This window comes from Desulfofundulus thermosubterraneus DSM 16057 (assembly GCF_900142025.1).
GTDB lineage: Bacteria > Bacillota > Desulfotomaculia > Desulfotomaculales > Desulfovirgulaceae > Desulfofundulus > Desulfofundulus thermosubterraneus.
Window position 1 is genome coordinate 1 of the sequence record NZ_FQZM01000011.1, and the last position, 57,406, is coordinate 57,406.

The window sequence follows — 57,406 nt, forward strand, 5'->3', positions numbered from 1 at the left end:
GTGGACCACATTCTGGGGGTGGAACTGGCCATCGAGCCGGACGTGCTGGTCTTGAGTACGGGCGTGGTGCCCGGGGAGGACAACGGCAGGCTGAGCCAGCTGTTCAAGGTGCCTTTGAACAGCGACGGGTTCTTTTTGGAAGCGCACATGAAGCTGCGGCCGGTGGACTTTGCGGCGGAAGGGTTGTACCTGTGCGGCCTGGCCCACTCGCCCAAGCTGGTGGGGGAAAGCATCACCCAGGCCAATGCGGCGGCCATGCGGGCGGTGACGCTGCTGGCCAGGGACCGCCTGGCCAACGTGGCCATTACCGCCACGGTGGAGGAGGAACTCTGCGTGGGCTGCGGCATGTGCGTTAAGGTGTGTGACTACCAGGCCCGGAGCATAGACCCCTTGCGGCGGGTGGCCGATGTGAACGAAGCCCTGTGCCAGGGGTGCGGGGCCTGTGTGGCCGCCTGTCCCAACGGCGCTTCCCAGCAGAAGGGTTACGAAAAGGGACAGTTGCTGGCCATGGTCAGCGCGGCCCTGGAAGCGGTGTAACAACGCACGAGAATTGGTCTTCCGAAGGCCGTTACTAAAAGACCGGCGCACCAAGTCCGTGCACCGTTAAGTATTCAACTGAGGAGGTTTTCCCATGAGCGTGATGCTTTCGCAACCGCCGTTAGCGGACCCGGTTTCGCAAGAACGGCAGGAACCCGACCTGAAAGTGGTGGCTTCCTTCGAGCCTAAAATTGTCGGCCTGGTGTGTAACTGGTGCTCCTACGCTGGTGCCGACCTGGCGGGGACCTCCCGCATCCAGTACCCGCCCAACATCCGCCTGGTAAGGGTTATGTGCACCGGTTCGGTAGATCCCCTGTATATCCTGCGCCCTCTGATGGACGGGGCCGACGGCGTGCTGGTGGGCGGGTGACACCCGGGAGATTGCCACTATGGTAGTGGCAATTACAAAGCCCGGCGCCGCCTTGCGGCCTTAAGGGCCATCCTAAAACAGTTTGGCATCGGAGAAGAGCGGGTGTGGTTCCGTTTCATCAGCGCTTCCGAGGGCAAGCGGTTTGCCGAAACAGTCCAGGAAATGGTTAACGAGTTGAAAAAACTGGGGCCCAACCCCCTGCGCCGCCGCTGGGATATTTGAAGGGGTTAATGGGTCGCTTGCAAAAAGGTGATGGCTTATGAAAACGGCTTTGCTTAAAGTTGAATCCGGTTCCCCCCGGCAGGCCGCGGCAAACTTTTTCCAGGCCCTGCTGGACCGGCAGGTGGTGGATGCCCTGATCGTTCCCAGGGAAGTGCCTTCCCGGCGCATGGTGGTGCCCGCCCTAGCCGTATCCGGGGATGGGCTGTCCGGCGCGAACCCCTTTGCCCCCGTGGCTATTATCAATGCTGCCCGGGCCGTAAGCAGGCTGACTTCCCGGGATCCCGGGGTGAAAGTGGGGGCGGTTTTGCGTCCCTGTGAAATCCGGGCGCTGGTGGAAATGGCCAAATTCCAGCAGATTATCCTGGAGCAGGTGCTGATCATCGGTACGGATTGCCTGGGCACCTTTGAGCCGGCCGATTATTACCACCTGACGGGGGCGGGCTTTGATACCGACGCCTGGCTGGCGCAGGCGGCCGGCTCCGGCAAGGCGGCCTTGAACGGCACGAAAACTAGAACGGCCTGTGCCATCTGCGAGGCCATATCTCCGTCAGGTGCCCATTTATCCCTGCACTGGGTGGACTGTGATGTTCACAGGGAGCTCTACATTGCCTACGACGATGAACGGGTTAACCTGGACGCTCTCTTTGACGGCGGCATTTTAGTGCCCGGGGAATTGCCGGCGGCCAGGCAGTCCCTGGTGGAATCCCTGCAAAAAGAGCGCCGGGAGCTGGCGCAGGAAATGTGCCGGGATTTTGCTTCACGGGTTGCGGACGTCAACCGGCTGCTGGATGAACTGGCCCCCTGCCTGGGCTGCCATAACTGCCGGGAGGTTTGTCCCATCTGTGTCTGCCGGGAGTGTGTTTTTGACAGCAACCTGTTTGAACACGAGCCGTCCAGGTACCTGCACTGGGCGGCGGCCCGGGGTGCGCTGGAGCTGCCCACCAACACGCTACTGTATCACCTGACGCGCATGCATCACATGGGCGTCAGCTGCGTGGGCTGCGGCCAGTGTGAGAGCGGATGTCCCAGCAAGATCCCCCTGACCCTTCTTTTCCGTACCATCGGGCAAAAGCTGCAGGACCTCTTCTCCTATGTGCCCGGTGCCAGCATGGATGAGCCGCCTCCCTTGACCACCTACAAGGAGCACGAGCTGGAGCCCCGGTAACGCCGGGCGGCGGTGATGTGAGTGATGCGAGGTGAGTTTTCATGGCTACGGCCACTCTCCACCTTCCGGCAGGGGCAATAACAGTGGATGCGGCGTTCCGGGAAGAGGTGGCCCGCTTAAGCGGCCAGCCCCTGGAGCTCTGCTTCCAGTGCCAGAAATGCGCCTCCGGCTGTTACCCCACCCAGGAAGGTGACTATACGCCCAATGAAATTATGCGCCTGATTCAGTACGGGGCCAGGGACGCGGTGTTGAGGAGCAGGACCATTTGGCTTTGTACGTCCTGTGAAACCTGCGGCCTGCGCTGTCCCAACGGCATCCGTATTGCAGAGGTTATGGACACTTTAAAACAAATGGCTGCTGCCCGCGGCATTGCACCGGCCGGTGAGACCGGCCCCCTGTTTCATAACCTGTTTCTAAGCGAAATCCGGGCTGCCGGCCGGGTGCACGAAACCATGTTGATGCTGAAGTACAAGTTAAAAACCGGCAACCTTTTTGCGGACATGAAGCTGGGCTGGCAGCTCTTCCGACGGGGCAAGCTGCCCCTGGTGCCGCGGCTGAAAAAAGACCCGGCGGTGCGCCGGATTTTTGAGCGGGCCGGCGGACAGGGGTAAACAGGGGCAACGCCGTGCCTCCCTGGCGACAAGCGTTTTTGATCGTTTTCTGGAAGAGGTGCATCATCATGCAATACAGCTACTATCCTGGCTGTTCCCTGGAGGCCACCGGGGTGGAATACAACCTTTCCACCCGGGCGGTGGCCGGGGCCCTGGGGCTGGAGCTGGTGGAGCTGCCCGGCTGGACCTGCTGCGGCTCCTCCTCCGCTCACGCGGTGAACAAAGACCTGGCTTTAGGCCTGGCGGCCCACAACATCGCCCTGGCCCAGGAGCAGGGGCGGGACCTGGTGGTGCCCTGCTCGGCCTGTTATACCCGGCTGTCCAAGGCCGACCACGAGATGAGGCATGACCCCGAAGAAAGGGCGCGGGGAGAAATGCTGGCGGGTTTTTCCTACACCGGTGAGATCCAGATTTATTCCTTTCTGGAAGTGGTCAGGGTACAGGTGGGCATGGAAAGGGTTGCCCAAACGGTACGGCGGCCCCTGACCGGTCTAAAGCTAGCCTGCTATTATGGATGCCTTTTAGTCCGACCGCCCGAAGTGCGTCCCTTTGACCGGGCCGAGGATCCCACCTCCCTGGATGAGCTGGCTGCTGCCCTGGGGGCGGAGCCGGTTCCCTGGTGTTATAAAACCACCTGTTGTGGGGCCGGGCTTTCCCTGACCCGGCCGGAGGTGGTGGAGCAACTGGTGGCCCGGCTTTTGTCCGCCGCCCGGGAAGCCGGGGCTGACGCCCTGGTCAGCGCCTGTCCGTTGTGCCAGAACAACCTGGAGATGCGCCGCCCGGCTCAAGAGGACATCCCCGTGTTTTACTTTACCGAATTAATGGGCCTGGCTTTCGGGTTGGGGGAGGCACCCGGCTGGTTGAAAAAACACCTGGTCGATCCCTTCCCTTTGTTGCAGCGGTTTTCCCTGGCGGGGTAGCCCGGACAAACATCTCTGGACAGCGGTTGCCCCGGTGTAGTATCTTAAGGTTTAGTAAGAACACTAAAGGGGGGCCGCGATGGGTTTCGTTTTGTTAAGCCTGGCTGCCGGGGTGTTCATTGGCTGGGCCTGTCCCTTATCTCCTCGCGGGGTGAGGCTGGTCCAGAAGGCAACCCTGGCGGCTCTTTTTGTGTTACTTGGGTCCATGGGGGCGCAGCTGGGTGCCAACGAGGCTGTCCTGCGCAGCCTGGATACCATGGGGTTGCGTGCCCTGGTCCTGGCGGGGGCCAGCGTGGCAGGCAGCGTGTTGCTTGTTTACCTGTTCACCCGGCTGTTGAATCGCCTTCTGCCGGTTGATTTCGGGGACGGGAAAAAGGGAAGGGAGAGCGGGTGACCTGGCTGGTCATTGCCTCGGTCGGCCTGGGGGTCGCCGCCGGCCACTGGCTCATTCCAGACGCATGGACGGGTTTCCTGGACAACGTCACTACCGTGGCACTTTGCCTGATCCTGGTGGGTACCGGGATTGACCTGGGAAGACAAAAGGAAGCCTGGAGGCGGCTCGGGGCGCTGGGTTTGCGGGCGCTACTGCTGCCCCTGCTGGTGGCGGCGGGGAGCCTGTCCGGGGCCGTTTTGGGGGGAATGTTTCTGGGCCTGCCCTTGCATGAGGCCGGGGCCATCGGTGCGGGGTTCGGCTGGTACAGCCTTTCCGGGGTGCTGCTGGCCAAAATTTACAACGTGGAAACGGGGGCGCTGGCCTTTTTAACCAATGTGTTCCGGGAGCTCATGGCCTTTGCCCTGATCCCCGTTCTGGCGGCCAGGCTGGGAAAACTGGTGGCGGTGGCCCCCGGGGGAGCCACCACCATGGATACAACCTTGCCCTTAATTGCCCGCGTTACCGATGCCGATACCACTATCATCGCTCTAGTTAGCGGCACAATTCTTTCAGCCCTGGTGCCGGTTCTGGTACCCCTGATCATTAAATTGTAGAAGTTTAGGCAAAGGCCAGTGCGCAGGTCCGGGTTAAGCAGGATGGTGCACCGGCTTTTGGGGAGCTTTGAGCCTCAAGGCTTTGCCGGGAAAAAGCCGCAGCTTTTAGGTAACCAGGTTTTGAAATGGCTACCTATGTAGTTAACTGCGCGGGAAATTTTACCTCTTGCTCGGAACAGGTGTTCCAGTTAAAATGGATCTAGAACACTTGTTCCAGTGCAGGAGGTTTAATTATGTCCCGGGCCATTTTGCTGGTTGACATGAACGCCTTTTTTGCCAGCGTCCATCAGGCCCTGGATCCGGGCTTGCGGGGCAAGCCGGTGATTGTAGCCGGGGATCCGGCCAAACGCCACGGCGTGGTCCTGGCTGCCAGCTACGAGGCCAGGGCTAAAGGGGTGAAGACCGGTCTGACGGTGGCCGAGGCCCGCCTGGCCTGTCCCGAAGGAGTTTTCATCAGGCCGCAGCACGACCTCTACGTTTGCTTTTCCGCCCGTATCCTGCGTATCCTGTACGACTTCACCCCTCTGGTGGAGCCTTTTTCCATTGACGAAGCCTTTTTAGACGTTACCGGCTGCCACAAGCTCCTGGGTTCCCCAGTGGAAATCGCCCGCCGGTTGAAGGCGCGTATTCGCCAGGAGGTGGGCATTACCTGCAGTGTGGGGATTGGCCCCAACAAGCTCCTGGCCAAAATGGCGGCGGAACTGCAAAAACCTGATGGCCTTACCGTGCTTACCTTTGAAGATGTACCCCGGCGCTTGTGGCCCCTGCCGGTACGGGAACTCTTCGGCGTAGGCCCCCGTTACGAGGAGCACCTGAGAAAGTTGAACATACATACCATTGGCGACCTGGCCAACTTCCCGATGGATGTTCTTAAAAGACGTTTCGGCGTCTACGGGGAAACCCTGTGGTTCTGCGCCCGGGGTATTGACCACAGCCCTGTGGATCCCGGTAGCTTAAAGCAGGTGAAGAGCATCGGGCAGCAGATCACCCTCCCCCGGGATTACCGGGGCGAGGAGATCAAGGTGGTACTGTGGGAGTTGGCCGACCGGGTGGCCCGGCGGGCCCGGGCGGGGGGATATGCGGGCAAAACGGTGGTACTGTCCCTGAAGGACACCCGCTTTAACTGGCTGTCCCGCCGGAAATCCCTGCCTTTCCACACCAGATTGGCCGGGGATATTTACCGGGCCGCGGCGGATTTGCTGGAACAGCACTGGTCCCCCCACTGGCCGGTGCGCCTGGTAGGGCTTACCCTGGGCGGCTTAACGGCCCGCCTACCGGAACAGCTGACCCTCTTCGGTGAAAGAGAGAAGCGGCAAAGGGCGGAGCAGGCCTGCGATACCATCAAGAAGCGGTACGGGGAAAAGGCCATTTTCCGGGCCGTGTCCCTCACCCGGGCGGGGGTGTTCTATGTAGAACCACCCCGTACCGCACCGTCTTTTCTTATGAAAGGACCCCAAGACAGGTGGGATGGAGGTGGGGATGTATATGGAAGGCAGTAAATTTTGGAACCGCCGGCTTATGCTGCCGGAAATGCGGGAGAAGGCCGTGCATACCTGCAATGACTGCCGTTTTCTGGTCAGGATACAAGGACGAGAGGAAGTGCGCTGGGGCTGTGTGGCCGGGCTTCCCGAATACGGCATGCTGGAAAGGCGCGTGCCCCTTCAAGTCCATGCCCTGGACATTTTGAAAATGGCTGGCCGGGAGGGATTGCAGGCCGTGCTCGCCTGTGGCGAGCCGGACAGCCCCGCCTGCGGCTTGTTCCGGCCGCGCAGCTTACCCGGCCGGGCGGGAGCGAGGCAAACCGGTAAGCAGGATTGAGCCAGCGGTATTCGTGAACCTTTCCCGCCCGTTTCGTCTACATTATCCCCCACTGCCGGGTGTATTCTAGCTTGATCTCGTACTCATGCGGTTCAAACCCGTGCTCCTGCAGCAGCTCTTTCACCTGATACGCCTCCAGGTTGCTGCCTTCCAGGATGACGGCTTTCCGGGTGCCCCGGCAGCAGAAGCCCCTTTCCTGCAACAGCTCCATCATGGAAGCCACCCGCTCCAACCTTTCCTTCAGGAAATCACCCAGCCGGCGCACGTCTTCCGGCCGGACCATGCCCGCGCCCTGGATTTTCTCCAGGGGAGGGACTTCCCCGGGCAGCCAGTTTCTTTCCAAAAGTTTCAGTATCACCGTAACCCGGTAGTTCACCATAATCTCTCATCTCCTGCACTTACCATAATTGGATGCTGTCGCATAACTACCGGGGCGGCGGTTGTCCCTCGTCGCTCCGTGCTACGGCCCGGACGCAAAAGAAATTTCCAGAAAATACACATATTGCTCCGCAGCGGCAACTGAAACAGTTTGATTTTTATAAAACCTACCGATGCCGCTGCCATACTTGCCTCGGAGCGAACCTGGTAGCGCTGTATATGCGCCGATAGTCTTTCTTCCTCAGGGATAGTTATTAAGTAGCTCAGCCATTCTACCAATACCATTACCAGCGCGATTCGCGCTGCCGGTTCGCTAACCTCTGCCCAGCACTCACTGGACATAACTTACCTGACAGGTAATCAGCGTTCAGGCCTACGTTAACGGCCTTTGAAGGTTTATGAGCTCTTGTGAGTGCTGGGCGTGTTTCGTATCCGGCCCTCCAGCCCAGCACTCACTGGTAAAGCACTTCTTCGAAGTAGCGTTGGAGGTATATGAGCAATGGCTATTCTAAAGAGAGAGGTGTTCCAGTGAGTGCTGGGTCGCTCCTTAAGGGACGACCGCCGCCCGTTTCGTTTTCTAGTTTTGCGACAGTACCATATTGATAACCAAACGCCCTGAGTTATCCCCACTTTCCAGCTACCTTGTTCTGGCTCCCGCTTGCTCCGGTGTGGAGGCCGTGCTACCCCCCTGTTCCGGAGCCTCCAGCAGCACCAGCGTTCCGGCATATACCCCTTCGTCGTCGTAGACGAAAATCACTTCCCCGTCCAGGTGGCGGGAGTCCAGGTGCACCCTTTTCACGGACCGGGAGCCCATGTTCCGGTAAATGAAGCCGGCCAGCTCGGGGTCTACGGCATCTATGCTGATGTCCTTCTCCAGGCTGCCCAGGTAGCAGCGGGCCATCAGGTTGGCGTGGACCACCCTGTGATTGCGGTCCACATAGACCGCTCCCTGGGGCAGAGCTTCCATGAGGCGGGACAGGACCCGGCCGCAGGTTTCTTCCTCCTTGCTGCCGGCACCGATTACCGTCAGCGCCCCCAGCACCTTGCCCTTTTTCACAATGGGCGAATGAATGGTCTCGAGCAGGCGGTCGGCGGTTTTCAGGGTCAGGGTGCCATAACGGTTCCTTTCGCCCGGGACGTCCCCGATATGCCCCAATATATCCTTTAATTTCGCACCCTTCAAGGGTCCTTTTGCGCTGAAAATCTCATGGGCCGCCTGGTTGGCGAAGAGCACCCGCCCGGCGTTGTTGGAAATGATTACTCCCTCATGCACATGGTTAAAGATGTTGAAATCTATGTTTTCGAAGTAAGTCCGGGCGCTGTTCACCCCCCACAATTCCACCAGGAACTGATAGAGGCAGCAGTAGAGGGCAAAGAGCAGTAGCATGATGGTAATGATGCGGTAGGTGTCGAAGTTATTTTCCCGCAGGAAGAAGTACAGCAGCCAAGGGGGATCACCCATGGTCAGGGAATTTACGTCATATGCTAACTGGTTGGCATAGAATTTTTCTTCCCGGCCGCTGAACTGGTCCAGCAATTCCCTTTCAAAGGGCCACACTACGGGAGTCTTCCCACCGGCAAAAACGGCTACCTTACAGGTGTTACCCAGGAATTCCTGTGTAAGCTCCTGTTGAAAATCCGCAATGCTGAAATCCAGGGCCAGCCATTCCTTGCCAAGGGGAATGACCACGGTTACCACCGTTTGAGCACCGTCACCGGCATGTACCCCTAGAATCCGGGATCCCTGCCGGGGCGGCTGTGACCGGAACTTTTCCAGTGGCAGGTCTCCTGGGGGTATCCGTGTTCGAGCTACCACTCTTCCTGTGTCGTCCAGAATGTATGCGCCGGTAATGCGGTGATCGAAAACAGGTAATTCTTTTAAAGCGGCGTTCCTGTCGGGCCGGCTGTTGAGTTTCCGGGCTGCTCCTTCGGTGACTCCCCGCAGGTCGTTGAGGAAAAAGCTTGTCTTATTGACGGCCACCTGGCGGATGGTTTCTTCATAGTCGTTCATGATGCCTTTTAAAAAACGGAATTCCACAATGAAGACCATGGTTATCGCGGTCAGGAAGAAGAGCATTATTAACATCAGCCAGGCACTGTTTACCGTCAGAGACTTTTTCATAGCACCCACCGCCACTACCAGTTTTGCCAACTGCCGGATGATTCATCTCCTGCCCTTGCCCGGTTTGCCTCGCAGATTGGGATGCCGCAGGAGGCCGGCACTACCTTACCAGTCCCCTGCGGGCTGCGGCAGCCAGGGCTTCCTCCAGCGTTCTTACTCCAAGCTTGGTGCAGATGCCCCGGATGCGGCGCCGCAGGGTGGAAAGGCTGATATAAAGCTTGGCCGCCACTTCCTTCTGGTCTTCGCCCCGGGCAATGAGTTGCAGAATGCTGGTTTCCTGGTCCGTCAGCACGGGGCTATCGGGTTTTAACAGCAGTTCCGCCTGCAACCCCGGGTAGAGGTAGGTCCCGCCCTTGTATACCATATTGATGGCCGAGCGAATTTCATCAAAAAAGGCATATTTGGGTACAAACCCGTGTACGCCCTTCTCCATGGCCTTGCGGATAAAGGTCACGTCGTCATAAGTGGTCAGGGCTACAAATTTTATATGGGGATGGGTTTGGGTCATGCGTTTGCACAGGTCCAGGCCGTCACCGTCGGGCAGGCCGATATCAAGCAGGACCACGTCCACTTCCGGGCTCATGTTCTGCAGTGCCGTGGTGCAGGAATCAGCTTCGGCCACCACCTGCATGTTTTCTTCCATATCAATTAGCTTTTTCAAGCCCTCCCGGAAAACGTTATGGTCTTCCACCAGCATGATCCCGATCGTCTTCACAGCCTTTCCCCCCTTCAGTAAGTGGTACGGTCAGGGTTACGCAGAACCCCCCGTCCTTAAAGCCGTATGCCAGGTCCCCCCCGATAAACCCGGCTCTTTCCTTCATTCCCCACAATCCTTTCCCGGGTACGGGCTTCACTTCCCGCATTCCCCCGTTGTCCAGAATCTCTATCTGCAGGGTATCGCCTGTTTCGTTGAAGTGGATGTCCACCTCCGTGGCCTCCGAATGCCTGGCCACATTGGTTAGGGCTTCCTGGATAATGCGGTAAATGAATATTTCCCTGTCCCGGCCCAGTCTCAGTGAACGCTGGTGATAGAAAATGTAAACCTTGCGGTTATGGAGGCGTTCGAAATTGGCGCTGTAGGATTCCAGGGCCGGGATTAGCCCCACCTTTTCGATCAGGTAGGGGTGAATGTCGTTCATGATGCTTCGCATGTCGATGGCCGCATTCTGGCACTGGGTACGCAGCAGGCAAAGGTTCTTTTGCACCTCTTCCGGCAGCTTTTCACCGTGTACCCGCAGCACGTAGTCCAGGCCGTGGATGATGCTGGACAGATACCGGCCGATCCAGTCGTGAATTTCAATGGACAGGTGCTTTCTTTCCCTTTCAATGGTGTCCAGCAGAATGGTGCCGTCCTTCGGTTCGGGCGCCTGCCGGGCGGTGAGCACGGCACCGGCCGTTCTGCCGAAAAGGTAGACCGGGGCGCAGTTCACGGTCAAGAGCAGCCGGCCTCCTTCCCGGCTATAGCTCAGCGGGCAGTCCGCCGTTTCTTCCCCCTGCAAAAGGGCCTGGTAAATGGGCTGGGCCACCTTCTGCCAGCGGGGGTACAGGAGCAGGATGTCCCCCAGGTTTTTTCCGGCTGCCGTTTCACGGGAAAGATTAAAAATTTTTTCCGCCGCCGGGTTTAAATACTGTACTCTTTCCTTCCGATCCACAAAGACCACGGCCCTGGAAGAGTCCCTCACCAGGTCCTGCAGGCAGGAATACCAGGCCGCCAGGGGCCGGGCCGCCGTGCCGGCGTACAGTATTGCTCCCAGGGAAAGGAGAGAAAGAAAAAACATCAGCAGGCCTTCCTTATGCAATAAAGCCACGGTACGTTCCAGCAGGTCTTTATTTTTCTGCCCGCCGTCCCCGGCCAGGGCAGCGGCCCGGTAGGCCAGCTGTCGGTTCAGGTCCCGGTGCTGCCACAGCAAAAGTTCACGGCCGGTGTCCCGTCCAAGTACTCCTCGGGGTATGACCTCATTTTCTACAAAGGAGATATAGGCCCTGGTAAGGGCCATTAATTCCGCTACATCTTGCTTTCTGGACTTTTCCACCAGGTTGTAAAATTCCAGTTCCTTTTTTATGGTTTCTGCACTGTAGTGACGGAAATCATTTAACGCCTGTGCATCACCGTAAAAGATATAATCCTGTACGGCACCGGTCAGGTGGTAAATACCGGATGTTATTTCCTGGTGCTCATTTTGGCGCTGAAATTCCAGCTCTACCTGGCTTAACTGCTGCGGCAGGGTGTAGCCTGTGTAAATTAACAGCAAAACCGGCAGCAGTATCGTGATGAACAATACGGTCCATGGCCATCCGGTCCATTTTTGATTCACTGGCCTCACCTTCTACCCTCATAACAGGTTGCCTTTCCGTTCGTTAAACAAGAAGAGTGCACAATATAAGAATACGGCAGGGCCGGTATAATTCCTACGGGAATCTTCTGGTTATGTGCTGGATGTGGCGTCTCTTTCCAGAATCGTTACGGCAGACAGCGCAAAAACGCTCCTTTTGATGAACCAAAAAGTTCACCTTTGTGAATGAAAAGCTTCGTTTATTTGATCATTCAGTTCTTCCTGCCCTGCAGTCGTTGATCCTGAGGCGAAGGTGCACTAAGATAAGCTTGGCTAATATAGAGCATAAGAATGTGGAGGTGTTTTAGCAGGAGCGGGAAAAAGGTGTAGTAGTTTGAAGGGACTTTGAGCACAAGCGTGAAAGCGGAGTATCGTTATAGGGAGGGAAAAAACTTGAACGGACATGCACAAACTGCCGAAATGAAAGCTGGTGCGGGTACACCTGCAGTACCACAGCCCCACGGGTGGTCCGATCTTTGGAAAAAAGAAGACTACTGGGCCATCTGGATGGGTCTGGGAGTTGTGCTGGCCGCCCTGATCTTCTTCTATGCCGGCAGTTCCATCAAGCCCATTGCTGTGGCGCCGCCTACCTGGGTGGATTTCAGTGAAGTTTCCAAACATTTCGCTGCCAAGTGGACCTGGTACGCCGGACTTTATGTACTCTTTATCGCTCTTTTCACCATAAGCAGCGCAGTCATGGGCTTCAAGGCAGGGGAATTCATTCCCGGTTTCACCATCCTTTTCGTTATTTCCACGGTCATCCTGGTTGTTGGCTCCTGGAAAACGGCCATCGACCTGAACCTGGAGCCGCCTCTTTTAGCCCTGCTGCTGGGCATGATCGTCAGTAATGTCTTCAAACTGCCCAAATGGCTGGATACCACCTTCCGCACGGAATTTTACGTCAAGACCGGTATTGTGTTGCTTGGTGCCACGCTGCCCTTTACCCTGATCATCCAGGCCGGTCCGGTGGCCTTCCTGCAGGCCACCATTGTGGCGGTGGCTACCTTCCTGACTATTTTCTTTGCCGCCACCAGGCTGTTCGGCCTGGACAGGCGCTTCGGTGCCACCCTGGCCGCAGGCGGATCCATCTGCGGCGTATCGGCCTGCATTGCCCTTGGTGGTGCTGTCAAGGCCAAAAAGGAACACGTCTCCATCGGCATTTCCCTGGTGGTCATCTGGGCCATCATAATGATTATCGTTCTGCCCCTGGCGGCTAAGGCTATGGGTATGCCGCCCGGCATCGCCGGGGCCTGGATCGGTACTTCCGAATTTGCCGATGCGGCTGGTTTTGCAGCGGCTGCGGCCATCGGTGACGAAGCGGCCATCCGGTCGTTCACCCTGATGAAGGTGGTGGGCCGGGACATCTGGATCGGCCTGTGGTCGCTGATCATGGCCATTATCGCCTGCACGGTGTGGGAGCGCAGCTGCTCCGCCGGACAGGGTGAAAAGGTAAACGCCATGGAAATATGGTGGCGTTTCCCCAAGTTTGTCATCGGCTTCTTCCTGGCCTCCCTGATCATGACCTTTGTGGCCATGCAGTTTTCACCGGTGGAATTTAAAAAGGTGCTCACCCCCGAGGTTATCGGACCCATAAAGACTTTGCGCACCTGGACCTTCGTCTTTACCTTCCTTTCCATCGGATTTACCACCCGCTTCAGGGAGCTGACCGCCTTCGGTTGGAAGCCCCTGGCTGCCTTTACCCTGGGCGTGGCCGTAAACGTACCCCTGGGTTACATTCTGTCGGTGCTCATCTTCGGGAATTACTGGGCGAAGATTTAAGGCAGTATCTCCCGATTTGCCCTGCCCGCCTGTCGGGTAGGGCTTTAATTTGTCCCTCCCTTTTGCTAAAATTAAAAAAGGTTTATATAAATTTTAGCCATTTCTCCCCGGAGGCTGGTTTCGTGGGCAAGATGATTATTTTCGCCAAAACTATCCCCGGTATTTTGCTCATGCTGGCCATTGCCTTTCTGGCCCGGGGGGGCAGCGATTTGGGATTGCCCTGGTGGCCGGGGCTGGAGAGTCTTCTCGCCGGCAGCCCCCTGGCCAGGAGGGTTTTTATTGATATTCTTCATCTAAATCACATTCTCATCTCCATTATCCTGGGTATGCTGGTGGGGAATCTTTTAGGCATACCTCGCTGGGCGGCGGCAGGTATCCGGACTTCCAGCCTGTTCATTAAAATAGGCGTTATTTTACTGGGCTCGCTTTACAGCGTCATGGATCTGGCTGCCCTGGGCAGCGCGGCAGTAATCATTATTGTCTGCTTTATCGTCCTTATGTTGCTGTTTACCGTCTGGTTGGGCAGCAGGGTGGGGATGGACCCGGCCGGTGCAGCCACCCTGGCGGCAGGCACGGCGGTATGCGGTGTTTCGGCCATCCTGGCTACCGCCCCGGCGGTTAGGGCCAAAAACACCGACGTGGTGTACTCCATTGCCACCATCCTGTTCTTTGGCTTGATCAGCCTCTTTGTCTTTCCCTTTGTGGGTACGCTGCTGGGATTGAGCCCCCACCAGTTTGGCGTATGGGCCGGCACGGGCATCATGAATTCCGGCCAGGTTCTGGCCGTATGCCTCACCTTTGACCCCGGTACCGTCACCCATCCTTCGGTAAGCCTGAAAACCGGGGAGATTTACAACCTGACGCGGGTAATTTTCCTGCCCTTCGTGGTGCTTTTCCTGGCCTTGTTTGCCAGCCGCTATTTTACGGGTGAGGACGAAGTCAACATTAATACCGGTCTGTGGAGTAGATTTCCCGTTTTTGTGCTGGGATTCTTGACCATGGTTTTGCTCACTTCCTTTGGCTTTTTGGGGCCTACGTCGCCGCCTTCCAGGGAACTCACCATCATCCGGCACCTGTACAGCTGGTTTTTTGCCATCGGTCTGGCCGGCCAGGGGATGCGTATATCTCTAGTCGAATTGCGCCGGGCCGGGAGCAAGCCGCTTTTGGTGGGCACTGTGGCTGCTTTTTTAAAGGCCCTGCTGGCCCTGATTGTGGTGATCCTGTTTGTACCGCGGGATCCCTGAAGATGAAAAGGGGTGGAGAAATGTTGCACTATCCGGACAAAGACGAACGTTCCCCGGGGGATGAGGAGGAGTTTTTTTCCGTGTATGTAACGGAAAGGCTAGAGGATTATCTGGCCCTTTCCCTGGCAGCCATAATTCTGATCGTCATTCTCTTGTTTTTTTAAATGGTGGACCCCGCCGCCGGTGGACAAGGTAAGGAGATTTTGTCCAGCAAAAGCGAAAAAAAGCCTTTGTCCACAAAAATGAAAAATATTTGTATTACATTGGAAAAAAATGAATAAGTCTCTCCCTCCTGTTATATACTATCACTGGAAAGTTCAATCGTTCCAGATTGCAAAAAAGGAGGGAAGGGTGACCATGAAAGCAACGGGCATTGTTCGCCGCATTGATGATCTAGGGAGAGTCGTAATTCCCAAAGAAATTAGAAGGACGCTTCGCATCCGTGAAGGGGACCCTCTGGAAATTTTTGTCGACAGGGAAGGTGAGGTAATCTTAAAAAAGTACTCGCCTATTGGCGAGTTGGGGGACTTTGCCAAAGAATATGCCGATTCCCTGCATGAAGCCCTGGGGCACATTGCTTGCATTGCCGACCGGGATACCATTATTGCCGTTGCCGGGGCGCCCAAGAAGGAATACCTAAATAAACCCATTGGTGCGGCTGTGGAAAAGGTGATGGAAGAACGCAAGGCAGTGATCATCAACCATCCCGGGGAAGATCCCTACTGCAAAGAATGCTTGACCGCGGACGAAGGGGAATGCAAGTATTCATCGGAAGTTATTGCCCCCATCATTGCCGAAGGCGACCCTATTGGAGCGGTTATCCTGGCCTCCAAGGAACCGGATGTGAAAATGGGGGAACTGGAGTTGAAGCTGGCCGAAACGGCAGCCGGCTTCCTGGCAAAGCAAATGGAACAGTAAAAGGTGGCCTACCCGGCCACTTATTTTTTATGGGTAAGCCCTTCTATTTTCCCTCCTGTCATAGAGGCAAATATAATAATCCTAAATGCCCGCGACATGATGTATAATAATTTTTGTCGTGTTGACGATATAAACATTGGGGGGTGAAATGTCCGTTTTGGGGCGGGCTTAATTATGGGTGCACAGATTACCGTAGTTGGATTGGGACCGGGCAATCCCGGTCACTTGCCCCTGACCGTGTGGGAGGTGTTGCGCAAGGCAAAACGCTTGTTTTTGCGCACCGAGCGTCATCCGGTAGTTCCCTGGCTTAAAGAAAAGGGCATCTCCTTTGAAACCTTTGATTGCTTCTACGAAACCGGCCGGGATTTTCAGGAAATCTACCGGCACATGGCTGAAGCCCTGTTTAGGGAAGCGGCCAAAGAGCCCCTGGTTTTTGCCGTGCCGGGCCATCCACTGATGGCAGAAGAAACCGTGGGAATTCTTTTGGAAGAAGGGCCCCGGCGGGGCTTGAAGGTGGACGTGCTGCCCGCCATGAGCTTTGTGGATGTGATCTGCAGCGCCCTGGGGCTGGACCCGGCCGGCGGGTTGCACCTGGTGGACGGTTTGCGCCTTGACCGGCTGGAACCAGTGCCGGGGGTAGGCAATATCATCTTCCAGGTGTACAGCCGCCTGGTGGCTTCGGATGTCAAGTTAACACTCATGGAGTACTATCCCGCATCCCACCCGGTGACAGTGATCCGGGCGGCAGGGGTGCCCGGCCTGGAGCGAATTGAGGAGCACCCCCTGTACGAACTGGACCGGCTGGATTGGTTTGATCACCTGACCAGCCTGTACCTCCCCCCTTGTTCCGGGGCAGCCGGTAAATGTCGTTATCCACTGGACTCCCTGATTGAGGTTATGGCCACCCTGCGGGGCGAGAAGGGTTGTCCCTGGGACCGGGAACAGACCCACCGCAGCCTGCGCCCTTTCTTGCTGGAAGAGACCTACGAAGTGCTGGAAGCTATTGACCAGGAAGACATGTATAAACTTTGTGAGGAATTGGGAGACTTATTGTTACAAGTAGTATTTCACAGCCAGCTGGCCAGGGAAAAGGGCTTCTTCGACATAAATGATGTGGTAAAGGGAATTACCGCTAAAATGCTGCGCCGGCACCCCCATGTCTTTGGAGATGTTTTGGTGCAGAATAGCGCGGAAGTCCTGGCCAACTGGGACCAGATTAAAGCGCGGGAGGGGGGCAAGGAAAGGCCGGCCTCTCTTTTAAAGGATGTTCCTCGCTCCCTGCCGGCCCTGTTGCAGGCCAGCTCCCTTCAGGCCAAAGCAGCCAGGGTTGGTTTTGACTGGCCCGATTACCGGGGTGCTCTGGACAAGGTTTTCGAGGAATTGCAGGAAGTAAGGCAGGCCCTTTCCGAGGGCCGGAAGGCGGAGCTGGAAAGGGAACTGGGAGATCTGCTTTTTGCGGTGGTCAATTTATCCCGGTTGCTGGGTGTGGAAGCTGAAGTAGCCCTTTGCGGGACTATCAACCGGTTTCGACGCCGCTTCCAGCATATAGAGGAAAGGGCGCGACAATGCGGCCGGGAGCTGTCCAGCTTTACCCTGGACCAGCTCGACGCCTGGTGGGAGGAAGCAAAAAAGGTAGAAGAGGCAGAAAAAAAGCGGAATAATTTTCATGTTGGGAGGAAACCCGGGAGATTTAGCGAATAATAAGTCAGACTATGTCTAAACCTTCTGAGGGGGGTATTTATGAACAAAGCAGAGCTCATTTCCCAGGTGGCAGAGAAAACAGAGCTGACTAAAAAGGATGCCGAAAAGGCTGTGAGCGCCGTACTGTCCGCTATTGAGGAAGCTCTGGCCCGGGGGGATAAGGTTCAGCTGGTCGGCTTTGGCACCTTTGAAATCCGTGAACGGGCCGCCCGCAAGGGCCGCAATCCACAAACAGGGGAAGAAATCGAGATTGCAGCCGCTCGCGTTCCCGTTTTCAAAGCTGGCAAGGCCCTGCGGGATGCCGTTTCAGCTACATAACAATCAAATGTGTAAAGAGGCCTGAAAACCGGGCCTCTATTTATTTTCAACGCAAAAGATGGCGGATGCACGAGCTAAATGAAAGGACAAGCCTCATTTTATTCCCTTTTAGCCAAAAATAACTATCGACTATCATGTGTATTTATGGTAACATTAACAATAAATACCAACGGGGGTGGTAGGCTTGTGCTTCGACAAGCATCTTGGAATCTCTGGAAAGTGCAGAGGGGAAGCCATTGGCGGAAGGTTTCAGTGTTCAGGAGGGAAGGTGCCGTACTCCGCTTTTAAGGTTTTGTGCCGTGGACCGGACCGGGTGTGGCGATGGCGAACGGGTATGGAGGTGAGAGGGCCTTGACGGTTTAAGGGGCCGGCAAAGGGGGAAATGGTTGGTGGTGCGGGTATTCCACAAAAAGGTGAGGACGCCTGGTCCAGGAATGCGTGTGGCTTCTTTTAAAAGCCTTTAAAAACGCGAAAGAGCGGTACCCCGCCATCAACAGGGAACCGTTTCGTTACCGTACCGGCCGGCCGTACGGAATTTAAAAAGCAAGGAGGTGTGACGGGCCTTGCCGGCGTGGGCATAATTTTACCCCTCCGGGCAAAAAATAAGGGGCAAATCCGAGTAATGGCTATTTCGCTACGGAGGGGAAGAAAGATGTTAAAGCCCACGTTTACCCGCGCAGTTATTGTCACCACCTTGATCGGTCTGTTGATAGCCGGTTGTACCAGAGCGGCACCCCGCAAACCGGTACCCCCTGCTCCCGGTCGGGAGCCTACGATCAGCCTTTATGTTAATGAAACCGGTGAAAGGAAAAACATAAAATTGGAAGACTATGTGGCCGGCGTGGTGGCGGCGGAAATGGAACCGACCTGGCCGGTAAATGCCCTGGCAGCCCAGGCGATTTTGGCCCGCACCTTTACCATGGAAAATATCAAGGCCGGACGGGTCAAGAAACTTCACGGCACCGATGCTTCCACCAGCCCTCAGGAGTTTCAGGCCTACGATCCCTCCCGGATTAACGATAACGTCAGGCAGGCCGTGGCCCGCACCCGGGGAGAGGTGGCTATGTACAGGGGGGATTATATCAAGGCCTGGTTTAACGCCTGCGATGGTGGTGTGACCGCCTCTGCGGCCGAGGGGTTGGCCTACACCAAGACTCCCACACCCTATGTGCGGGCAGGTGTGCGGGATAACTGCCTGTCCATTACCACACCCGAGAACCGGCACTGGGAGAGGCGCATTCCCTTAGAACAGGTCCGGGCGGCAGTAACGAAAATCACCGGACGGGATCCGGGGCCAATTACATCGGTGCGCATAGTGCGCCGCGGCCCCTCGGGACGGGCTGAGCAACTGCAGGTTGGGAAGGCAACCGTAAGTGGCCCGGCACTCCGCCTGGCCCTGGGGAGCGAGTGGGTACGCTCCATGCTCCTTACAAGTGCCCGGGTAGAGGGCAATGCCCTGGTCCTCACCGGGAAAGGGTTCGGACACGGTGTGGGCATGTGTCAGTGGGGAGCCAGGTTGCTGGCCCAAAAGGGACGTTCTCCGGAGGATATCGTCCGCTTTTACTTTAAGGACATTGAAATAAGAAAGTTATGGCAGTAAGCAGGTGGCGCCCGCCACCGTTTTTTTTTGCATAAAACACGCCGGGGTGCATAGATATGAAAGTGAACAGTCCGGGGGGTGAAGCCCGTGGAGGGTAAGCATAAAGTAATGTTGACCGACCGCAAGTACCTGCTGGTTGAAGGCGTGCGGCATGTGGAGAGCTTTGACGAGAACGAGATCACCCTGGACACCACCATGGGTTTTCTGACCTTAAAGGGGGAAGGTTTACATATCACCCAGCTGGACCTGCAAAAAGGCAATCTGACCGCTGAAGGGTTCTTCGCCAGCTTTTTGTTCCAGGAAGACAAAGGCAGGGGGCGGGCCAAAGGAAAAAACGTGTTGAAACGGTTGTTGAAGTAAGCACATAAGCGCGGGTGGGCGCTTTTTTTACTGGCCAAGGTGGTGATGCCCATGACTCTGGCTGAACAATTAAACGCTTTCCTGTTATCCCTGTTGACCGGTTTAATGTCGGGCTTTGCCTACGATCTTTACCGGGTTTTGCGGGAAATGCTCCGTCTCAAGAAAGCGGGCACTTTTATTGGAGACCTGCTCTTCTGGCTGTTCCTGCTGGTAGTGGTGTTCGGCCTTTTACTGGTCGGCAATGATGGTGAGGTACGCTTTTATGTTTTTCTGGGACTGGCCTTGGGGGCAGGAATACACCTGATCTTTTTTAGTTCTGCAGCCCGTCGTTTTATTTACCGGAGCACATATCTTTTCTTACGGACAATCCAAATAATTGCGGCTGGGGCGGTAGCATTCTTTCGTATACTTATCTTCCCCTTCCGGGTCATTTTTTTCCTGGTGGTTTGGCCTGCGGCCCTGGGAGGGCGCGCTTTATGCCTGGCGGGCAGGAGGGTTGGCCGGGTGGGTAAAGGTGTCTTCGGCCCTTACGTACACCGTTTTTCCGGCGGTCTGCATTCCCTTTGGTTGCGCTTGAGCAACCGGTGGCGTCCAAGACGGTAAATTTATACCAGCTAAAATTGAAACCTTCAAAAAAGATACGAAAAGACGGTTTTGTCCAGATCGTTCATCCCCCCGGGGTGAACGATATTTTTTTATGGCCGTTCTGCGAGCACACTAAAGTGCTAAATGCAGTCGTAATCGTCCACAGGCCGGGCGGCGGATTATCTCGAATAATAAGCCTCGAATAAGAAGTCTGAAACAGAAGAAAATTACGTCCATACTCAAAGTGTTTTGTATGAGCAAATTTACAGGAGGGGTGCTTGTGAGCCAGGTTAAGGTGATGATTGCTCCCAGCAGGTACGTTCAGGGAGCGGGTGCACTGGCGGAAATCGGTGAGCATGTAAGCAGGCTGGGCAAAAAGGTCTTTGTGACCGGCGGCAAAACTGCTTTTGCCCAGACCCGGGAGGACATTGAGAAAAGTTGCCAGGAAAAGGGTGTTGCGTGCATATTCGAGACATTCCGGGGTGAATGCTGCGACTCCGAGATTGAGCGGCTGAAAGCGGCGGCTATGTCTGCCGGATGTGACGTGGTGATGGCGGTAGGCGGCGGCAAGGTTATCGATGCCGGTAAGGCGGTTGCCGCCCTGATGAAGGTGCCGGTTGTGATTGTACCGACCATTGCGGCTACCGATGCTCCATGCAGCGCTTTATCCGTAATTTATACCGAAGAGGGAGTTTTCGACCGCTATTTCATCCTGCCGCAAAACCCCAACCTGGTCCTGGTTGACACTTCGATTATCGCCAGGGCACCGGTACGTTTCCTGGTAGCCGGGATGGGGGACGCGCTGGCAACCTGGTTTGAAGCGGCCTCCTGTGCGCAGGCGGCTGCCCAAAACATACCCGGCGGCCGTACCACTACCGCTGCCCTGCGGCTGGCGCGGTTGTGTTATGAGATTCTCATCGAGTATGGAGAGCAGGCCAGGCTGGCTGTCGAGCGCGGGGTAGTGACTCCGGCGGTGGAAAAAATAGTGGAGGCCAATACTTTACTTTCGGGTATCGGCTTTGAGAGCTCCGGCCTGGCTGCTGCGCACGCCATTCACGACGGCCTGACGGTGCTGGAAGAGACCCACCACGCCTACCACGGGGAAAAGGTGTCTTTCGGGACTCTGGCTCACCTGGTGCTGGAGGAACACCCGAGAGAAGAAATGGAGGAAGTGCTTGATTTTTGCACCCGCGTGGGCCTTCCCGTTACACTGGCCGAGCTGGGTGTGAAAGACCCATCACCGGAAAAACTCCGGCGGGTGGCCAGCAAAGTATGTGAACCGGGAATGATGATTCACAATATGCCCTTCCCGGTCACGCCGGACATGGTTTATGATGCCATCCTGGCCGCTGATGCCATTGGACAGGCTTACCTGCGCCGGCATGGTATCACAACTTAACATTGATGGGTGAATCTTCCTTTCCGGCAGAGCTTCCCGCCCGGTCGGGAAAGCAGCTGGAAAGGAGTTTCCCATAATTTAAATATCCAAACAACTGCTAAGGAGGTTGAATTATTGATGAGTGGAGAAGCGTTGGGCATGGTGGAGACGCGGGGACTGGTCCCGGCTATCGAGGCGGCGGACGCCATGGTAAAGGCGGCAAACGTAGTTTTGCTGGGCTATGAAAAGATCGGTTCCGGCCTGGTTACGGTCATGGTCCGGGGCGACGTCGGTGCAGTCAAAGCTGCTACCGATGCCGGTGCGGCTGCAGCCAAGCGGGTTGGAGAAGTAGTCTCCGTACACGTCATTCCGCGCCCGCATACCGACGTGGAAAAGATCTTGCCTGCACCAGATAAGAAGTAATTTGGAGGTGGCTTAGGTGGATGAGCAACTTGTCCAGAAGGTGCTGGAACAGGTGATGAAAAAAGTGGGGGCGGCCAGCAGCAGTGCTGCGGCATCCAGCGTGCCCGCCAGTTCCTCTCCTGTCGCCGAGCAGGTTGCAGGAAGGGGGTTGACTTCCTTGCCTACCGAATTTGTCGGTACGGCCATGGGGGATACCATCGGCCTGGTCATTGCCAACGTTGATCCGTTGCTCCACGAGAAGATGGGGCTGGACAGCCGTTACCGGTCGATCGGCATCCTGGGCGGCCGTACTGGTGCCGGTCCGCAGATCATGGCGGCGGATGAAGCGGTGAAGGCAACCAATACCGAGGTCGTGGCCGTTGAGCTGCCCCGGGATACCAGGGGTGGTGCCGGTCATGGCAGCCTGATCATCTTCGGAGCCGAGGAGGTTTCCGACGCCCGCCGGGCGGTGGAAGTTGCTCTGCAGGAGTTACAGAGGACTTTTGGCGACGTTTACGCTAATGATGCCGGCCATCTGGAGTTCCAGTACACTGCGCGGGCCAGCCATGCCCTGGAGAAGGCGTTTGGTGCGCCGCTGGGGCGGGCATTCGGCCTGATCGTAGGTGCACCTGCAGCCATTGGCGTGGTCTGCTGCGATACGGCGGTCAAGGCAGCGGAGGTGCAGGTGATTGGTTACGCCAGCCCGGCCAAGGGGACAAGTTTTACCAACGAAGCTATCCTTTTCATCTCGGGTGACTCCGGTGCCGTCCGCCAGGCTCTTATTGCTGCCCGGGAAGTCGGGATCGCCCTGCTCAGTACCTTGGGAGACAAACCCCAATCCTTGACCAGGCCCTATATTTAACAGCGTGGGAGGTGAGGATTAATGGCTAAACGTTCCAAACGTTTTGAGGTTCTGGCAAAAAGGCCGGTCAACCAGGACGGGTTTGTGGCGGAATGGCCGGAAGTGGGCCTGATAGCCATGAACAGTCCTTTCGACCCAAAACCCAGCCTGAAGATCGAAAACGGCCGGGTTGTGGAGATGGACGGCAAGCGCCGTGAAGATTTCGATATGATCGAGCAATTTATTGCTGATTATTTTATCGATGTTAATGTCGCCCCGGAAGTAATGGCCATGGATTCCGCGCAGATTGCCAGGATGATCGTGGACATTAACGTGCCTCGCGAAGAAATCGCCAGGCTGGCTCAGGGTATGACCCCGGCCAAAGTGGTCGAAGTGCTCGGGCACATGAACATCGTGGAAATCATGATGGGCATGATGAAAATGCGTGCCCGGAAGACGCCGGCCAATCAATGTCACGTTACCAATTTGCGGGACAACCCGGTACAAATCGCTGCGGACGCAGCAGAAGCTGCCTTGCGGGGATTTGCCGAGCAGGAAACCACCGTGGGCGTGGTCCGCTACGCTCCTTTCAACGCCCTGGCCCTGCTGGTGGGTTCCCAGACGGGTCGCGGCGGCGTGCTCACTCAGTGTGCTCTGGAAGAAGCTACCGAGTTGCAGCTCGGGATGCGCGGCCTTACCTCTTACGCCGAAACTATTTCGGTGTACGGTACAGAACAGGTATTTGTTGACGGTGACGATACTCCGTGGTCCAAAGCGTTCCTGGCCTCGGCTTATGCTTCGCGCGGCCTGAAGATGCGCTTCACTTCGGGTACCGGTTCGGAGGTACAGATGGGTTACGCTGAGGGCAAGTCCATGCTTTACCTGGAAGCCCGCTGCGTAATGCTTACCAAAGGTGCAGGTGTGCAGGGTCTGCAAAACGGTTCCATCAGCTGCATCGGTGTGCCGGGTGCCGTACCCACGGGTATCCGGGCGGTGGCGGCTGAAAACCTGATCACCATGATGCTGGATCTGGAAGTGGCTTCCGGTAACGACCAGACTTTTTCCCACTCGGATATACGGCGGACTGCCCGCATGCTGCCGCAGTTCGCAGCAGGTACGGACTTTATCTTCTCCGGGTACAGCGCGGTATCCAACTACGACAACATGTTTGCGGGGTCCAACTTTGATATTGAGGATATGGACGATTACCTGATCCTGCAGCGGGACCTGATGGTGGACGGTGGGGTGCGGCCGGTAAGCGAGGAAGAAGTAGTTGCCGTACGCAACCGGGCAGCCAGAGCGCTGCAGGCGGTATTTAAGGAACTGGGCCTGCCTGAAATCACCGACGAAGAAGTTGAGGCTGCAACCTACGCGCACGGTTCCGAAGATATGCCGCCGCGCAAGGTGACAGAAGACCTCAAGGCGGCTCAGGACATGATTGCACGCGGCGTAACCGGCCTGGATGTGGTCAAGGCCCTGGCCAGGCACGGCTTTGAAGATATCGCACAAAATATACTCAACATGCTCAAGCAGAGGGTATCCGGTGACTACCTGCATACCTCTGCCATTCTGGACCGGAATTTCCATGTCATCTCGGCAGTAAACGATCTTAACGACTACCGGGGTCCAGGAACCGGTTACCGTTTGAGCAAGGAGCGCTGGGAGGAAATTAAGAATATTGCCCAGGCTCTGCGGCCAGAAAACATGGAAATCTAGGGGAGGTGAAAGGGAATGACGGACAGCGCCCTGATTGAGAAGATCGTGGAACAGGTAATACAGGAAATGTCACGGTTGCAGAGCAGCGGGTATGCGGGGAATGTGGACAGGGCTTCCGCTGCTCCAGTGATAGCGCAAGGGCAGGGGCTGGTGCTGGCAGAAAAAGGGGAAGCGCGGCCCGGCAGTGACCGCAGTGAGGTGGTAATCGGTCTTGCGCCCGCATTTGGGGATAAATTTACCAGGACCATTATTGGTATGCCTCACGCGGATGTGTTGCGTGAAATCATGGCCGGTATTGAAGAAGAGGGCTGCCGCGCCCGTGTGATAAGAGTCAGAAAAACATCGGATGTGGCATTCGTGGCTCACGAGGCGGCCAAACTTTCGGGTTCCGGTATTGGTATCGGAATTCAATCCCGCGGGACGACAGTGATTCACCAGAAAGACCTTCCTCCTTTAAGCAACCTGGAACTGTTTCCGCAGTCACCTCTCCTGGACCTGGAGACGTACAGGGCTATCGGGCGGAACGCGGCCCGTTATGCCAAGGGTGAAAACCCGGATCCGGTGCCGGTTCGCAACGATCAAATGGCCCGGCCTAAGTACCAGGCCCGGGCAGCGGTTATGCACATCAAAGAAACACAGTTCGTGGAGCCAGGAGCCAGTTCTACGGAACTGGAACCCCGGTTTCACTAAGGAGGAGGTGCCGGGATGGATGCCCGTTATATAGAGCAACTGGTGCGTGAGGTTATCAAGCAGATGAGCAATGTGGCCGGCGAGGAACACACGCCGGCGGCAGAAGCCCGCGCTCAAGTGGAAAAAACCGGGTGCGACCTGCAGCCCGGGAAGGATTACCCTCTGGCAGAAAAGCGGCCTGAATTAATACGTACGGCAACAGGCAAGAAGTTGGAAGAACTAACCATTGAAAACGTCTTGAACGGCAGAATTACACCCCAGGACGTGCGGATCACACCGGACGCTCTGCTCATGCAGGCCCGGATTGCTGAAGCCTGCGGTCGTAAACAGCTTGCTCAAAATTTCCGCCGGGCGGCGGAGCTGACCGGGGTACCCGACGAACGCATCCTGGAGATTTACAACGCTTTGCGGCCGTACAGGTCGACCAAGGCGGAACTTCTGGCCATTGCCGATGAACTGGAGCAAAAGTACGGTGCCAGGATCAATGCCGCCTTTGTGCGGGAAGCGGCCGATGTCTACGAGCGTCGCGGGCGGCTGCGGACTGCATGAAGAGGACGAAGGAGCCTTGGGCAATGACGATCATTGCAGGGGTGGATATCGGGAACAACTCAACCGAAGTAGCTCTGGCTAAGGTAGAGGCGGGCGGACGGGTCAGTTTCCTGGCCAGTTCGCTCGTTCCCACTACCGGTATAAAGGGGACGGTAGACAATGTCCCCGGTGTAAAGCGGGCCCTGGAAGAAGCTGTGGCCCGGGCCGGCTGCCGCCTGAATGACATCTCTTTATTGCGCTTGAATGAGGCAACGCCCGTAATCGCGGATGTGGCCATGGAGGCTATTACCGAAACGGTAATTACGGAATCCACCATGATCGGGCATAACCCGGCCACTCCGGGCGGCACCGGTTTGGGAGTGGGCAGGACTGTACCCGTGGACCGGTTGCCGTCCTGCGCTCCGGGAGACCGTGTGGTAGCCGTGGTCCCGGCCAGCATTACCTACGATACTGCTGCCCGCCTGATCAACCAAGCACTGGATAAAGGTGTAGAGGTACAGGGGGCTATCGCCCAGCGGGATGACGGGGTGCTCATTTATAACAGGGTCAAAAAGCCCATCCCGGTGGTCGACGAGGTGCAGTATCTCGAGCGGGTGCCGCTTTCCATGCCCGCGGCGGTGGAAGTGGCCCCGCCCGGCGGCGTGATTCAAACATTGTCAAACCCTTATGGTATCGCTACGGTATTCGATCTAACTCCCGAAGAAACCCGGAATGTAGTACCCGTAGCCCGGGCACTCACCGGCAATCGCTCTGCAGTGGTAATTAAAACACCTGCCGGGGATGTAAAGGAACGCCGCATTCCGGCTGGTCGTGTAATCCTGGAAGGTGAGAAGGGCCGGGCGGAGGTGGACCTGGAGGAAGGGGCCGGCCAGATCATGGCTGCTTTGGACCGTGTGGCGCCTCTGGTGGATGCCAGCGGTACTCCGGGTAGCAACGTAGGGGGGATGCTGGAGAAAGTCCGGCAGGTGATGGCCGATTTAAGCGGCCAGTCCAGGGATGAGGTACGGATCAGGGATATTCTCGCTGTTGACACGCTGGTGCCTCAAAGAGTGGTTGGCGGGCTGGCCGGGGAGTTTTCCAATGAGAATGCAGTGGCCCTGGCGGCAATGGTAAGAACCAGCCGCTTTCCCATGGGAGAAATTGCCCGCCGGCTGGAAGCGGAACTGGGCTTCCGTGTAGAGGTTGGCGGGGTGGAAGCGCAGATGGCCATCCTGGGGGCATTGACCACTCCCGGCGTGGACCGGCCTGTAGCCATTCTGGACCTGGGTGGTGGTTCCACTGACGCAGCCTTTATCAATCGGGAGGGAAAATTGAGTTTTGTTCACCTGGCAGGGGCCGGTGAACTGGTGACCATGCTCATTGCTTCGGAATTGGGGCTGGAAGACCGTCACCTGGCTGAGGAAATCAAACGCCACCCGCTGGCGAAAGTGGAAAGCCTGTTCCACATTCGTATGGAGGATGGGACGGTGGTCTTCTATGACCAGGCTCTGGATCCCGGTGTTTTCGGCCGGGTGGTGGTGGTTAAAGAAAGGGGCGAGCTGGTTCCCGTTCCAGTAGGTGAATCTGTCGAGAAGATTCGTGCGGTGCGGCGGGCGGCCAAAGAGAAAGTTTTTGTAACCAATGCTTTAAGAGCTCTAAGCCAGGTGGCCCCGGGGAAAAACATCCGGCTTATTGATTTTGTGGTTCTTGTTGGCGGGTCTGCCCTGGACTTTGAAGTGCCGTACCTCATATCTGATGCGCTGGCCCACTATGGTGTGGTTACAGGGCGGGCCAACATCCGGGGTACCGAGGGGCCGCGCAACGCGGTAGCCACGGGTCTGGTTCTGTCTGCAGTTGATGGTCAGGCTGGGGGTATACGCAGATGAGCCCGGTTTACGCCAGGTGGACGGGTGAACGCCCGGCGGTGGTTTTGATGTGTCCGGGTCGAAACGTTTCCGAGGTCCTGAGGCGGGAGATATTGCTGGGGCTGGAAGAAGAAGGTGTGCCGGTGGTGGTGCAGGAAGGAAACGGGGATGCTGAAGAACTGGGCCACCAGGCAGCTCGCCTTTCCCCGCTTGAAGTGGGTATTGGACTTGACGGCCAGGGTAAAGCCGTAATTCACCACCGCAAGCTCCGCCGGCACCAGCCTGTGTTCACAGCCCATCTCAATTTAAGGCCGGAAGCAGCACGGATAGTGGGCACAAATGCAGCGCGGCTGGTAAAAGTGCTGCCCTTCAAGAGCGTATAAGCCTTTGTTTTTATCAGAGGAGGTGACCGGAAAATGGCCACCCGGGCTTTGGGCCTCATTGAAACGGTGGGGCTGGTAGCAGCTGTGGAGGCTGCCGACGCCATGGCTAAAGCTGCTAATGTGGAGATGGTCGGTTACGAACTGACACAGGGCGGTGGAATGGTTGTGGTTAAGATTCGCGGGGATGTGGGAGCGGTAAAGGCTGCTGTCAGCGCTGGAGTAGCTGCCGCTTCGCGGGTGGGAAAGGTGGTATCTTCCCATGTCATTCCACGTCCCCATCAGGAAGCGGAGCCTGTTATCAACAGTTCCGGGACCAGGGGCGGTGGTTGCGTTAAACCCGGGCCGACCCCCGGAGACGGGTCGACCGTGGCTGCTGGAGATACCGTGACAGAGGCGGCAAAATTAGAGCCCGTTACTGAAAATCTGGAGCCTGAAGAAAAAAAAACGAACAACCCCGGTTCTGGAAGCAGGGAAACCCGGGGTGGACGCGAACGGCGCCGCAGGCACTGAAACATGAAACCCTTGCGGTGCTCCGCTTTGCTCCCTGTGCAAGGGGAAAGCATACCCCTTCTGCCTGCATTACGGTACCGGAAAAAACCGACATAAAACTGGTCAAGGGTCACCGGTACTCCCGGAACAGGAAAAAATACAGGTAGGTGAAGCAGCTTGGAAATGAAACAATCAGCGGCGGCGCTGCCGCAGGAAATTCCCGGGGATGTAATTCACGCCCTGGTGCGGGCGGTAGTTGCGCAGGTCAAGCGGCGGCAGCAGGCCGCGGAACAAGATATCCTGCGGGTGCCGGTGGGAGTATCAGCCCGTCACGTTCACCTGTCGCCCGAGCATGTCGAGGCGCTTTTCGGTCCCGGGTATAGCCTGACTCCCATCAGGGAATTGCAGCCCGGGCAGTACGCGGCCAGGGAATGCGTAACCGTTGTCGGGCCGCGCGGCGTCCTCCAGAACGTCCGCGTTCTCGGTCCACCGAGGGGGAAAACGCAGGTAGAAATCTCCCGCACCGACTCTTACGTTCTGGGTATCGACCCTCCGGTCCGGGATTCAGGCGATCTGGCGGGCACGCCCGGGGCGGTTCTGGTCGGCCCCAGGGGGGCCGTCAACCTGAAGGAGGGTGTCATACTGGCCTGGCGGCATATTCACATGCCTGCCGATATGGCTGAACGCTGGGGGTTTAAGGATAGAGATCTGGTACGGGTGCGGACGGAAGGATTGCGGCGGGTGGTTTTCGACCGGGTACTGGTACGTGTGTCTCCCGCATACCGCCTGGAAATCCATATCGATACCGATGAGGCCAATGCGGCCGGTCTTAAAAACGGGGATCACGTACAGGTGATCATCCATGACCAGTGAACAGGTTGTGCGGGCAAGTGAATTGATCAGTTCCTTTAAGTCCCGTATTGATGAACCGCTCAAAACCTGGCAGGGACGCCTGCGTGTGGGTGTCGACCTTGGTACTGCCAATGTTGTGGTGGCGGTTGTAGACGAAACCGGCCAGCCGGTGGCCGGGGCACTGAAACCGGCCCAGGTGGTGCGGGACGGCCTGGTGGTGGATTATGTGGGTGCCGTAAATATTGTGCGGCGCTTGGTGGAGAACCTGCGCGCGACGCTGGGAGCGGAATTATTGACGGCAGCCACTGCTGTACCGCCCGGAACTGGAGACAGGGATTCCAGAGCCACCAGGTACGTGGTTGAAAGTTCGGAACTTCAGGTCGTGAATGTAGTTGATGAACCTACTGCTGCATCCGCGGTGCTGGGGGTACGGGATGGAGCGGTGGTGGATGTGGGTGGCGGTACGACGGGCATTTCCATCCTTAAGGAAGGTGAAGTGGTATACACTGCCGATGAGCCAACCGGCGGCACCCACTTTACCCTGGTGATCAGCGGGCATTATGGGCTGCCTTTTCATGAGGCTGAGGCCATGAAGCTGGATCCGGGCAGGCAGCCGGAACTCCTGCCCCTGGTCCGCCCGGTGATGGAGAAGGTAGCAGCTATTGTGCGGCGTCATCTCCAGGGGTGGGATGTACCTACTGTATACCTCGTTGGCGGTGCGTTCTCCTTTCATGGTTTTGTTGAAGTGATGGAGCGTCACCTGGATGTTCCTGTGCTGTGTCCGCCGGAACCGCTGCTGGTGACCCCGCTGGGGATTGCCCTTTGCTGCCCGGCTGGCTAAGGGAGGCGAGATCAAATGACCGGTGAAGAGCTTGTAAATCGAATAGTGGAAGAGGTATTGCGCCGCCTGAACAGGGCACAGGTTCCTGCTTCACCTCCGCCCGGGCATCGCAGGATACTGGTTGTGGTTACGGGCGGGACCATCGGGGCGCGGGCTGCTCTGGAGGAACTGGCACGCCTGAAGAAGGAGCGAGGGGTGGGGCTGGAGTATTTCATCCTTTTTTCCCGGTCGGCGGCGGCTATTCATGATCCCGAGAAGTGGGGGCGGGAACTGCAGGTTGTCGACGTTTTGATTGAAGGTGAAAACAGCCGCGGCAGGGGCACAGAGGTTCTCAAGCTTTGTGATCTGGTGGTCGTACCCGTACTCACGCGAGCCACTGCAGCCCGCCTGGCCTCGCTGCTGCTGGATTCGGCGGCAGCAGAGGTACTGGTGGATGCTCTGATGCGCGGGCTGCCGGTGGTAGCGGCCAGTGATGCAGCAGACCCCACCAGCGAAGGTTTTGCCCGCCTGGGAATGAACCGTGGCCGCCCGGCACTGGTTCAGGCGTTGAAAGATAACCTGGAAATAATTGCAGGTTACGGGGTGACTCTGGTACCCGCCCGGGAATTGGGCAGTGTGGTGGCAGAAATGATTGGAAGGCGGGCTGATTCCGGGACTGCTCCTCAGCCGCTAGTAAGGAGTAAAAACGTGCCCAAGAGCCCCTACCAGTTGCCTGCCGTTTTATCGAGTGTGCCGGCAGTGGAGCAGCGTTCTGAACGGCGCATGGTTATTACCCGGGCGGAACTGGCTGCCCTGGTGAACAATAAGGGTGTGGTCAGGATTCCCAGGGGGGCACTGGTTACGCCGCTGGCGTGGGATGTAATCCGGGATGCCGGCTGGCAGGTTGAAGAAGCATGAACCCGTTCAGATTGAGAAGTGAATGGTTTAAAGAGAGGCAGGCGAACAAGGAATGATTTTGGGACGGGTAATTGGGACAGTAGTTTCCACGCGGAAGGATGAGCGATTGACCGGCTTCAAACTCCTGGTGGTCGAAACGCTGCAGCCCGGTAAAAAAACCGGGGTTGAAGAATTTGTAGCTGTGGATACCGTTGGGGCTGGAGTTGGGGAAACGGTACTGGTAGTGATGGGATCACCTGCCTCACGCATAATGACTGGTGCCGATGTGCTGGTACCGGTAGATGCTGCCATTGTCGGTATTGTTGATACCGTGGAGCTGGCCGGCAGCCGGTGAGGAAATGGTAAAAGTGGGTGGTCAGGTAGTGGAAAAAAGTCGTACGCTCAGGGTTTATACCCGTACCGGGGACAGGGGTGAAACATCTCTTCTGGGCGGGAGCAGGGTAAACAAGGACAGCCTGAGGGTTAGCGCTTACGGCACGGTTGATGAAGCAGGAGCGGCGCTGGCTCTGGCACGTTCGCTGGCCTGCTGCACATGGGCTCAGGAGGTGGCCGCCAGGGTACAAAAAGAGCTTTTTGTCGTGTGTTCGGAGCTGGCACGCCCGGAAATACCTGCGGGGGGGACCCGCGTGGGAAATGAGATGATCGGCCGTCTTGAAAAGGATATAGACGAGGGACTTGAGCAAATTCCCACTTTGCGCGGATTTGCGGTTTCCGGGCATGTCCCTGCCGAAGCAGCATTTGACCTGGCTCGAACCATTACCCGCCGGGCAGAACGCCTGGTGGTACGGCTTTCCAGGCGGGAAGCCGTGAGGGAAGAGATAATCAGGTATTTGAATCGCCTTTCAGACCTTTTGTTTGTCCTGGCGAGAGTAGAAGCGCATGAGCATCTGGTGAAGCTGGTTATGACCAGGGTACTGGAAAAAACAAGAGGGAGTGGTAATGTGAGGGAAGCAATTACTCTTGACATAGCCCGTCAGATTGCGGCGGCAGCAGAAGAGAAAGCTCGCCAGATCGGGGTGCCCATGGTGATCGTGGTGGCTGATGGAGCAGGCAACCCGGTGCTGCTGGAGCGCATGCACGGCGCTCTGCTGGCCAGCCTGGATATTGCTGCAGGTAAAGCATATACAGCAGTGGCCTTGAAGATGGAAACGGAAAAGCTTTCTGTGCTGGCTGCTCCCGGCGGGCCGCTGTACGGCATCAATACCACCAACGGGGGTAGGATTGTTCCTTTTGGTGGAGGCATCCCACTTTATCAAGAAAACAACATTGTGGGGGCTATCGGCATCAGTGGCGGGAGCGTCGAGCAGGACATAGAAGTAGCCCAGGCTGGGGCTGAAAAATGGAATCAACTGCAGTGCCAGTAAGGTATAACGGGTTCCGGCCAGCTGGAGAAGACATGACAGGGAGGTTTTAATATGCAGGTGGCACAGGCTGAGATATACGCTATTGTAGAAAAGATTTTAGAGAAGTTGAACCAGCAAGAAGAAGGTGTACAGGGCGCCTTCTCCAGTTTGGATGAGGCAGTGGAGGCTGCCAGGCGGGCCCAGGAAAAACTGGCTCTTATGGACCTGGCCCGGCGGGAGGAGCTGATACGGGCCATGCGGGAGGCGGCCCTGGCCAATGTCCGGCTACTGGCTGAAATGGCCGTCCAGGAGACCGGAAGGGGACGCGTAGAGGACAAAATTATGAAAAACACCCTGGCGGCGCAGAAAACACCTGGCACTGAAGATTTAAAGCCCACGGCTTATACCGGTGATTACGGGCTGACCCTCGTCGAAATGGCTCCGGTGGGTATAATTGGCGCCATTACGCCTGTAACCAACCCGGCGGCCACCATCATCAATAACAGTATCGGGATGATTGCTGCCGGTAATGCGGTGGTTTTCTCCCCCCATCCTTCAGCCGAGAAGACTTCATTGAAGACCATCGAGATTCTTCATGAGGCCATCATACGTGCCGGCGGTCCTTCCGGTCTGGTTGTAGGCCTCAGCGAACCTTCCGTGGAAAAAGCCGGGCAGTTGATGCACCATCCGGGAATCAACATGCTTGTCGTAACCGGTGGTTCCGGTGTCGTTAAAGCGGCCCTGAGTTCCGGTAAAAAGGCTATCGGCGCCGGTGCGGGCAACCCGCCGGTACTGGTAGATCACACGGCCGATATAGAAAGGGCTGCCCGGGACATTGTCATGGGGGCCAGTTTTGATAACAACATGCCCTGTGTCTGCGAGAAAGTCCTGATCGTGGTTGATGAAGTGGCTGACGACCTGATCCGCCGGATGCAGCGAGAAGGAGCTTTTCTGGTAAGGGGGAGGGAAGCAGACGCCCTGACCAGGCTGGCTTTTCAGGAGGACGGGAACGGCCATACAGTGCTCAACCGGGACCTGGTGGGTAAAGATGCTTCTTATATCCTGGAACAGATTGGCGTTAATATGGGTCGCGATACCCGCCTGGTCATCATGGAGACGGACCCGGATCATCCGTTTGTAACCCACGAGCAGATGATGCCTGTCCTGCCGGTTGTGCGGGTACGTGATGTCGAAGAGGGGATCCAGCTGGCTGTGCGTGTGGAGGGTAACAACCGGCATACAGCCATCATGCATTCCAAGCATATCGATTACATGACAGAATTTGCCCGGGCTGTCAAGACCACCATTTTTGTGAAAAATGCACCTTGTTATGCCGGCATCGGTGCCGGTGGCGAAGGTTACTGTACTTTTACCATTGCCGGCCCCACGGGCGAAGGCCTGACTTCGGCCAGGAGCTTTACCCGCCAACGTCGTTGCGTGCTGGTGGATGGTTTCCGGATTATTTAAAGAGCGGGTGGGTTGAGCAGTGATTGCGTGGAGCAGAGAGGAAATCATAAGCCGGTTGCGGCAGTCCGGTGTAGTAGGGGCCGGAGGTGCGGGATTTCCCGCCTATATGAAGGCTTCGAGCCGTGCGGAGTGGGTAATTGCCAACGCCGCTGAGTGTGAGCCTCTCTTACGCGGCAACCAGGAATTGCTCCGTTGTGCTGCTCGCGAGGTGATTGGCGGGCTGAAGATCATGATGCGTGCAACGGGTGCCGTCAGAGCCGCTATAGGTATTAAAGCCAAGTACAAGGCCGCTGCAGCAGCCTTGCAGGAAGCGCTGGCCGGCGAACCGGAAACAGCGGTGGAACTGCACTTTCTGGATGATTTTTACCCGGCCGGCGACGAGCATGTACTGGTGTATGAAGTTACCGGGCGCGTTATCCCTCCGGGAGGGATCCCCATCCAGGTTGGTGTGGTGGTCAATAACGTTGAGACGCTGTTCAATGTGAACCGCGCTATGGAAGGCCGGCCTGTAATTGAAAAAATAGTCACCATGACCGGTGCTGTACAAAGGCCGGTGACCCTTCAGGTACCGGTGGGGACGCCTGTTAAACACCTGCTCCACCTGGCCGGGGGGCCGCAAATAAATACATTTGCCATTATAGAAGGGGGCCCGATGATGGGCCGCCTGGTGGATCTGGATGCTGTAGTTACGAGAACCACCGGCGGGATTATCGTCCTGCCGGCCGATCACCCCCTGGTTTTAAGCAAAAAGGTGGATATTGGTATGGACCTGCGGCGGACGCGGGGAATGTGCTGCCACTGCGGTTACTGTACGGAACTTTGTCCCCGTTATCTGCTGGGTCACGGCCTGCGGCCGGATCGCAATATGGCCGGCCTGGCATATGCGACCGGTGAACTGGTTGCCGGGGGAGCCCCGTGGCTTTGTTCGGAATGCGGCCTGTGTGAGGTTTTCGCCTGTCCCATGGAACTCAGTCCCAGGCGGGTGAATGCGTGGTTGAAGCGTCAAATGTCCCGCAGCGGGTTCAAGCCGCCCGGGGGTGAATTACATGGTTTGCATCCCCAGAGGTCATATCGCCGCGTACCCACGGCGCGTCTGGTAGCCCGGCTGGGTCTGTCGCGTTACGATATCCCGGCACCCCTCCAGGAGGAAAGCGTGCGTCCGCAGAAGGTGCGGTTGATGCTCAAACAGCATACAGGAGTGCCAGCAGAACCGGTTGTTGAACCCGGGGAACGGGTGGCAGCCGGTCAGGTGGTGGCTGAGGTACCGGATAACGCTCTGGGTGTGCCGATTCATGCCAGCATCGAGGGCCGCGTTGCGCAGGTATCCGCAGATGCGGTGGTAATCGAGTCAGAAAGGGTGGGTGAAGGCGGTTGATGAATACCTTAGGTATGGTGGAGTGGCGGGGTATTGCCCGCGGCATAGCAGCTACGGATGCGTTGCTCAAATCTTCACCGGTCGAACTGGTGCTGGCCACCCCCGTTTGTCCGGGTAAGTTTGTAACCATGATCAGCGGTGAAGTAGGGGCCGTGCACAATGCCGTGCGTACGGCGGTGGATTTTGACTCCGAAAATGTAGTGGATTCGCTTGTGCTCGGTACGGTGCACCCATCGGTGGTTCCGGCCCTGACCGGTACGGCGGCCGTTCCTGCCGCAAGGGGGTCGCTTGGAGTCATTGAGACCTTTGCCTGTGCGGCTGCCATCAAAGCAGGGGATGCTGCCGCTAAAGGCGGGCAGGTTCAGTTGCTGGAGATCCGCCTGGCGCGGGGTCTGGGCGGTAAATCCATGGTTTTCCTGCAGGGTGAGGTGGCGGCGGTACAGTCGGCCGTGGGACGCGCTGTCGCTGCTGTGGAGAACGGCCTGATCGTGGGTGTGGAGGTAATTTCCAGCCTCCACAGGTCATTGTGGGAAAAGCTGTTTTAACAGGCAGGAGAAAGGAAGAAGTTTTATGACGGGGCAGAACAACGAAGAAAAGGTTCTCGTTATCAATCCCGGTTCCACCTCGACCAAAATAGCTTTTTTTATGGGTGAGGACAAGCGGTGGGTTACGAATATCACCCATCCTGCGGATGAGCTGGCGGTTTTCCCCCGCGTGGTTGACCAGCTTGACTACCGGCTACAGGCATTGCGCGGAGAATTACAGAACAGAGGCCTGGACATTGAAGAGTTAGCCGCCATCGCGGCACGGGGCGGCTTGCTCAAGCCGATTCCCGGCGGCGTGTATGCGGTGGACCGGGCCATGCTTGAGGAACTGCGGGAAGAACGTTACGGCAGGCATGCTTCCAACCTGGGTGCCCTTTTGGCCTATGAGCTGGGTTCTCCACACAACATTCCTTCATATATCGTTGACCCCATCTGCGTAGATGAACTGGAACCGGTGGCCCGGATTTCCGGTTTGCCCCAGATCCAGCGACGGAGCGTGTTTCACGCATTGAACCAGAAGCGCCAGGCCAGGCGCGCGGCAGCAGAACTGGGTAAGAAATACGAGGAAGTGAATCTGATTGTAGCACACCTGGGCGGTGGTATAACCGTCGGTGCTCACCGCCGGGGCCGGGTGGTGGATGTAAGCAACGGGGTGGACGGGGAAGGCCCGCTCACCCCTGAGCGCAGCGGTTCGCTCCCGGCGGCGGAGGTGGTGCGCCTGGCTTTTAGCGGTCGCTACACCCGGGAGGAACTGCTCCGCCTGATCAACGGGCGGGGTGGGTTTGTTGCTTACCTGGGGACAAACAGTGCCCGGGAGGTGGAAGAGCGGGCTGCTGCAGGGGATGCAGAAGCAGACCTCCTGTTTGCAGCGCTATGCTACCAGGTTGCGCGGGAGATTGGTGCCTGTGCGGCAGTTCTTTCCGGCCAGGTCGATGCGGTTGTACTGACGGGAGGACTAGCGCACAGCCGGCGCGCGGTGGAAGAAATAAGAAAGCGAGTGGAGTTTATCGCCCCGGTGCTTGTTTACCCCGGCGAGGACGAGATGGCTGCCCTGGCCGAGGGTGTGCTGAGAGTCCTGAGGGGTGAGGAAGCATCGCGGTCTTATCAATACGAGGGGGTGGGATGGGCAGGCAAGGAAGAGAAAGTAGCGGGTTAAGATTAAGTGTGCATACCGACAAAAAATATGAGGAGGAATTAAAAGAGCTGCAAGGGAGAGATTTAGTTGTTTTAAGTATTTGCAGAATCAACCTGTTGTACCTGTACTAACTGTTTTTCAACGAGCACATTTTCATTCAATTATTATATGAGGAGGAAGAAATATGAGCATCAAAATACTAATTTCTCCAAGTCGCTATGTGCAGGGCCCCGGGGCGATCCATTCCTTGGGTGAGCAGGTGAAAACCTTTGGGCAAAAAGCTTTCATAACTGGAGGAAAAACTGCCCTAAAAGAAACCCGTGGAGATATTGAAAAAAGTTTAAAGGAGCATAATGTAGATTCTGTATTTGAAGTATTTCGGGGAGAGTGTTGCGATAGCGAAATAGAGAGACTTAAAGCTGCTGCTACAGCAGCGGGGGCAGATTTCATAGTTGCTGTAGGTGGCGGTAAAGTCATTGATGCAGGCAAAGCAGTTGCATGCTTAATGAATAAACCGGTTGTTATCGTTCCTACTATTGCTGCTACGGATGCTCCATGTAGCGCCCTCGCGGTTATTTACACAGAAGAAGGTGTCTTTGATCGTTACTTTATCCTACCCCAAAACCCCAATCTGCTGGTTGTCGATACTGCCATTATTGCTAAAGCTCCGGTACGCTTCCTGGTTTCTGGTATGGGAGATGCTCTTGCAACCTGGTTTGAAGCTGATTCTTGTGCTAAATCTGCAGCAAAGAATATTCCTGGTGGGTATACTACCGTTACTGCATTAAACTTGGCACGACTCTGTTATGATATCCTGTTAGAATATGGAGAGGCTGCTAAGCTTGCCGTAGAAAGGGGAGTGGCAACACCAGCAGTTGAAAAGATAATAGAAGCCAACACGCTGCTTAGCGGTATTGGTTTTGAAAGCTCTGGCCTTGCAGCAGCTCATGCTATTCATGATGGATTAACAGTGCTGGAAGAAACCCACCATAGCTATCATGGGGAAAAAGTTGCCTTCGGTACCCTGGCCCACCTGGTACTGGAAGACCGTCCGTGGGCAGAAATCAATGAGGTCCTGGATTTTTGCACGAGGGTCGGGCTTCCTGTAACTCTGGCGCAGATAGGGGTTACAGATCCTACCCCTGAAAAGATTATGCGCGTAGCTGAAAAGGTATGTGAACCTGGTATGATGGTTCACAATATGCCTTTCCCTGTGACACCACAGATGGTCTACAACGCAATATATGGTGCCGATGCTATTGGAAAAGCTTATCTCGCAAAAAGATAATTCCCCTGGTAAAATCACTAAAAGAGAAAAGCCGGAGCGAATTTTTCGCTCCGGCCCCACAAAATACAGGAGGTAATTTAAGATGCAGTTTTTCCCCCTTGCTTTAAGTATAGCAGTTCTGGCAGGAATTTGGACATATTTTTCTGGCCAATTTAATCTTCTTACCTGGCCTGCTTTTGTAGGTTGGGCACTGTTTTTTGCTTCCGGGGGTAATGCAGAGTCGGTTAAAAAGACGTTTTTCCCATCGGTTTGCGGTGTAATCCTGGGTTATTTAGCGGTGATCTGCGCCCCATACCTGGGTGGTCCCGCATTGGGGGTTGCTGTCGGAGTAACGATTATTGCATTCATTATGGTTATGCTTGCCCCGATTGATATTTTTGCTTTCGTACCGGCACAGTTTGCGTGCTGTGCAGCATTTTTTGGAACTGGTGCTAAGTTTTGGCCAACGATAATTCCGCTCGTCACCGGGATAGGATTAGGATACATTTCCGCTATATTACCCAATTTATTTACTAAACAGGGTAAAAAGGATTCCGCAGCTCATTAGGATAATTTTAATTATCAAATTTTTATGACCTCAAAAAATCTTTGCCTTCAGCTGGAAATGATCCGCTGAAGGCTTTTTACATAATTTACTGACAGTCTTTCCGTTGACTATGACGTAACAATGTTTAATAATTTAATTGTTAGCAATATAAGTAAACATTATAAGTAAACATTCTAAATCGCAATGAAAAAGAAGGGGTTCCGGATGGCTGAGTACGTTTATGGCCTGCCGGTGCAGGGCTATCTGAGGGAATTAGTGGCAGTATCCCTGCTGCAGGAGGTCGTGGATAAATTTGCCAGAGCCACGGGTGTTGCGGCCATCGTGGTGGACGTGGACGGAACACCCATCACCAAGCCCAGTAATTTCACCGCCTTTTGCCGTTTGGTGCGCTCCTCGCCGGTTGGTGAGAAAGGGTGTTATGAATCGGATCGGCGTGTAGGTGAGGCGGCAGCCAAGTGGAAAAGCCTCAGCCTGCACCAGTGCCACTGTACTTTGATCGATATGGCGGCCCCGCTAATTGTGGACGGCGTGTACTGGGGAGCGGTACTTTGCGGGCAGGTATTGCTGGAGCCTCCGCAGGAGGAGCAGATTAAGCAGGTTCGGCAGGTGGCCCGCCAGTACGGGCTGGACGAAGAAAAAATGTGCGCTGCGCTGCACAAGATAGAGGTGGTTACGGAGGAAAAAATCCGGGCTGCCGGAGAACTTTTGCAAATAGTGGCCAATTATATTGTCGAGATGAGCGTATCACGCATTACCAGCCAACGTCTCACCCGGCAGCTTAAAGAAAAGGCCGATATGGAACGGGTGATGCACCAGCTGGAACTGCGTGCCCTGCAGTCCCAGGTTAACCCCCACTTCCTGTTTAACACACTCAATGCTGCCTGCCGGCTGGCCATGATTGAAGGGGCCTCCCAGACCGAAGAATTGATCTATGCGCTGTCCGGGCTGCTCCGGTACACTCTGCGCAAGATAGACCAGATGGTTTCCCTTCGGGAGGAGCTGGAACATATTACTAACTATTTGTTTATCCAGAGAACACGGTATGGGAATCATATTAAAGTTAAAATTCACGCCCAACCCGAAGCGTTGAATGCCATGATTCCCCTGATGACCCTGCAGCCGCTGGTCGAGAACGCCATCGTGCACGGCCTGGAACTCAAAGAGGACGGGGGAACCATATTCATCAACGCCCGGTGTTTTGGAGAAAGGATATGCATTGAAGTTCGCGATACCGGGCTGGGGATGGAACCGGGGGTGGCGAGCCAGGTCCTGGAAGGTAACCGGTCCGGGCTCGGACATACCACCGGCCTCGGTTTAAGCAATGTGCACCAGAGGTTGCGGCACTGCTTCGGCGAGAAATACGGCCTGGAAATTTTTAGTTCGCCTGGAGAAGGGACGACAGTGAAAGTCTGGATTCCCTTAAAGAGTTGATGGTTCCGGAAGGGGATTTTTATGAACAATGCGAATGAAATGAGTCTTCTGGTTGTTGACGACGAGCACCTCGAAAGGCAGGCCATCCGCCTGATTCTTGAACGGGCAGAAGAACCAATCAAAGTGGTGGGTGAAGCAAGGAACGGCCGCCAGGCTGTACAGATGGCTGAGGAGCTGCGGCCGGACATCATTTTGCTGGATATTAAGATGCCCGGTATGGACGGGTTGACCGCCGCACGGGAAATCCGAAAAATTTTACCTGCCAGTGCCATTATTTTCCTTACCGCTTACAACGAATTTGATTATGTCCAGGAAGCCCTGCGCATCGGGGTGTGCGATTTCCTGCTCAAGCCCATTCGTACCCAGGAACTGGTAGATGTATTGAGAAATACGCGGCTCCAGCTTTTGAGGGAGCGCCAAGAGCAGAGTGAACATAAAAGGTTGCAGGAACAACTGACCGAGGCTCTCCCCTGGCTGCGGGTTAATCTCGGCCTGGGGCTTATCTGGGGTTTGTGGGAAGATCGGGCTGCAGTGGAACAGCAGGCCCGGCTGGTACGGCTGGAGGTGTTACCCCGGGTCGCTTTCGGTGTGTGCATGGAAAGCCGGCTCGAGGGTAATACTGCTTCTCTAACCAGGTTCGAGTTGCTCCGTTATCAATTGCAGCGGCTGGTGGAAGAAGTCTTGAACCGGCATCCCTGGGGGTTATGCCTGCCGATTAGTGACCGCATCTTGATAGGCCTGTGGGGGAACCAGGGGCCGGACCAGGAACAGAATCTTCGCCAGCTGGCGAACGATATTATTGAAACTGCTGCGGATCAGCTTTCCCTGGGGGTAACTGTCGGACTCTCTCGTTTTTGTGAGGATATAAGCCAGTTGCCCCATGCAGCCTGGGAGGCTCAAACCGCGGCCCATCTCGGTATGTTTTACCTGGGTCCGGAGCGGGTAGTTCATGTGGACGAGCTGGAGCATAAAAATGGCAAGGATGAAATTGTTTACGCGGCCAGAGAAAGGGAATTGATAGAAGTCCTGCGCAGTGGCGATGCGGAAAAGGTTAGAAAGGTATTTCGAGAATTCCTGGTTTCTATTTTTGACGGCCGGGGCACCGACCTTCATCTGATTAAAGCCCGTCTGATGACTGTGCTTGTGGCGTTCTCGCGCAGTATGGGCAGCTACGGGGATCTGAAGGAAGAAATGGTGCATGCTTATAACAAATTCGCCCGCCAGCTTTCCCTCTGCCTCTCGGTTGAAGAAATGGAAAACTGGCTCGTTGAGCTGGCCTTGACGGGGAACGGCTGTTCCGGTGAGCACGGCGGCAAGCTGGTGACCGGGGCGGTTAAAAGAGCCCTGGCTTACATCCATGAAAACTACCAGCGGGAAATTTCACTAACCGATCTGTCGCGAATAATTTTTCTGAGTCCGGATTATTTCAGCCGGGCTTTTAAAGAGCAGGTGGGATGTACTTTTTCAGAATACGTAATGCGCCTGCGGATTGAGAAGGCCAAGAAACTACTCGCCGAGACGGATTTGCCCGTGGGAGAAGTGGCGCAGCAGGTGGGATACCCCGATCCCAACTATTTCAGTCGGGTTTTTGGCCGTGCCATGGGTGTTCCTCCCAGTCGCTACCGGCAGATGATTACCGCCCGCCGGGGAGGATAGACGTTGCTTTTTTCGTTTCAGTACTTACCCACTGCCGTCCGGCACTGTTTGATGGGGTTTCCGTGAAGAATTTTTTTACTAATCAGAAAAGGATTTTCAGCTCTATACGTAGAAAAAGCACAACTTTAAAAACGATCCTGCTTTGACCCGGCACGCGCCCGCTTTTCATTAATTCTTCACCGTTTGTTCTTTGTTGTCCGGTAATTAACGCTGCAAAGATTGAGAGGAATAGTGAGTGTTGGGGCAGCACAGCTAATCCGGTCCGAAGCGTCAATTAAACTCAAAATACCGGGAACAGAGTCGTATTTTGGTGAGTGCTGGGCGGCACCATAGCGGGACCACTGACATTTACGGCTTCGTTGAGGGGGATGTACTGGACGGTGGTTTCTTATACCCATCAAAGTGGAGGGTCTTTCCCGTTGCGGTCACAGTCCGGGAGTGGGCGGCGGCGCCTGCGTTTCAACAAAAACCGGCTCCCCGGATTATTGGTGTTGGTACTTTTATGCTACCTTGTGCTATCATTTTTTTCCCAGTTTCACCGCCTGGATGCCATGCAGCAGGATCTGAAGCAGCTTCAGGCCCAGCTGGTGGAACTGCAAAAGAAAAATGCGGAGTTAAAACAGCAGCTGAAGACGGTACAGTCGGACGAATACATAGAACAGGTGGCCAGGGAACGCCTGGGCCTGGTGAAGCCGGGGGAGGCACGTATTGTACCGGTAAAGCCGGGGGAATAGCAGTTTCTTGTGTTATTAAAATCTTTCTTGACACTTACGCTTTTCCGGGCATATAATTAACCAAGGTTTTCAGCAAAAAGGGAGGCAAAACCGCAGGTTATGCCTGTAGAAGTAGGGAGCGTTTTGGAAGGCGTGGTGACCGGTATTGCTAACTTCGGGGCCTTTATTCAGCTTCCCGGTGGTGAAACCGGTCTGGTACACATTTCCGAAGTGGCTGATGAGTATGTAAAAGACATCAACCAGTTTTTAAAGGTTAATGATCGGGTGACGGTAAAGGTGATTTCCGTGGATTCCCGCGGGAAAATCGGGCTTTCCATCAGGCAGGCCAGGGATTCCGGGGAAAGGTCATCCCGGCGCAGGCGGTTTGAGCCTTCCTTTGAGGAAAAGCTGAGCCGTTTCCTTAAAGAAAGCGAAGAGCTGCAGCAGTCCCTGCGCAGGAGCCTTGATGCCAAGCGGGGCGGCCGGGGCTCCGGGAGGCGGTTTCTTTAGCACTGGTAAATAATCCGTATAAACTTGGTTATGACAGCATTCCGAAAAAGGGAATGCTTTTTTAGTGTTGGCCAGGGAAAGGGGTTTGGCTATGCGCGTGGCGGTCATTGATATCGGCACCAATTCCACCCGTTTGCTGGTTGCCGACGTCCACCGGGAGAAAGTGGAACGGGTGGTTCATTTCGACCTGGTGACCACCAGGTTGGGGGAAGGAATTGGCTCCGGGTATTTGCACAAGGATGCCGTTGCCCGCACCTGTGAGACCTTAAAGCATTATCTGGAACGTATACACCCCTTGCAGGTGGAGTGTGTGGTGGCGGCGGCTACCAGTGCCGTGCGGGATGCCTGCAACCGGGAAGAGTTTCTGGAGGCGGCCCGCCGGGTCGGCCTGGAGGTAACGGTTCTTTCCGGTGAAGAGGAAGCCTATCTCAGTTATCTGGGGGTTCAGGCCGGGCTTGAGGTGGATGCGGCGGGGCTGGTGGTTATGGACGTTGGTGGCGGGAGCACCGAATTTATCTGGCAACGGGAGGGGTCCCTTTTTTGCCGCAGCGTCAATGTGGGAGCGGTGCGCATGACCGAGGGAGGGCATGACGATGCCGCCATCAGCCGTCTCCTCTCACCCACGCTGAACCAGGTTAGGTTCAGCTCTCCCCGGCGCCTGGTGGGGGTGGGCGGAACGGTTACCACGTGTGCGGCTATGGTGCAAAAACTGACGGTTTATGACCCGGCCCGGGTACACGGTTTCGTGCTTTCCCGTGCGGATGTGGAAAATATATTGGCTATTCTTTCCCGGTGCACTCTGGAAGAGCGACGCCGCCTGCCCGGGCTTCAGCCGGAAAGGGCCGATATTATCGCCGCGGGAGTGCGCATTGTGCGATTAGTGATGCGGGAACTGGACATGCCTTCCCTGCAGGTGAGTGAAACGGACATAATGCACGGTCTGGCCATCCAGGCCGCGTCCGGTGTCGAAAGAAAAAATGTTGTAATTTACCAATGATGACAAAAAAAGCCCACCCCCTGTACTATAATTTTCAATTGAGGGACTGATAAGGGGTGGCATTTGTGTCTGACGAAATCAACGTCTATCCCTACCAGCGGGCAGGACGGGGTCAAGAAAGAAAACGTTTGCCGAAAAAACGAAAACGCTGGCAGTTTTTGTGCAGGCCGGCGGGGGCAACGTTCCTGACCCGCGAGGGGCTGCTTTTGTTTATTGCCGGCTTTTTTTTGGGGCGGGCCGTCTTGCTGGGTGAAATTGTTCCCTGTGCTGCTGCCTTTGTGGCCGCCGCAACCCGTACCTTTCCGGGCTCCGGATTGGCCGCCCTTTTGGGTGCCGGTGCTGGCCTGGCTACTGTAAGCTCCGGCCTGTCCCTGGTCGGGGCACTGGGTACCGTGGTTTTGACCTGGCTATTGGTACAGGCCATGCCCGGTGGCGTCAAAAGGCCGCAGCTGGTGGTGGCGGCAGCCGTCTTTTCCCTGACTGTGGTCGTTAAAGCAGGTGTGCTGGCCTTTACCGGGTCCTCTCCGTACCAGTATATTACCATCTTTTTTGAAGGCGGGTTCGCCGCCCTGTTAACCCTGGTTTTTCTTGCAGGTCTTCCTCCCCTGGACAAGCTTACCGGCCTGGCCACCTTGACGGGGGAAGAATTGTTTTCCATGCTTGTGCTGCTGGCGGCGGTGGTGGCCGGAACGGGCGACTTGCAGGTAGCCATGTTTACTTTAAAGGGGCTCCTGAGCCGGTTGATTATTTTGCTGGCCGCTCTTTTAGGAGGCGTGGGTTTGGGCGCCGCCGTGGGAGCGGTGGTGGGCGTTATTCCGGGGCTGGTTTATACTGCGGTTCCGGCTATGGTTGGCGGCTACTCCTTTGCGGGATTGCTGGCCGGGTTGTGCCGGGGTTTCGGCAGGCCCGGGGTTGCTTTAGGTTTTCTTCTGAGCAATATCATTTTATCCGTTTACCTGGCTAATTTTGGGGATTTGACGGCGGTGATAGGGGAAACTGCCCTGGCCGTGTTGCTTTTCCTGCTCATCCCGGGGCGCTACATCGGCTCTTTAAGTAAATCCCTGTTCCCCGTTGTTTTGAAGGTGCAGGGTGCAACACCCGCCGCGGACCGGGTGCAGGCGGTGGTTGCCGGCCGCATGCGCAACTGGTCCCTGGTTTTCGACGAGCTTTCCCGCAGTTTTAATCAAAGTTGCGCCACGTCGCCCCAAGAGAAGGAAGAACCTTCCCTGCAGTCTTTGTTTAACCAGATTGCCGCCAAGGTGTGCCAGGGATGCGGTCTTTACCGCACCTGCTGGGAATGGGAATTTTTTCGCACCTACCAGAGCCTGCTGGATCTTTTTACCCTGGTGGAAATGTACGGGCAGGTCACCGGGGCGGATCTGCCGGATACGCTTCGAAGGCGCTGTTCCCGGCCGAAGGAACTGGCCATTACCGTCACCTGCCTTTATGAAACTTATAAGCTTAACCGCTACTGGCTGAAAAGACTGGCCGAGAGCAAAGAGATTGTTTCCGAACAATTGAAAGGTGTGGCCCAGATTATTGAGAATCTTTCGTCGGAACTGGAATTTGAGGTACGGGCCCTTACGGGCGACGAGCAGCTGCTGAAACAAAAGCTCAAACAGGCGGGATTCCCGGTGGCCGAAGTGCGGGTCCAGCGCCAGGGGGATGGCAAAACGGAGGTCATGATCACCCGCAGCGCCTGCGGGCGGCAGCACGAATGCAAGGACATGGCGGCGCTGGTATCCCGGTTGATGGGCGAATCCTTCGCCCTGCCCTTCATCCAGTGTCCCGTTTTTAAGCCTGACCCGTGGTGTACCTTCCGCCTGTATAGCGGGCTGAAATTTGTCCTCAACTTAGGGGTGGCCGGGATAGGTAAAAACGGGAGCTCCGTTTCCGGGGATAGTTACGCCTTCTTGCCCTTAAAGGAAGGCCAGTTTACCCTGGTCTTAAGCGACGGCATGGGCAGCGGTGCGGAGGCGGCCCTGGAAAGCAGTACGGCCGTGTCTCTGCTGGGCAGGCTTTTAGAAACGGGGTTGGACCGCAACCTGGCCGTAAAAACTGTTAATTCCATCATGATCCTCCGTTCACCCGGGGAAACTTTTGCCACCCTGGACATGGCCATGCTGGACCTTTACGAAGGCCAGGCCGATTTTGTTAAAATTGGTGCCCCACCTACCTTTCTTATTAGAAACAGGCGGGTCAGTATGATTCGCACCAGTTCCCTGCCGGTGGGTATTATCAAGGACATTGACGTGGCTTCCGTGGCCAGGACCCTTCTGGAAGGGGACGTGCTGGTCATGGTCAGTGACGGCATCATCGACTCTTACCGCGGTTCGGGAGATAAGGAGGACTGGATCCTGGGCGTACTCCAGGAAATAAGCGATTTCAGCCCCCAGGAGATGGCTGAACTGCTGCTCAAGCTGGCCCAGACCGGGGCGGGCGGTGAAAAGCAAAATGCTGATGATATGACCGTGCTGGTGGCCCGGGTGGAAAAGGCGACGCCCTCTTGAAGAGGGCTATTTTAGTGACCGTAAAGGTAATTGCTCAGTAAAACCGCTACTGCGGGCAAGGTGCCGCGTTGTCCAAAGCGAACGACTTGCGGAGCACTGGAGTGAGCGTGGGCAACGGGCACCATTGAACATTTACCCGTAAGGTAACACATTTTCTGCCACCGGGAAGGAAAAAGATATTATTTGTGGAATTGTAGTATTTCGGATGCGTATTTGGGAGTGCCGGGGATGGCTCTGGAGCAGGATGTGCGTATTTTCATGGATAAATTCCGCATGATCTCCCCCGGGGATAAGGTGCTGGTCGGGGTTTCCGGCGGCCCCGATTCGGTGGCTCTTCTGCATTTGCTCTGGCGCATGAAAGGGGAGTTGCAAATTTCCCTGGCAGTGGCCCATTTAAACCACATGTTTCGCGGGGAAGAGGCCCGGGCCGACGCCCGGCTGGTGGAAGGGCTGGCCAAAAGCCTGGGACTGCCGGTCTACGTAGAAGAATTTGACGTGCCCGCTTACCGGGAACGCACCGGCCTTTCGGCCCAGGATGCGGCCCGCCGGGTGCGTTACCGCTTTTTTGAGGAAGTGGCCAGGCGTACCGGTGCCTCCCGGGTGGCCCTGGGCCATCACGCCGACGATCAGGCGGAAACCATTCTCTTTAATTTCCTGCGCGGCACGGGACTGGCCGGATTAAAGGGTATCCCCCCTGTCCGGGGAAAGTATATTCGCCCCCTGCTGGACATCCGCCGGCGCGAAATCGAGGATTATTGCCGGGAACACTCCCTGCCCGTGCGGGAGGATGCTTCCAACAAGAAAACCATTTACACCCGTAACCGGATTCGCCTGGAATTAATCCCCCGCCTGGAGGCGGATTTTAACCCGCGGTTGGTTGATGCTCTTGTACACCTGGGGCACATTTGCCGGGAGGAAAACGATTACCTGGAAGAACAGGCCGCTCTCCTCTACGGGCGGGCATTAAAAAATCAAAAGGAGCACTGCTTGCTCTTTGCTGTTGCCGAGCTGTTATCCTCTCCTCCGGCCCTGGTGCGCCGTGTTTTGCGTCGGGCCTGGCGTCACCTCACCGGTGAAGCAGATTTGTCCTATCTACAGGTGGAGTGCCTGCTGGCCCTTTTGCATAACCCTGTTGGAGGCAAAGTGGTGGAACTCCCCCGGGGGGTAAGGGCGTCCCGCCAGGGTCAGGTTTTACGCCTGTGGATAGGGGGTGATGCCCCTGGTGTGCCCGATTACAGTTATCCCCTGGAAGTGCCGGGCATAACCTATATTCCAGAGATTAATTCTTCCGTCAAAGCCAGGCTCATTTCCATTAACGACGCCCCTGATCCCCGGTCTCTCTCTGCCCGGGAAGCCCTTTTAGATTATGATACCCTGCCCGGGCTACTGACCGTTCGCAGACGCCGGGAGGGAGACCGGTTTCAGCCCCTTGGCATGGCCGCCCATGTGAAATTAAAAAAGTTTCTCATTGAGCAGGGGATTCCCCGGGAGGAGCGGGATTGCCTGCCCCTGGTTGTGGCGGGGGACGAAATTATCTGGGTGGGGGGAGTGCGTCCCGGCGAACCATGGAAAGTGACCCCTGATACAAAGAGGTGCCTTTATCTGCAAATCCTGGAGGGAAAAGTGCCGGGTGCATAAAATAATTGTAACAGGACCGTAAATATGTTAGAATTAAACTTATGGTTGAATTGACCGGCTTTGTCGAGAGGAGTGGCTTTGTTGAACAAGGTCCTGAAAAATTTAAGCATATACCTGCTGATCGTGCTGGTTATTATAATGCTGATTAAATATACCCAGCCACCTAATACAGGGATGGAAGAGTGGACTTACAACAGGTTTTTCCAGGCAGTAAATCAGGGCCAGGTTCAGGAAGTGACCATTCAGTCCCGGGAACATACAAACCTGATCGCCGGGACAACGAAAAACGGTACCAGGTTTCAGGTTACAGGGTTGAAAAATGATGCCCAGATAGCTGCTTTTTTGCTGGAAAAAGGGGTTGAAGTAAAAATTCAAGAGCCCCCCTCCCCGGGTTGGTGGGCCAATATCCTGACCAGCCTTTTGCCCATCTTAATATTCATATTGCTCTTCTTCTTCATGATGCAGCAGACCCAGGGCGGGGGCAACCGGGTAATGTCCTTCGGCAAAAGCCGGGCCCGCCTGCATACCGACGATAAAAAACGGGCAACCTTTGCAGATGTAGCGGGTGCCGATGAGGTTAAGGAAGAACTGCAGGAGATTGTAGAGTTCTTGAAAAACCCTAAAAAATTTGCCGAACTGGGAGCCCGCATTCCCAAAGGGGTACTCCTCTACGGGCCGCCCGGGACCGGGAAGACCCTTCTGGCCCGGGCTGTGGCCGGGGAAGCCGGGGTGCCCTTTTTCAGCATTAGCGGTTCGGATTTCGTGGAGATGTTTGTGGGTGTCGGCGCTTCCCGGGTGCGGGATCTTTTTGACCAGGCCAAGAAAAACGCCCCCTGTATTGTTTTTATTGACGAAATTGATGCCGTCGGCCGGCAGCGGGGGGCGGGTTTGGGCGGCGGCCACGACGAGCGGGAGCAAACCCTGAACCAGCTCCTGGTAGAAATGGACGGCTTCAGCCCCAACGAAGGGATCATCATCATTGCCGCCACCAACCGGCCGGATATCCTGGATCCCGCCCTTTTAAGGCCCGGCCGCTTTGACCGGCAGGTAGTGGTGGACATTCCCGACGTGGCGGGACGCAAGGAGATTCTCAAGGTGCATGTACGGGGCAAACCTCTGGCTCCCGACGTGGACCTGGATGTGCTGGCCCGGCGCACCCCCGGTTTTACGGGTGCCGACCTGGCCAACCTGGTGAACGAGGCCGCCCTCCTGGCTGCCCGCAACAATAAAACCCAGATTACCATGCAGGAACTGGAGGACTCCATAGAACGGGTCATTGCCGGTCCGGAGAAAAAATCCAAGGTCATCAGCGAACAGGAAAAGAAACTGGTGTCCTATCATGAAGCCGGCCATGCGGTGGTTGGCTATCTCCTGCCCAATACCGATCCGGTGCATAAGGTTTCCATCATTCCCCGGGGCAGGGCCGGGGGGTATACCCTGCTTTTGCCCAAGGAAGATCGCTATTACATGACCCGCTCCATGCTCTTGGACCAGGTGACCATGCTGCTGGCCGGCCGGGTGGCGGAGGCTCTGGTGTTGAAAGAAATAAGCACCGGTGCCCAGAACGACCTGGAGCGGGCCACCGAAATCGTCCGGCGCATGGTCATGGAGTACGGCATGAGTGAAGAGATTGGACCCATGACCCTGGGGCGTAAACAAGAAACGGTCTTTTTAGGGCGGGACCTGGCCCGGGACCGGAACTACGGCGAGGAAGTGGCCGCGGCCATCGACAAGGAAGTCCGGCGCATGATTGAGAGCTGTTACAACCGGGCCAAAGAGCTTTTGGAAAAGCACATGGACACGCTGCACCTGGTGGCCAAAACCCTCTTTGATAAAGAAACCCTGGAGGCGGATGAATTTGCCGCCCTGATGAAACAGGCCGGGGAAGAGGAGCACAGCGCCAGGAATTAAACGCCCAGCACTCAACACCCAGGTTAAGTTAATACCTTAGAAGCTGAGTGTTGCGATGGGTGTTGAGTGCTGGGTAATTACATACAGGAGGAGTTGTCTTATGGAACGGACCTTTGTGATGATTAAACCCGATGGTGTACAGCGAAACCTGGTAGGGAATATTATTGCCTGTTTTGAGAAGAAAGGGCTGAAGATTGTCGGCTTGAAAATGATGCGCATCCCGCGGGATTTGGCGGAGAAACATTACGGAGAACATAAGGACAAGCCCTTCTTTGGCCCTCTGGTCGAGTACATTACTTCGGGGCCGGTGGTGGCCATGGTGCTGGAAGGGAAGGATGCGGTTACTACGGTACGGGAAATGATGGGAGCTACCAATCCCTTGAAGGCGGCTCCCGGGACGATCCGGGCCACTTACGGCATGGACATTGGCCGCAATGTAGTCCATGGCTCCGATTCCCCGGCCAGTGCCGGGCGGGAAATCAACCTTTTCTTTTCTCCGGAAGAACTGGTGGACTACCGGCGGGATGTGGACCGCTGGATTTATGAATAGGGGTGGCGGAAGGAAGCCACTCCTTTGTTCTGTGCAGAATTTTTTGTGAACATATAAAAAAATTTTTTTAAGCAGGAATTCTCTGATAAAGTGACGAACTAGAAGTGGATAACAGGGGGTGAAGGGAGATGGCGGGAGAACTCAAGATCGGTTTGCAGGGCGAGGCTGTTACCCGGGTGACGGAGGACAATACCGCCCTGGCTTACGGCAGCGGCGGGGCGAAGGTTTTTGCCACTCCCGCGATGATTGGTCTGATGGAGAAGGCGGCTCTGTCTTCAGTGGACCCCCTTCTGGAGCCCGGGCAGATCACCGTGGGTATCCGGGTGGATGTGGAGCACCTGGCCGCCACGCCCGTGGGGATGGAGGTTGTTGCCCGCTCGGAACTGGTGGAAATTGACGGCAAACGGCTGGTGTTCCGGGTGGAAGCCCGCGACGAACAGGAGTTGATCGGCCGCGGTACTCACGAGCGCTTTATTGTAAACCAGGAGCGTTTTCTTTCCCGGACGGCGGCAAAGCTTAAAACCACCTCTAAGTCAGTATAGATATTCCGGGTACCTACCGGGATATCGTAAATTAATACCAAGTTATTTCTGCCATTGAGGGGGGAAGGAGAGGAATTTGTTAGCTGCAGCGTCAAAGGGGTAAAAATTAAGTTAATCTTGTAAAAGAAAGGGGAGGACGAATTAAATGCCTTACGATGCCACCAAGATGGCGGACTGGCAAATCGCCGAAGAAGCAGAAAAGAATATGCCTACTCCCGGTGAATGGCGGGAAAGGCTCGGCCTGGAGAAGGATGAGATCATTCCCTACGGCAGAATCTGCAAGCTCGATTTCATGAAAATCATCGACCGCCTGAAAGACAGGCCGAACGGTAAATATATCAATGTTACGGCCATTACTCCCACCCCCCTGGGAGAGGGTAAGACGACCACCACCATCGGCCTGGTTGAAGGTCTGGGCAAGCGGGGCAAAAATGTGGGCTGTGCCATCCGCCAGCCATCGGGTGGTCCCACCTTCAACATCAAGGGTACGGCAGCCGGCGGCGGCAACGCTCTGGCCATCCCCATGACCGAGTTTTCCCTGGGTCTGACGGGTGACCTCAACGACATCATGAATGCCCACAACCTGGCCATGGTGGCCCTTACTTCCCGCATGCAGCACGAGCGCAACTACGATGATGCCGAGCTGGCCAAGCGGAACCTGCGCCGCCTGAATATCGACCCCACCAGGGTGGAAATGGGCTGGACCATCGACTTCTGTGCCCAGGCGCTGCGCAACATCATCATCGGTATCGGTGGCCGGATGGACGGCTACATGATGCAGTCCAAGTTCCAGATTGCCGTCAGTTCCGAGCTTATGGCCATCCTGGCGGTGGCGAACGATTTAAAAGACCTGCGCGAACGCATAGGTAAGATCATCGTGGCCTACGATATGAAGGGCAATCCGGTTACCACCAGTGACCTGGAAGTGGCCGGTGCCATGACCGCCTTCATGCGCAACACCATCAACCCCACCCTGATCTCCACTGTGGAGTACCAGCCCGTGCTGGTGCATGCCGGTCCCTTTGCCAACATTGCCATTGGCCAGTCTTCGATTATTGCCGACCGGATCGGGCTGAAAATGTTCGACTACCACGTTACCGAGAGCGGTTTTGCCGCCGATATCGGTTTTGAGAAATTCTGGAACGTCAAGTGCCGCATGAGCGGTTTGGTGCCCAACGTTTCTGTAATAGTGGCTACCATCCGCGCTCTGAAGATGCACGGCGGCGGGCCGAAGGTGGTGCCGGGCCGGCCGATCCCCGAAGAGTACACCAGGGAAAACCTGCCTTTGCTGGAGAAGGGCATCGAGAACCTGATCCATCACATCGGTATTGTCAAGAAGGCCGGTATCAACCCGGTGGTCTGCATCAACTCCTTCTATACCGACACACCCGAGGAAATCAAGCTGGTGCGCCGTTTGGTGGAGCAGGCTGGCGCCCGCTGCGCGGTGTCCGAGCACTGGCTCAAGGGCGGCGAAGGTGCTCTGGAACTGGCCGATGCCGTCATCGATGCCTGCAATGACCCGGTGGACTTCAAGTTCCTCTACCCGCTGGAAATGCCGCTGCGGCAGAGGGTGGAGATTATCGCCAAGGAAGTCTACGGAGCCGACGGTGTAGTTTGGACTCCGGAAGCGGAAGCCAAGGCCAAGATGATCGAAGAAAACCCCGCCTACCGCGACTTTGCCACCATGATGGTGAAGACGCACTTGAGCTTGAGCCACAATCCCGATGCCAAGGGCGTGCCGAAGGGCTGGGTTCTGCCGGTGCGTGACGTCTTAATCTTTGCCGGTGCCAAGTTCCTCTGCCCGATGACCGGTACCATTAGCCTGATGCCCGGAACCAGTTCCGACCCCGCTTTCCGGAGAATAGACGTGGATGTAAATACCGGAAAGGTCATCGGCCTCTTCTAAAAGAAAAAAATCACTCGTACACCCCGGATTTCCGGGGTGTAGTTTTTTTTGTTCAAAATAGTATCAGAGAAATGCGAACTATCTGGTTATTAAATTGACATTCGTTCAGGTTGCCATTATAATGATATCAATGGCCGCCAATCTTATCAGGCGATGGATCCTGATAGGGCCGGAGTAAGAAATTTTCTAAAAAATGCAGTTTAGTTGGGAGTGTTGGTCAATGTCCAGACCGCCGAAATGCCGACGGGTGGAGTTTTTGCCCCGGCTTACCTTTTTCAAGCCGGCGGGGGTTCCCCTGCGGGACCTGGAAGAGGTGGGCCTCACAGTTGAGGAACTGGAAGCGATACGCTTAAAGGATTTATTGGGTTTGGAGCAGGAGGCCTGTGCCGAAAGGATGGGTGTTTCCCGTCCCACCTACCACCGTATCTTGAGCGCCGCCCGGGCCAAGGTGGCCGAGGCGCTGGTCAACGGCAAGGCCATCCGGGTGGAGGGCGGCAACTTCCAGCTGGTTATGCGCCGCTTTCACTGCGAGAATTGCGGCCACGAATGGGAGCTGCCATGCGGCCAGGGCCCCCGGGGCTCGGAGATGGTTTGCCCCAGTTGTGGGAGCACCGAGTTCTACCGTATCGACCAGGACGGCAGGCCCTTCCGCTGCCAGCGCTGGGAAAAGTGCAGCAAACAGGGCGGGTTGGCGGAAAACGGGTAGGTTTTCGTTCCTTGTGATTTGGGCGGGGTGGGTCCATTGCAGCGGGTGGGACGGATTATTGAGGATGGTTTTTACCGCTACTGCCTGGAGCAGAACGCGGCTCGGGAAGTGGACAGGCCCTTTTGCCGGCATGATTTTCAGCATATGCTGGATGTGGCCCGGATCAGTTATATTTTAATGGTGGAAGGCAACCAGCTTTCCGAATTTATTGGCCAGAACCGGCTGGGTAGCCACCAGGCGGCCAAAGAGGTGGTTTATGCTGCCGGCTTGTTGCACGATATCGCCCGCTGGCAGCAGTATGACAGTGGTGAAGACCACGCTCTGGCAGGGGCGCGCCTGGCCCGCCCGGTGCTGGAACGGGCGGGGTTTCTGCCCCACGAAATTGAGGTGATTGCCCGGGCTATTGCCGCCCACCGCCGGGGGGATCCCGGGGGAGGATTGCTGGGGCGCCTCTTATGCCGGGCCGATGACCTGGCCCGCCCCTGTGCCCTTTGTGCCGCCCGCGGTCAATGCTACAAGGCTGGTAGTATGGACACACTGCGGGAGACGCTGGTTTATTGAAAGTATATAAAAGATACGCGGGAGTGGTTTATTTTGCCCGTACAGGTACGAAATATCGAAATAAAAAACCGGGCCCAGGCCCTGAAAGAAATAGCTGCCGTGGGGGCGGACCAGGCCGGCTGCCGGTTGATGGCCCCCAAGGCGGTCCACCGGGTTTTAAAGATCAGCGGCCTGACTCCCGTTCAGGCCAATATTCTCAAGCAGGAAATGCTGGCCAAGGGCGGGGAGGCGGCTGTGGCCAGGGGGGTAGTCGACCATGCGGTAGACAAAACCGATGTCTTGCTTATGGGCACCCTGAAACAGTTTGACGCCCTGCTGGCCAAGCTCAAGATGCAGCCCTTCGGCTTGCCCGCCCTGGCGGAGGAGATCCGCCGTGTCCTGCAGCACCTGGAGGGACGGCCCGCCAGAAGGTTGAACTGCCGGGGAAAGGAACTGGTGCTGGGGGAAAGGACACTGGTCATGGGCATTCTCAACGTAACCCCTGACTCCTTTTCCGACGGCGGCAGGTTCAGCGATCCGTCCCGGGCGGTGGAGCATGCCCACCGCCTCGTGGAGGACGGGGCGGATATTATCGATCTGGGCGGGGAATCCACCCGGCCGGGGTACACGCCGGTAACGGTGGATGAAGAAATGCGCCGGGTAATCCCGGTTCTGGAAAAGCTGGTGCAGGAGATCCCGGTGCCCATATCCGTTGATACCACCAAGGCCGCGGTGGCCCGGGAGGCCCTGGAAATTGGCGCCCACATCATCAACGACCAGTGGGCCCTGCGGGCCGATCCTGAAATGGCGGCGGTGGTGGCCCGCTACGATGTTCCCGTGATCCTCATGCATAACCAGAGGGGCACGGAGTACGAGGACCTGATGGGGGATATGATCCACTTCTTCCGGGAAAGCATCGCCCTGGCCCTGGAGGCGGGTATTTGCCGGGACAAAATCATTATCGACCCGGGGATTGGTTTTGGCAAAACCGTGGAGCAAAACCTGGAGGTCATGAGCCGGCTTTCGGAGCTGGATTGCCTGGGGTTGCCGGTGCTGCTGGGGACATCGCGGAAGTCGATGATCGGCAAGACTTTGGACCTGCCCGTGGATCAACGGGTGGAGGGTACGGCGGCTACGGTGGCCGTTGGCATTGCCGCCGGGGTGGACATCGTCCGGGTGCACGATGTAAAGGAAATGGTGCGGGTGGCCCGCATGACCGACGCCATGGTGCGGCGAAAGCCCGTGCGCTGCGCCTGTGGGGAAGGGTAAGACTGGCGGCTGCTAGTGATTGCCGCCTTTAATTCTTTTTAAGTTTGGATTTTAGTAAATATTCAGTGAGTCCGGTTGGATGCGGCGCTGTCCCCGCTCACTCCAGTGCTCCGCGCCGACAGCACCGCGGCTCGCTTCGGGCCGGCTCTGGCTCTCTGCGGATTGCCCGCCACTAATCATTCTTCGTTGTTACCTCTTGAAACAATATGACTTAAAAGCTCTTCTTCCGGATAGTTTATCATGCGTCCTCGAGAGCCGAGCCGGCAGCCTCGCTTCACCGGGTGCTGTTACCGGCGCTTCGCAAGTCGTTCGCTCCGGACAGCGCCGCATCCTGCTCATAACGGTTTTACTACATATTTACGAATTGTACGGGTTTGAGGTGTAGAGCCAGTGGACCGATTAATTTTAAAAGGTATGGAATTTTACGGCTATCACGGAGTTTTACCCCAGGAACAGCACCTGGGCCAGCGCTTCATTGTCGATGTGGAATTGTCCCTGGACCTGGCTACCGCCGGCAGGACCGACGACCCGGAACAGACGGTGAACTATGCCCGGGTTTTCCGGGTGGTGGAAGAAGTTGTTACCGGTGCCCCCTGCCGCCTGATTGAGGCGGTGGCGGAAAAGGTGGCCGGTGCCATCCTGGAACATTTTCCGGTAAGCGAGGTGCTGGTTCGGGTAAAGAAACCCGGCGCCCCTGTGCCCGGCCATTTCGCATACATGGGCGTGGAGATCCGGCGCCGGCGCTGAGCAGATATGTTCATATGCGCCCCGTCCGGCCGCGGCTGTGTGAAGCCTTTATCCCAGCCTAGTAAGTGGGAAAGCGCGGCTTGATTAAACCTGTCCGCTTACCCCGGCGGTCAGTGACGCTGTTCCCTGGACGAACTGAACCGCCTTTTATCCTCCGGTTACTTATCCAGTAAACAAGAAGCGGTGAAAAAGACGATGGTTTACGGGATTGGTAATGTTCCATATGGGGGGCTTAAGATGGAAGTTATGGCTTACATCGGCCTGGGATCTAACATGGGGGAGAAGAAGGCTAATATAAAAGCTGCCCTGGAACTACTGGGCCGGCTGCCGGGGATTAAAATTTTGCGGGTGGCTCCCTTTTACCGCACCGACCCGGTGGGTTATACGGACCAGGACTGGTTTGTCAATACCGTGGCGGAAATAAAAACCACCCTCTCCCCCCGGGAATTGCTGGCCGCCTGCCTGGAAGTGGAAAACCACCTGGGAAGGGTGCGGGGTGTGCGCTGGGGCCCCCGGGTAATTGACCTGGACCTGCTCCTTTATAACGGGCAGGTAATTGATGAGCCCGATCTTGTGGTTCCCCACCCGCGTATGCACGAGCGCGCCTTTGTCTTGGTGCCCCTGGCCGACCTGGCGCCCGATCTGGTCATCCCGGGCCGGGGCGGGGTGAGGGAGCTGCTGGCCGGTGTTGGCCGGCAGGGGGTGGAACAACTGGAGAAAAGTGAAAGTCAATTGCTTTGACGTAAGAGAAGCCCGGCTTGCCTGTAACAGCCGGGCTTTTTATTCCCTCACCCGGGCTGGTTACCCCGGTGACAACAAATCCCGCAGGGAATTGCGTAAAAAATACTGCATGTCGAGGTACATATCCCAGGTCTTTTCCACCCATTCAAACCGCACCTCGTCGTTACGGCTGAAAAGCACCTTGCCGTCGGTAACCGAATGGCACAGGGTTACGGGAGCATAATTTAACACCTTTATATCCACCGGGTAATGTATTTCCCGCTCCAGTTCCGCACCCAGGGAAAGCTCATATTCGAGAGTCTTTTCCCGGGGGATGGTTTCTTTTTGCAAATACACTCCGATGTCAATATCCCGGAAGGTAGCTTCTTCCACAAAAGAACCAAAAGCATAGGCGAATATAATTTCTTTTCTTTTAACCAGCAGGCGGGCGGCCAGCTGGCAAATCGATGGGCGTTCCTTTTCCGGCAGGGAAAATCGCCTGTGCATAAA

At 56.2% G+C, this 57,406-nt stretch carries 58 protein-coding genes and 1 pseudogene; 54 read left to right on the forward strand and 5 right to left on the reverse strand.

The annotated features are described in order from the left end of the window. The 9 genes from BUA65_RS04925 to BUA65_RS04970 form a co-directional block, all read left to right on the forward strand. The coding region (locus BUA65_RS04925; protein WP_131821460.1) for a 4Fe-4S binding protein at window positions 1-537 on the forward strand (537 nt) is incomplete at its 5' end. Between the two features lie 94 nt (window positions 538-631). Then, entirely contained in the window at window positions 632-1,129 is a 498-nt protein-coding gene (locus BUA65_RS17605; RefSeq protein ID WP_013821346.1) for a hydrogenase iron-sulfur subunit, read from the forward strand. A 37-nt stretch (window positions 1,130-1,166) separates the two neighbouring features. Then, window positions 1,167-2,294 (forward strand): 4Fe-4S dicluster domain-containing protein, encoded by a 1,128-nt coding sequence (locus tag BUA65_RS04940; protein WP_072867685.1) that lies wholly within the window; start codon window positions 1,167-1,169, stop codon window positions 2,292-2,294. A gap of 41 nt (window positions 2,295-2,335) precedes the next feature. Further along, window positions 2,336-2,905 carry a 4Fe-4S dicluster domain-containing protein gene (locus BUA65_RS04945; RefSeq protein WP_072867687.1) on the forward strand — a complete coding sequence of 190 codons (570 nt, stop codon included), beginning with the start codon at window positions 2,336-2,338 and terminating at the stop codon, window positions 2,903-2,905. A 68-nt stretch (window positions 2,906-2,973) separates the two neighbouring features. Then, window positions 2,974-3,825 (forward strand): CoB--CoM heterodisulfide reductase iron-sulfur subunit B family protein, encoded by an 852-nt coding sequence (locus BUA65_RS04950; protein ID WP_072867689.1) that lies wholly within the window; start codon window positions 2,974-2,976, stop codon window positions 3,823-3,825. A 79-nt stretch (window positions 3,826-3,904) separates the two neighbouring features. After that, entirely contained in the window at window positions 3,905-4,219 is a 315-nt protein-coding gene (locus BUA65_RS04955) for a LysO family transporter (protein WP_072867691.1), read from the forward strand. After that, complete coding sequence (locus BUA65_RS04960; RefSeq protein ID WP_072867693.1) at window positions 4,216-4,812, forward strand: LysO family transporter; 597 nt, start codon at window positions 4,216-4,218, stop codon at window positions 4,810-4,812. Before BUA65_RS04955 ends, BUA65_RS04960 begins: the two co-directional genes overlap by 4 nt. Window positions 4,813-5,045: 233 nt before the next feature. Continuing rightward, a complete protein-coding gene (gene dinB, locus BUA65_RS04965; protein ID WP_072867695.1) occupies window positions 5,046-6,311 on the forward strand; it encodes a DNA polymerase IV in 1,266 nt (421 codons plus the stop codon). Continuing rightward, entirely contained in the window at window positions 6,298-6,630 is a 333-nt protein-coding gene (locus BUA65_RS04970) for a hypothetical protein (RefSeq protein ID WP_072867697.1), read from the forward strand. Before dinB ends, BUA65_RS04970 begins: the two co-directional genes overlap by 14 nt. Before the next feature lie 37 nt (window positions 6,631-6,667). Here the strand turns inward: BUA65_RS04970 and BUA65_RS04975 are convergent, their stop codons facing one another. The 4 genes from BUA65_RS04975 to BUA65_RS04990 form a co-directional block, all read right to left on the reverse strand. Further along, a complete protein-coding gene (locus tag BUA65_RS04975) occupies window positions 6,668-7,009 on the reverse strand; it encodes a hypothetical protein (protein ID WP_072867699.1) in 342 nt (113 codons plus the stop codon). Window positions 7,010-7,645: 636 nt separating this feature from the next. Next, window positions 7,646-9,130, reverse strand: coding sequence for a PAS domain-containing protein (locus BUA65_RS04980; protein WP_131821461.1), 1,485 nt, complete (start codon window positions 9,128-9,130; stop codon window positions 7,646-7,648). A gap of 100 nt (window positions 9,131-9,230) precedes the next feature. After that, on the reverse strand, window positions 9,231-9,845 hold the full coding sequence (locus BUA65_RS04985; RefSeq protein ID WP_072867702.1) for a response regulator transcription factor: 615 nt from the start codon (window positions 9,843-9,845) through the stop codon (window positions 9,231-9,233). Continuing rightward, the gene (locus BUA65_RS04990) at window positions 9,808-11,445 is read right to left on the reverse strand and encodes a sensor histidine kinase (RefSeq protein WP_072867704.1); all 1,638 of its coding nucleotides are present in this window, start codon (window positions 11,443-11,445) and stop codon (window positions 9,808-9,810) included. The genes BUA65_RS04985 and BUA65_RS04990 overlap by 38 nt, the downstream gene beginning before the upstream one ends. A 438-nt stretch (window positions 11,446-11,883) precedes the next feature. On the opposite strand from BUA65_RS04990, the gene BUA65_RS04995 reads away from it, so the two are divergent. The 45 genes and pseudogenes from BUA65_RS04995 (at window position 11,884) to folK (ending at window position 56,917) form a co-directional block, all read left to right on the forward strand. Beyond that, a complete protein-coding gene (locus tag BUA65_RS04995; protein WP_072867809.1) occupies window positions 11,884-13,242 on the forward strand; it encodes a YeiH family protein in 1,359 nt (452 codons plus the stop codon). A gap of 131 nt (window positions 13,243-13,373) precedes the next feature. Then, a complete protein-coding gene (locus BUA65_RS05000) occupies window positions 13,374-14,486 on the forward strand; it encodes a YeiH family protein (protein ID WP_072867811.1) in 1,113 nt (370 codons plus the stop codon). A gap of 20 nt (window positions 14,487-14,506) precedes the next feature. Beyond that, window positions 14,507-14,650: a hypothetical protein gene (locus BUA65_RS18170; protein ID WP_165613196.1), complete on the forward strand. Its 144-nt coding sequence runs from the start codon at window positions 14,507-14,509 to the stop codon at window positions 14,648-14,650. 193 nt (window positions 14,651-14,843) lie between these two features. Continuing rightward, window positions 14,844-15,404 (forward strand): stage V sporulation protein T, encoded by a 561-nt coding sequence (spoVT, locus tag BUA65_RS05005; RefSeq protein WP_072867706.1) that lies wholly within the window; start codon window positions 14,844-14,846, stop codon window positions 15,402-15,404. A gap of 174 nt (window positions 15,405-15,578) precedes the next feature. Beyond that, complete coding sequence (gene yabN, locus BUA65_RS05010) at window positions 15,579-17,105, forward strand: bifunctional methyltransferase/pyrophosphohydrolase YabN (protein WP_072867708.1); 1,527 nt, start codon at window positions 15,579-15,581, stop codon at window positions 17,103-17,105. A 39-nt stretch (window positions 17,106-17,144) separates the two neighbouring features. Then, window positions 17,145-17,423 (forward strand): non-specific DNA-binding protein Hbs, encoded by a 279-nt coding sequence (gene hbs, locus BUA65_RS05015; RefSeq protein WP_013821361.1) that lies wholly within the window; start codon window positions 17,145-17,147, stop codon window positions 17,421-17,423. A gap of 652 nt (window positions 17,424-18,075) precedes the next feature. Then, a complete protein-coding gene (locus tag BUA65_RS05020) occupies window positions 18,076-19,023 on the forward strand; it encodes a SpoIID/LytB domain-containing protein (protein ID WP_072867813.1) in 948 nt (315 codons plus the stop codon). 87 nt (window positions 19,024-19,110) lie between these two features. Continuing rightward, window positions 19,111-19,383, forward strand: coding sequence for a sporulation protein YabP (yabP, locus tag BUA65_RS05025; protein WP_013821363.1), 273 nt, complete (start codon window positions 19,111-19,113; stop codon window positions 19,381-19,383). A 51-nt stretch (window positions 19,384-19,434) separates the two neighbouring features. Next, window positions 19,435-19,986 carry a spore cortex biosynthesis protein YabQ gene (gene yabQ, locus BUA65_RS05030; RefSeq protein ID WP_072867710.1) on the forward strand — a complete coding sequence of 184 codons (552 nt, stop codon included), beginning with the start codon at window positions 19,435-19,437 and terminating at the stop codon, window positions 19,984-19,986. 280 nt (window positions 19,987-20,266) lie between these two features. Further along, window positions 20,267-21,367, forward strand: coding sequence for a glycerol dehydrogenase (locus tag BUA65_RS05035; RefSeq protein WP_341349608.1), 1,101 nt, complete (start codon window positions 20,267-20,269; stop codon window positions 21,365-21,367). Window positions 21,368-21,484: 117 nt separating this feature from the next. Continuing rightward, window positions 21,485-21,769, forward strand: coding sequence for an ethanolamine utilization microcompartment protein EutM (gene eutM / locus BUA65_RS05040; protein WP_072867713.1), 285 nt, complete (start codon window positions 21,485-21,487; stop codon window positions 21,767-21,769). Between the two features lie 16 nt (window positions 21,770-21,785). Beyond that, entirely contained in the window at window positions 21,786-22,610 is an 825-nt protein-coding gene (gene pduB, locus BUA65_RS05045) for a propanediol utilization microcompartment protein PduB (RefSeq protein ID WP_072867715.1), read from the forward strand. A gap of 21 nt (window positions 22,611-22,631) precedes the next feature. Beyond that, a complete protein-coding gene (locus BUA65_RS05050) occupies window positions 22,632-24,305 on the forward strand; it encodes a propanediol/glycerol family dehydratase large subunit (protein ID WP_072867717.1) in 1,674 nt (557 codons plus the stop codon). Between the two features lie 15 nt (window positions 24,306-24,320). Further along, window positions 24,321-24,995, forward strand: a complete 675-nt coding sequence (locus tag BUA65_RS05055) for a propanediol/glycerol family dehydratase medium subunit (protein ID WP_072867719.1) — start codon at window positions 24,321-24,323, stop codon at window positions 24,993-24,995. A 15-nt stretch (window positions 24,996-25,010) separates the two neighbouring features. Beyond that, a complete protein-coding gene (locus BUA65_RS05060; protein WP_072867721.1) occupies window positions 25,011-25,544 on the forward strand; it encodes a diol dehydratase small subunit in 534 nt (177 codons plus the stop codon). A 23-nt stretch (window positions 25,545-25,567) separates the two neighbouring features. Beyond that, window positions 25,568-27,409 carry a diol dehydratase reactivase subunit alpha gene (locus BUA65_RS05065; RefSeq protein ID WP_072867723.1) on the forward strand — a complete coding sequence of 614 codons (1,842 nt, stop codon included), beginning with the start codon at window positions 25,568-25,570 and terminating at the stop codon, window positions 27,407-27,409. Next, complete coding sequence (locus tag BUA65_RS05070) at window positions 27,406-27,771, forward strand: glycerol dehydratase reactivase beta/small subunit family protein (RefSeq protein WP_072867725.1); 366 nt, start codon at window positions 27,406-27,408, stop codon at window positions 27,769-27,771. Before BUA65_RS05065 ends, BUA65_RS05070 begins: the two co-directional genes overlap by 4 nt. Window positions 27,772-27,804: 33 nt before the next feature. Next, window positions 27,805-28,080, forward strand: a pseudogene (locus tag BUA65_RS18790) (BMC domain-containing protein); the annotation flags it as partial. 363 nt (window positions 28,081-28,443) lie between these two features. Then, a complete protein-coding gene (pduL, locus tag BUA65_RS05080) occupies window positions 28,444-29,133 on the forward strand; it encodes a phosphate propanoyltransferase (RefSeq protein ID WP_207543855.1) in 690 nt (229 codons plus the stop codon). After that, on the forward strand, window positions 29,123-29,953 hold the full coding sequence (eutJ, locus tag BUA65_RS05085) for an ethanolamine utilization protein EutJ (protein ID WP_072867727.1): 831 nt from the start codon (window positions 29,123-29,125) through the stop codon (window positions 29,951-29,953). Before pduL ends, eutJ begins: the two co-directional genes overlap by 11 nt. A 15-nt stretch (window positions 29,954-29,968) precedes the next feature. After that, window positions 29,969-30,850: a hypothetical protein gene (locus BUA65_RS18175; protein WP_072867729.1), complete on the forward strand. Its 882-nt coding sequence runs from the start codon at window positions 29,969-29,971 to the stop codon at window positions 30,848-30,850. 52 nt (window positions 30,851-30,902) lie between these two features. Beyond that, a complete protein-coding gene (locus BUA65_RS05095) occupies window positions 30,903-31,184 on the forward strand; it encodes a EutN/CcmL family microcompartment protein (protein WP_072867730.1) in 282 nt (93 codons plus the stop codon). 28 nt (window positions 31,185-31,212) lie between these two features. After that, window positions 31,213-32,214: a cob(I)yrinic acid a,c-diamide adenosyltransferase gene (locus BUA65_RS05100; RefSeq protein WP_242656233.1), complete on the forward strand. Its 1,002-nt coding sequence runs from the start codon at window positions 31,213-31,215 to the stop codon at window positions 32,212-32,214. A 51-nt stretch (window positions 32,215-32,265) separates the two neighbouring features. Continuing rightward, window positions 32,266-33,660: an aldehyde dehydrogenase family protein gene (locus tag BUA65_RS05105; RefSeq protein ID WP_072867733.1), complete on the forward strand. Its 1,395-nt coding sequence runs from the start codon at window positions 32,266-32,268 to the stop codon at window positions 33,658-33,660. A gap of 19 nt (window positions 33,661-33,679) precedes the next feature. Beyond that, window positions 33,680-35,035, forward strand: coding sequence for a 4Fe-4S dicluster domain-containing protein (locus BUA65_RS05110; RefSeq protein ID WP_242656234.1), 1,356 nt, complete (start codon window positions 33,680-33,682; stop codon window positions 35,033-35,035). Next, the gene (locus tag BUA65_RS05115; RefSeq protein WP_072867735.1) at window positions 35,035-35,580 is read left to right on the forward strand and encodes a BMC domain-containing protein; all 546 of its coding nucleotides are present in this window, start codon (window positions 35,035-35,037) and stop codon (window positions 35,578-35,580) included. The genes BUA65_RS05110 and BUA65_RS05115 overlap by 1 nt, the downstream gene beginning before the upstream one ends. Before the next feature lie 25 nt (window positions 35,581-35,605). Then, window positions 35,606-36,736: a butyrate kinase gene (buk, locus tag BUA65_RS05120; RefSeq protein WP_072867737.1), complete on the forward strand. Its 1,131-nt coding sequence runs from the start codon at window positions 35,606-35,608 to the stop codon at window positions 36,734-36,736. Between the two features lie 163 nt (window positions 36,737-36,899). Beyond that, entirely contained in the window at window positions 36,900-38,003 is a 1,104-nt protein-coding gene (locus tag BUA65_RS05125; RefSeq protein ID WP_072867739.1) for a glycerol dehydrogenase, read from the forward strand. An 82-nt stretch (window positions 38,004-38,085) separates the two neighbouring features. After that, window positions 38,086-38,550 (forward strand): DUF1097 domain-containing protein, encoded by a 465-nt coding sequence (locus tag BUA65_RS05130; protein WP_072867741.1) that lies wholly within the window; start codon window positions 38,086-38,088, stop codon window positions 38,548-38,550. A gap of 204 nt (window positions 38,551-38,754) precedes the next feature. Beyond that, window positions 38,755-39,981, forward strand: coding sequence for a sensor histidine kinase (locus tag BUA65_RS05135; protein WP_072867743.1), 1,227 nt, complete (start codon window positions 38,755-38,757; stop codon window positions 39,979-39,981). Window positions 39,982-40,002: 21 nt separating this feature from the next. Beyond that, window positions 40,003-41,637 (forward strand): response regulator transcription factor, encoded by a 1,635-nt coding sequence (locus tag BUA65_RS05140; protein WP_072867744.1) that lies wholly within the window; start codon window positions 40,003-40,005, stop codon window positions 41,635-41,637. A 419-nt stretch (window positions 41,638-42,056) separates the two neighbouring features. Beyond that, a complete protein-coding gene (locus BUA65_RS05145; RefSeq protein WP_242656235.1) occupies window positions 42,057-42,371 on the forward strand; it encodes an FtsB family cell division protein in 315 nt (104 codons plus the stop codon). 99 nt (window positions 42,372-42,470) lie between these two features. Then, entirely contained in the window at window positions 42,471-42,860 is a 390-nt protein-coding gene (locus BUA65_RS05150) for a S1 RNA-binding domain-containing protein (protein WP_072867747.1), read from the forward strand. A 91-nt stretch (window positions 42,861-42,951) separates the two neighbouring features. Then, window positions 42,952-43,857: a Ppx/GppA phosphatase family protein gene (locus BUA65_RS05155; protein ID WP_072867818.1), complete on the forward strand. Its 906-nt coding sequence runs from the start codon at window positions 42,952-42,954 to the stop codon at window positions 43,855-43,857. Between the two features lie 65 nt (window positions 43,858-43,922). Further along, entirely contained in the window at window positions 43,923-46,367 is a 2,445-nt protein-coding gene (spoIIE, locus tag BUA65_RS05160) for a stage II sporulation protein E (RefSeq protein WP_072867749.1), read from the forward strand. A 228-nt stretch (window positions 46,368-46,595) separates the two neighbouring features. Beyond that, window positions 46,596-48,005 (forward strand): tRNA lysidine(34) synthetase TilS, encoded by a 1,410-nt coding sequence (tilS, locus tag BUA65_RS05165; protein WP_072867751.1) that lies wholly within the window; start codon window positions 46,596-46,598, stop codon window positions 48,003-48,005. Between the two features lie 138 nt (window positions 48,006-48,143). Next, a complete protein-coding gene (gene ftsH, locus BUA65_RS05170) occupies window positions 48,144-49,916 on the forward strand; it encodes an ATP-dependent zinc metalloprotease FtsH (protein WP_500683353.1) in 1,773 nt (590 codons plus the stop codon). Window positions 49,917-50,016: 100 nt separating this feature from the next. Then, entirely contained in the window at window positions 50,017-50,466 is a 450-nt protein-coding gene (gene ndk, locus BUA65_RS05175; protein WP_072867755.1) for a nucleoside-diphosphate kinase, read from the forward strand. Window positions 50,467-50,594: 128 nt separating this feature from the next. Continuing rightward, window positions 50,595-51,008 carry a thioesterase family protein gene (locus BUA65_RS05180; protein ID WP_072867756.1) on the forward strand — a complete coding sequence of 138 codons (414 nt, stop codon included), beginning with the start codon at window positions 50,595-50,597 and terminating at the stop codon, window positions 51,006-51,008. A gap of 145 nt (window positions 51,009-51,153) precedes the next feature. After that, window positions 51,154-52,914: a formate--tetrahydrofolate ligase gene (locus BUA65_RS05185; RefSeq protein WP_072867758.1), complete on the forward strand. Its 1,761-nt coding sequence runs from the start codon at window positions 51,154-51,156 to the stop codon at window positions 52,912-52,914. A gap of 220 nt (window positions 52,915-53,134) precedes the next feature. After that, on the forward strand, window positions 53,135-53,620 hold the full coding sequence (locus BUA65_RS05190) for a DUF134 domain-containing protein (protein ID WP_072867760.1): 486 nt from the start codon (window positions 53,135-53,137) through the stop codon (window positions 53,618-53,620). A gap of 45 nt (window positions 53,621-53,665) precedes the next feature. Then, the gene (locus BUA65_RS05195; RefSeq protein WP_242656237.1) at window positions 53,666-54,181 is read left to right on the forward strand and encodes an HD domain-containing protein; all 516 of its coding nucleotides are present in this window, start codon (window positions 53,666-53,668) and stop codon (window positions 54,179-54,181) included. 33 nt (window positions 54,182-54,214) lie between these two features. After that, window positions 54,215-55,429, forward strand: coding sequence for a dihydropteroate synthase (gene folP / locus BUA65_RS05200; RefSeq protein ID WP_072867761.1), 1,215 nt, complete (start codon window positions 54,215-54,217; stop codon window positions 55,427-55,429). Between the two features lie 390 nt (window positions 55,430-55,819). Continuing rightward, window positions 55,820-56,176 (forward strand): dihydroneopterin aldolase, encoded by a 357-nt coding sequence (gene folB, locus BUA65_RS05205; protein WP_072867763.1) that lies wholly within the window; start codon window positions 55,820-55,822, stop codon window positions 56,174-56,176. A gap of 237 nt (window positions 56,177-56,413) precedes the next feature. After that, on the forward strand, window positions 56,414-56,917 hold the full coding sequence (gene folK / locus BUA65_RS05210) for a 2-amino-4-hydroxy-6-hydroxymethyldihydropteridine diphosphokinase (RefSeq protein WP_072867765.1): 504 nt from the start codon (window positions 56,414-56,416) through the stop codon (window positions 56,915-56,917). A 60-nt stretch (window positions 56,918-56,977) separates the two neighbouring features. Here folK and BUA65_RS05215 read toward each other — a convergent pair whose 3' ends face one another. Next, the gene (locus BUA65_RS05215) at window positions 56,978-57,403 is read right to left on the reverse strand and encodes a nucleotidyltransferase domain-containing protein (protein ID WP_072867767.1); all 426 of its coding nucleotides are present in this window, start codon (window positions 57,401-57,403) and stop codon (window positions 56,978-56,980) included. Window positions 57,404-57,406 lie beyond the last annotated feature (3 nt).

Coding starts and splice junctions, on each gene's coding strand:
- BUA65_RS05065 (WP_072867723.1), top strand. CDS start 25,568: ATGACGATCATTGCAGGGGTGGATATCGGGAACAACTCAACCGAAGTA.
- spoVT (WP_072867706.1), top strand. CDS start 14,844: ATGAAAGCAACGGGCATTGTTCGCCGCATTGATGATCTAGGGAGAGTC.
- tilS (WP_072867751.1), top strand. CDS start 46,596: ATGGCTCTGGAGCAGGATGTGCGTATTTTCATGGATAAATTCCGCATG.
- BUA65_RS04980 (WP_131821461.1), bottom strand. CDS start 9,130: ATGAAAAAGTCTCTGACGGTAAACAGTGCCTGGCTGATGTTAATAATG.
- ftsH (WP_500683353.1), top strand. CDS start 48,144: ATGCTGATTAAATATACCCAGCCACCTAATACAGGGATGGAAGAGTGG.
- yabN (WP_072867708.1), top strand. CDS start 15,579: ATGGGTGCACAGATTACCGTAGTTGGATTGGGACCGGGCAATCCCGGT.
- BUA65_RS05215 (WP_072867767.1), bottom strand. CDS start 57,403: ATGCACAGGCGATTTTCCCTGCCGGAAAAGGAACGCCCATCGATTTGC.
- BUA65_RS04945 (WP_072867687.1), top strand. CDS start 2,336: ATGGCTACGGCCACTCTCCACCTTCCGGCAGGGGCAATAACAGTGGAT.
- BUA65_RS04940 (WP_072867685.1), top strand. CDS start 1,167: ATGAAAACGGCTTTGCTTAAAGTTGAATCCGGTTCCCCCCGGCAGGCC.
- BUA65_RS05125 (WP_072867739.1), top strand. CDS start 36,900: ATGAGCATCAAAATACTAATTTCTCCAAGTCGCTATGTGCAGGGCCCC.
- BUA65_RS05115 (WP_072867735.1), top strand. CDS start 35,035: ATGAATACCTTAGGTATGGTGGAGTGGCGGGGTATTGCCCGCGGCATA.
- BUA65_RS05190 (WP_072867760.1), top strand. CDS start 53,135: ATGTCCAGACCGCCGAAATGCCGACGGGTGGAGTTTTTGCCCCGGCTT.
- BUA65_RS05035 (WP_341349608.1), top strand. CDS start 20,267: ATGATTGCTCCCAGCAGGTACGTTCAGGGAGCGGGTGCACTGGCGGAA.
- BUA65_RS04970 (WP_072867697.1), top strand. CDS start 6,298: ATGGAAGGCAGTAAATTTTGGAACCGCCGGCTTATGCTGCCGGAAATG.
- BUA65_RS05135 (WP_072867743.1), top strand. CDS start 38,755: ATGGCTGAGTACGTTTATGGCCTGCCGGTGCAGGGCTATCTGAGGGAA.
- buk (WP_072867737.1), top strand. CDS start 35,606: ATGACGGGGCAGAACAACGAAGAAAAGGTTCTCGTTATCAATCCCGGT.
- ndk (WP_072867755.1), top strand. CDS start 50,017: ATGGAACGGACCTTTGTGATGATTAAACCCGATGGTGTACAGCGAAAC.
- BUA65_RS05020 (WP_072867813.1), top strand. CDS start 18,076: ATGTTAAAGCCCACGTTTACCCGCGCAGTTATTGTCACCACCTTGATC.
- BUA65_RS04995 (WP_072867809.1), top strand. CDS start 11,884: ATGAAAGCTGGTGCGGGTACACCTGCAGTACCACAGCCCCACGGGTGG.
- BUA65_RS18175 (WP_072867729.1), top strand. CDS start 29,969: ATGACCGGTGAAGAGCTTGTAAATCGAATAGTGGAAGAGGTATTGCGC.
- BUA65_RS05155 (WP_072867818.1), top strand. CDS start 42,952: ATGCGCGTGGCGGTCATTGATATCGGCACCAATTCCACCCGTTTGCTG.
- BUA65_RS05140 (WP_072867744.1), top strand. CDS start 40,003: ATGAACAATGCGAATGAAATGAGTCTTCTGGTTGTTGACGACGAGCAC.
- BUA65_RS04955 (WP_072867691.1), top strand. CDS start 3,905: ATGGGTTTCGTTTTGTTAAGCCTGGCTGCCGGGGTGTTCATTGGCTGG.
- BUA65_RS05050 (WP_072867717.1), top strand. CDS start 22,632: ATGGCTAAACGTTCCAAACGTTTTGAGGTTCTGGCAAAAAGGCCGGTC.
- BUA65_RS05105 (WP_072867733.1), top strand. CDS start 32,266: ATGCAGGTGGCACAGGCTGAGATATACGCTATTGTAGAAAAGATTTTA.
- BUA65_RS05060 (WP_072867721.1), top strand. CDS start 25,011: ATGGATGCCCGTTATATAGAGCAACTGGTGCGTGAGGTTATCAAGCAG.
- BUA65_RS05070 (WP_072867725.1), top strand. CDS start 27,406: ATGAGCCCGGTTTACGCCAGGTGGACGGGTGAACGCCCGGCGGTGGTT.
- pduL (WP_207543855.1), top strand. CDS start 28,444: ATGAAACAATCAGCGGCGGCGCTGCCGCAGGAAATTCCCGGGGATGTA.
- yabQ (WP_072867710.1), top strand. CDS start 19,435: ATGACTCTGGCTGAACAATTAAACGCTTTCCTGTTATCCCTGTTGACC.
- eutM (WP_072867713.1), top strand. CDS start 21,485: ATGAGTGGAGAAGCGTTGGGCATGGTGGAGACGCGGGGACTGGTCCCG.
- BUA65_RS05180 (WP_072867756.1), top strand. CDS start 50,595: ATGGCGGGAGAACTCAAGATCGGTTTGCAGGGCGAGGCTGTTACCCGG.
- BUA65_RS05130 (WP_072867741.1), top strand. CDS start 38,086: ATGCAGTTTTTCCCCCTTGCTTTAAGTATAGCAGTTCTGGCAGGAATT.
- BUA65_RS18170 (WP_165613196.1), top strand. CDS start 14,507: ATGTTGCACTATCCGGACAAAGACGAACGTTCCCCGGGGGATGAGGAG.
- dinB (WP_072867695.1), top strand. CDS start 5,046: ATGTCCCGGGCCATTTTGCTGGTTGACATGAACGCCTTTTTTGCCAGC.
- folK (WP_072867765.1), top strand. CDS start 56,414: ATGGAAGTTATGGCTTACATCGGCCTGGGATCTAACATGGGGGAGAAG.
- BUA65_RS05000 (WP_072867811.1), top strand. CDS start 13,374: ATGATTATTTTCGCCAAAACTATCCCCGGTATTTTGCTCATGCTGGCC.
- eutJ (WP_072867727.1), top strand. CDS start 29,123: ATGACCAGTGAACAGGTTGTGCGGGCAAGTGAATTGATCAGTTCCTTT.
- BUA65_RS05185 (WP_072867758.1), top strand. CDS start 51,154: ATGCCTTACGATGCCACCAAGATGGCGGACTGGCAAATCGCCGAAGAA.
- BUA65_RS05055 (WP_072867719.1), top strand. CDS start 24,321: ATGACGGACAGCGCCCTGATTGAGAAGATCGTGGAACAGGTAATACAG.
- BUA65_RS05150 (WP_072867747.1), top strand. CDS start 42,471: ATGCCTGTAGAAGTAGGGAGCGTTTTGGAAGGCGTGGTGACCGGTATT.
- hbs (WP_013821361.1), top strand. CDS start 17,145: ATGAACAAAGCAGAGCTCATTTCCCAGGTGGCAGAGAAAACAGAGCTG.
- BUA65_RS04975 (WP_072867699.1), bottom strand. CDS start 7,009: ATGGTGAACTACCGGGTTACGGTGATACTGAAACTTTTGGAAAGAAAC.
- BUA65_RS04950 (WP_072867689.1), top strand. CDS start 2,974: ATGCAATACAGCTACTATCCTGGCTGTTCCCTGGAGGCCACCGGGGTG.
- BUA65_RS05095 (WP_072867730.1), top strand. CDS start 30,903: ATGATTTTGGGACGGGTAATTGGGACAGTAGTTTCCACGCGGAAGGAT.